The sequence below is a fragment of the Pantoea sp. genome, assembly GCF_028283705.1.
In the GTDB taxonomy this organism is placed as follows: domain Bacteria; phylum Pseudomonadota; class Gammaproteobacteria; order Enterobacterales; family Enterobacteriaceae; genus Pantoea.
Genome location: NZ_JAPWKD010000031.1, coordinates 57672 through 114740, shown reverse-complemented (window position 1 = coordinate 114740; position 57069 = coordinate 57672). Strand labels below are relative to the sequence as shown.

Sequence of the window (57069 nt, the reverse complement as noted above, 5' to 3'; positions counted from 1 at the left end):
TGCCCATTCATGCCAGGAACCGACATAAATGGCGACATTGTCATAACCGGCCATTTTGAGCGCCGCCAGAATAGTCGCTGCACGCGCGCCGCGATGGCAATAAACCTGCAATTGCGCATCGCGTGGCAGACCGGCAGCTTCCGCTCGCCGTGCAATCTCAGCAACAGGCAGAAAGTGGCCATTCTCCAGCACATCTTCCCAGAACAGCAGCACTGAGTGCGGAATACGTCCGGCACGATGACAACATTCATGCACAAAGCTGCCATCAAATTCAGTCGGGCGACGTGCATCAACGTTAATGATTTTTTTGCCATCAGCGGCGATAACCTGCTGACGGCTACTGGCCCAGCGCCGGTCCCAAATGACCGCAGGCGAAGATGCCTGTTGCGTGACGGTGTAACTTAATCCTTCGCCGGGTTGCAGACCATAGCCTGCCGCTACCCAGGCATCGACACCGCCATCAAGAATTAATGCGTCATCCCGGCCCAGCAGCCAGGCGAACCAGGCTCCACGAGGCGATCGCATCCCGACCTGCTGTTCGAAAAATACCGGCGTCGCGGTCGGATCAGCCGCAAACAAAGGCTGGAGTGCTGCCGCAGCGTCGGCGGCCATTTTCTCCAGCCCCTCCGGCGTGCAATCTGCAATAAAGTAGTCGTAAACGTTGCAGTGCTGAGCATCGGGTAGCGTGGCGGCTTGCCACTGCCCCGCATCGCGTACATCAATTAGCAGGAAATGTTCCCCACGCGACTTTCTCATGCCCAGCTCGCTGGCTTTAATGATCATCCGCGACTCCGTTAAACAGGGGGTGTAGCGTTCCCAGTTGCTGTTGCTCTGCGGCCGCCAGTACGCGGGCGGCAAGGGCGATATCAAACACATTCAACCCGAAAGAGGAGAAATACACGCTGTCATCGGCAGCAGGTCGCCAGCCATCGATCACCAGCGTTTCCAGTGTGGCGGCCACATCCTGTGCGGCAAACTCACCTGCGCGGTACATCTGAAACAGGCTTTTGGCACTACGCTCGGCAAAATCCCCCCAGGCATCAACCACCACCTGGCTGCTGGCCTTGATCGCGGCAAAACTGACTTCGTGATAACCCACCTGAACGATCAACCGGCCAGGTTGTACTGCACAGGTATCGACGATCGGTTGTGCGGCACTGGTGCAGGTAATCACCGTGTCATAGGGGCGAGCCAATGCGGCAGCGAGATCGGGTTCTGGTGTAATCGCGGAGCAGCCAGCCACTTTTTCTGGCGTGCGATTCCACATGCCGATCTGCGTGATCGCCGGGAAAAGATGTTGCAACATGCGCAGATGCGCCCGTGCGTGCAGACCTGCTCCCAGCAGCAATACGCGTTGCACCGGGCGCGGAGCAGCATATTGCAGTGCCAGCGCGGTCACCGCAGCAGTGCGCGCGGCCGTTAATGCACCACTGGCCAGCAGACCACGGGGGACGCCGGTCAGGGCATCGTTGATCAGCGTCACCGCCAGCGCGGCGGGTAACGCATCAGGGCGTTGCGGGCGATGTGCAGTCCACTTCACGCCCGCAGCATTAAAATGTCCGCCAACCCTGGCGGGGAGTGCGTACGCTTTACCGAGCGGAGTGGCGAGGTCAATATGATTCTCGGCGGGCATTTGTGCCTCGCCGGAACGCATTAACCCGATCACCGCCCGGACATCCGCCAGTGCCAGCGCGGGATCGTCACCACCCAGCAGTGCGACCGTTGCTTCATCCAGCACGCGCATTTACCGCTCCAGCAGCCGATCGGCGAAGGGATACAGTGCCGGGGATCCGCCGCAGTGCACGAAAGTCACGCGGGAACCCGGCGGGATGCGACCCTGTTCAACCAGCGACAGTAATCCGTGCATCGCTTTACCGGTATAGACCGGATCGAGCAACACGCCTTCCTGCTGTGCCAGTTGATAAATGGCATCGATACCGCCCGCAGATGGGATACCGTAAGCCTCACCGACGTAGCTGTCCTCAATCCAGATGTCTTCCGGTTGCCAGCGTTGTGGCCATTGCAGCAGATCGGCACAATCCTGCGCCATACCTGAAATTCGTGGCTGGAACCACTCCGCTTTGGCACTGACGCTGATGCCGATAACCTGCGTTTGCGGCCAGTAGCGACGTGTGCCGACGTGCAACCCGGCGAGGGTGCCGCCGGAACCGGTAGGGGCAATGATAAAATCCGGTGCCGGCTCGTCGCGTTCCGCCAGTTGTGCGCTGATTTCTTCAACTGCACGCACATAACCCAGCGCGCCGAGCGGCGTCGCACCACCCAGTGGGATGATCATCGGCTTTTCGCCGCGTGCGGTAGCCGCATCGGCGTGGGCCTGCATCGCCCCTTCGATCTGGCTGAAATAGCCATCCGGGTCGAGAAACTGCACCTCGGCACCGAATAGCTTGTCGAGCAGCAGATTGCCCTGCCAGCTGGCAGGGGGATTGCCACGCAGGACCAGCACCGGACGCATACCAAACTTACGCGCCGCCGCTGCGACCATGCGGGCGTGGTTTGACTGATGTCCGCCGGTGGTGATTACCACGTTGACGCCCGCCTGGCAGGCTTCTGCCATCAGGTACTCCAGCTTGCGGACTTTATTGCCGCCGCCGCCGAAGCCACTGTAATCATCACGTTTGATCGTTAAAGAAATCCCCAACGCCTCCCCGAGCCGGGGTAGCGGCTCGAGCGGCGTTGGGAAGAACCCCAACGGAACGCGTTTAAAATCATCGACTTTCTTCATGGTTGTTACCTGTAATATTTTGTTTTGGTACTTCTCTGGTGTTTCCCTGGTGTGGCGCGACCCGGCCAAAGGCCGGATCATTGAATGCGGTGAGCCACAGGCTCAGTGACTGCTGGAAGCGTTCCAGTCCGGTCAGCGTGACAAACTCGTTAACGGCATGGGCGTTGCCGCCATGGCCCAGCCCGCCAATCAGAAAGGCGGGCGCAATGGCGGCGAAGGCGTAGGCGGGGGCGCATCCCGGTGCCCACGGCCAGATTTGCGGGTCCGCTCCCAGCGTCTGATAGCTGGCAATCAACTCATCGACGCCGCGCGCATGGCGGCGGAAGCGGGTACCGGGATAGCGATCCAATAACTCAAGCGTGGTGCCGGAGAGATCTGGTTGCGTAAGACGTTGTTGCGCGGCGCTAATCATCGCGTCCTGATCAAAATCAGGCGGGATGCGGAAGGCCAGTTCGGCACTGGCGCGATAAGGGATGACCCCACGTCCGCCGGTGGGATCGCTGTGTAACTCGGCCAACGTCAGCACTGCGCTGCCCAGCAACGTTTGCAGGCAGGTGACGGTGTCACCTGCAATCATCAGGCGCTGACTGCGGCGGAAGCGTAATTCGTCATCAATACTGAATGACTGCGCCAGGGTGGTCAGCAACCCGGTAGCTTCATCATCAGGTGCGATATAGCCGAGCACGCCGCTCTGGCTGGCGGGTGCGATGGCATCCAGCGCCTGCACCAGACGCCAGGCAGGGTTGGCAATCCAGCCAGCATTGCTGGCATGAATGGCGGAAGAAGGACCACCCCAGTCACCACCGGTGACGCTTAAGCGTCCGTTAGCGAGACCGGTAAAGCCAAGATAGACGCGGGGTGCGCCGCCACCATATTCACAAAGTGACGGAAACAGCACCGCCTCGGCAGGCGCAACGGGACAGGGTTGCTGCGCGAGGTAACGCCGCAGCGTGCCACTGCCGATCTCCTCTTCGCCTTCCAGCAGGATTTCCAGGTTGAAAGCGAGTTGATTGTCCTGCAACAGTTCGCGCAGCAGGATCAGCATCGCCGCGACCGGCCCCTTATTATTCTCGGCACCACGTCCGACAAAGACATCGCCCAGCTCGTCCCAGTGGCAAACGCCACCCGTGAACGGGGGCACATCCCAGCCTGCGTCATTAGCAGGCATCACGTCGTACATGTTGTAGAGCACGACTGTTTTGCTGGCACCGGTATCGATACGCACATGCACCACCGGGGGTGTCTCGGCAGGTTGCGCGTTAACCGGATAGATGGCCGTCGCGTGCAGCTGCTCCACCATCCAGCTTTCCAGCCAGGCGGCAAGACCGCGCTGTGCCGCAAGCTGACCCGCCACGCTTGGCCAGCGCGTTAACTCACTCAGCAGGTCTAAGGTGGCGGTAAGTCGGCTCACAGGCGGATCCTCGGGTTAAGCACCAGATACAGCAGGTCGATCATCAAATTGATCACCACAAACACCAGCGCGGCCAGCAGCACGATGGCCTGCACCAGCGGGAAGTCGCGGTTCTGAATCGCCTGAATCGCCAGACGACCAATTCCCGGCCAGGCAAAGATAATCTCAGTCACCAGCGCACCACCCAGCAGCGAGGCAAAGTACATGCCCTGCACGGTAATCACCGGAATCAACGCATTGCGCAACCCATGTCGTACCACGATGCGCCAGGCGCTCAGCCCTTTAGCACGTGCGGTGCGGATATAATCCTGTTGCAGCACATCCAGCAGACTGGCGCGGGTCAGACGCGCGACGGCGCTCATATAAAACGCCCCCAGGCTGACAGCGGGCATAACCAGCGCGGAAAAGCTGCCGTAGCCACTGGAGGGCAGCCATTGCAGATGAAGGCTGAAGAATAAGATCATCAGCAGTCCCAGCCAGAACACTGGCACGGCCTGGCCGCTAAAGGCCACCAGGCGGCAAAGCAAATCCCAGAAGCTGTGTGGTCGCAGGGCGCTGACGATGCCCAGCAGCAGACCGAGTAACGAGCTCCAGGCCAGCGCACTGACAGCCAGCAGGGCGGTGGCGGGCAACCGCTCGCCAATCAGCGCCAGCACGGGCTGGCTGTAGCGCAGCGATTCACCGAAATCACCCTGTAGCACGCCGCTCAGGTAATGACCGTACTGCCACAGCAGCGGACGATCGAAGCCCATGCTGTGCCGAAAGTGAGCGATTTCCTGCTGGCTGGAACCCGGTGGCATCATTAACGCTGCCGGATCACCGGTCAGATGCAGGCTGAAGAAAATCAGCAGCGATACCCCCAGCAGCACCAGCACCGACTGACCGAGGCGGTTGATTAAAATGTTCAGCATTTTAGTCAAGCCTCGTGTGGGTGCGGCGCAGTAGCGCATCGCCCAGCAGGTTGCAGCCAATCACCAGCGCGGCAATCACCAGGCCGGGATACAGCACCAGCCATTGCGCCAGCAACATATAGGAACGGCCTTCGCCAATCAGATTACCCAGCGTGGGGGTTGGCGGCTGAATGCCCATACCGAGAAAACCGACCGACGCTTCCAGTACAATCAGACGCGGAATATCCAGCGTCAGCAGCACCACCAGTGGGGTGAGCAGGTTCGGGAGAATATGGCGCAGCAGGATGCGCAGCGGCGAGAACCCCATCGCCTTCGCCGCCTGGATGTACTCCAGCTCGCGGATTTCCAGCGTTTTGGCACGGGCCACACGCGCATAGATCGCCCAGCTGGTCACCCCCATGATCACGATGATGTTGGTGGTGGACGTTCCCATTAGCGCAATAACCAGCAAAATCAGCAGAATAAACGGCACCGCCAGCTGAATATCAATCAGGCGCATAATCAGGGCATCAACCCAGCCACCGGCATAACCGGCGATCATGCCCAGTGCGACCCCCGCTACTGCACCAATGGCCGCCGCCAGTACCACCACCAGCAATGAAAGGCGGGTACCGGCCAGAATGCGCGATAACAAATCACGTCCTAACTGATCGGTGCCCAGCCAGTGGCCGGGACTACCGGGTGGCAAAAACATGTCGGCCAGCTGATTAGTTAAGGGATCAGGCAGCGGCAGCCAGGGGGAAATCAACGCAGCCACAATCACCACGATCAGCAGCAGGCTGCCGATCACGGCGTCACCGTAAAAAATCCGGCGTGGGCGACGTTGTAACGCTGCCGCTGGCGTAATCATTTCAGCCTCAGATCGTACAGCGGGATACGCGCATCGACGCGCCCTTTAAACGTCAGCTTGTCGCTGTGCGCATACAGGGTATCTTCACGATAGAGCGGAATCAGTGGCTGCTGCTCTGCGACACGCTGCTGAATCTGCTCCAGCAGTTTTTTGCGTTTATCGGCATCAACCGTCTGGCGGCTCTGGTCCAGCAGCTTATCCAGCTCAGGATCGTTAACTGTGGAGTAGGGTTCGCCGCTGTGCAGAATCGGGAACAGCGCGGCATCGGCGTCCAGCGTCTGGGTTGAACCCCAGGCCAGCATATACATCGGAGCCTGTTTCTGTGCTGCAACCTGCTGGGTATAGACCGACCACTCAGGCACTTCCAGCTGCGCTTTTACGCCAATGGCGCTGAGATCCTGCACGATGGCCTGCGCCACATCGGCGCTGGCGATATAGCGACGCGGAGCCTGGAAGCGCAGGGTAAAGCCATTCGGATAACCTGCCTGCGCCAGCAGCGATTTGGCTTTTGCCACATCCTGCACCGTGGCCGGCACGGCCAGATAACCAAAGTCATTGGCACCGGCCATGGTGCCGGTTGGTGTGCCGTACCCGTGCAGCAATTGCTGGGTGTAAGCCTGACGATTCAGCGCCAGCGACAGGGCCTGACGCACACGGACGTCGTTAAGCGGTTTTTCGCTGTCTTTCAGACCCAGATAAATGGTCAGACCGCCACCTTTCACCTGCTCAAGCTGCACGCCAGGACGGTTTTTCAGTGCCGGGACCAGGTCAGCCGGAACACTTTCCACCAGCTGCACTTCACCGGTCAGCAGCGCGGTAATGCGCGAGGTCGCTTCCGGAATCGGACGCCAGGTGACGCGATCAATCGAGGGTTTGCCACGCCAGTACGCATCGTTGGCGACCATCACCACTTTTTCATCCGGGATGAAGGTATCAAGCTTGTAGGCTCCGCTGCCGATCGGTTTGCGCGCGAACTCGCTGGCACCCACTTTTTTCACGTAAGCGGGGGGAACGATATAGGCCGGATAACGACTCATACGCGTTGGCAGCAGCGGATCCGGGCCGTTAGTATGGATCAGCACCTGATAATCATTGACCACTTCAACCGACTTGATCGTGCGGATGTAGGAGATGGTCGGGGCATGGTTGGCCGGATCCAGAATACGGTCGATGGAGAATTTCACCGCCTCAGCATTCACTGGTTCGCCATCGGTAAAATTCACCCCTTTGCGCAGGTTAAATTGCCAGGTGGTGTCATTGATGGCTTTCCAGTCAGTGGCCAGACCGGGTTGCAGCGACATGTCGTCGGCACGGCGAACCAGGGTATCGAAGATGTTATCTACGAGGGTGGCCGCTTCTTTGAGAAAGCCGGGGTCCATCGCCGTCGCCGATGCGGGCTGGGCAATGGTGAGTTCTGCTGCCTGCAGAGTGGTGGGCAACAGGGCAAACAACAATGCTGTAGTAGCAAACTTCACTGCAGGTAGTCTCATAAACTTCATCCCAAAATGCATTCGGTAACGTAGTGAAAAGAGTGGTGCTGCCAGGAATCTGTGCTTCGCTTGTTTTGTAATACATGATATATCCTATAGCGAGCATTGATGGCAACAAAACATTTAAATTTCTTACCATTTGCAGAATCCGGGAAAGGACAAGACGCATGATTGAGATGGAAAAAGCACAGCGGCTGAGCCTGACCGCCCAGGTTGAAGCCACCCTGCGTAGCGCCCTGATTGTCGGCAAACTGAAACCCGGCGCCCGCCTTGTTACCCGTGATCTCGCGGCACAACTGGGGACCAGCATCACCCCGGTACGTGAGGCCTTGTTACGCCTGGTTTCTGCCGGTGCGCTCAAAGCCACGCCGGCAGCGGCGTTTCTGGTACCGGATATGCCGTTGTCGCGTTATCAGGAAATCACACTGATACGTAAGCAACTGGAAGGCTTAGCGGTGAGGATGGCTGTGCCCAATATCAATAAAAAACAGCTCACCGAACTGAAAAAACTCTGTAATCGCTTTATGCAGGCCAAGCTGAACGGGGAAGTGGAGGCTGCGCTGGAGGCGAACCGTGCTTTTCGTTTTACGCTGTATGGTTTCGCGCAAATGCCTACGCTGGTGGGGCTGATTGAACAGCTCTGGGTACAGATCGGTCCCTGCCTGAATTACCTGTACCCGCAATCAACGGAAATGGTGAAAGGCCACAACTACGATCGCCTGCTGGAGGCGATACAGTCGCAGGATGTTGCGGCTGCTGAACAGGTGGTGTTAAAGGCGATCGATGACGGTACGGCGATTTTGCTGAAGACGTATTTTGTTTGAATACTTAGCCACAAATTAAAAAAGCTCCCACCTCTCCAGGATCTCAAAGCCGTTTTTTGTGTGGTGATAATCAGGATGCGCAGCCTGACATTACCCATCAATCGCAAACGGCATCATCGATGGGTCTTTTTCAGACCGTTTTTCAGCCTGAATCTACGTTCTGCCCGACCGGGTATCTCCCCCTGATCACGTTTTTAAGAATGTTCCTGGAATTTATCAGATCCAGTTAAAAATATTGAAACAAAAATACGTTAAGGTTACTTATTAATCACGAAAATTATCTCAAACCTCCTGAGGGAATATAAAATGGCAATAGATACTTTTTTAAAGGTTGAAGGCGTAACCGGCGAGTCAAACGATTCAAATCATAAGAACTGGACAGATGTATTGTCATTTACCTGGGGAGCATCTCAGCAAGGTAACATGGCGGTAGGCGGTGGTGGCGGGAGTGGTAAGGTCAATTACCGCGATTTGCAAATCCAGGCACTTATCGATAAATCCACACCCTCCATTTTAAAATTCTGTTCCAGCGGTAAGCATGTTAATAAAGTTGAAATTTCCATATGTAAAGCCGGCGGCTCTCAGGTGGAATATTCCCGTATCGTTCTGGAAGAGGTGCTGGTGACGCTGGTCGAATTTGCTGGTGTAGGCCACACCGACACGATTGTTGTTAACTATCGCTTCCAGGCGGCTAAAGTGACTCTGCATTATTGGGAACAGACTGAACAAGGCACTAAAGGCGCTGAAACCCAATCCGGTTGGGATATAAAACAAAATAAAGAAATATAATTTAACCACGAGGAGATGCTATGGCAGACCCAACGCTGGAAGTCGAGTCGGTATTAAAGGGGAGCCTGCTTAGTCAGGAGGATCTGCGGGTTATTCTCACCTTTGTTAATGAATTGGATAGCGAAACTCTGGCACAGTTCGAAAGTGATACTGATTCTGGTATCATGAATGAATTCATGAAGTTACAGCTTGCCAGCCAGCGCAGACTTGAGGAGGAAGATTATGCTCCGCATCGGGATGAGGAGGAGAGCATAGGCCTGAGGAATATGGCGGGTAGCACCCTGGATAATAATCAGGAGGTTTTCCAGAATTATTCAACCTCAATCAAGGGATACGGTGGTAACGTGTATGACGAGACACAAAAAAGTAATTACTCTATGGCTGCCCAGGTTGTGTCTGTCATTGGTGCTTTCTCGGGAGCCGGTTCCCTTTTTGCCACAACGGCCGCCGCTCAGGCTGGTGAAGCATTGATGAGCAATATCTATGTGCGTTATACGCTGGGAGCCATTGGTGTGCTGGGAATATCAAGCGGCTGCGCGCTGGCGGTGCGCAACTTACTTTCTGAACGCCAGGTCGCAACGAATAAAAAATTGCTGGATGCTATGAAGAAAATGGCGAAAGCCAGAGTCAAGCTCACGACTTTTTTTAATGAGACTCGCGTTAAAATACTCAAGGATGAAGAGAAGGCAAAGAAAAGTGCTTTACTCTATATGAACCGTCGGCCAGTTAATCTTGCTGGCGCAGGTAATGTACAGGCGCGGATGGAAAAGTTATTTTCAAATGTGTTATTAACCGACACTTCGCCACTGACGGCGAAGATATTGCTCCAAAGCAATGACTATTATGTCTCTTTGAACGATGACAGTAATCACCCAACGACTATTTCCAAAGATGACCTGAAGCTGATGGGTGAAATTGCAGGTATGTTTTAAATGGGTCAGAGGGCCAGGTGTTTGTTTTCGTACGGTTGGCCCTCTTACCGTTAGCTCCCCCAGCGACTGCGCAGATAATTGACCGCCTCCTGTGTCTGCGGCTGGTTCAGATAGTTTTCCCGAAACAGAATCGTGCCACTAATCTGTGGCACGGATTCATTCAAATCGAGTTGTTTTTTCAGCTCTGGCACACCGCCATTGACTGTCCAATCGGGTTCATTTTTTGACGGCTCCCCGACTTTGTAGAAGGCGACGCCGATGTACAGCCGGGTATGGGTGGGTTTCACCACATTTGCCCACCAGTTTGCCAGCACATCATAACGGGCAGCCTGACGGGAGAAGGGCCAGTAAATTTGCGGGGCGATATAATCCAGCAATCCCATCTGCACCCAGCGGCGGGTATCGGCATAGGCTTCGTCATAGGCTGCCGCGCCACGTGTGTCGGAGCCTGCCGGGTCATGGGAAAGATTGCGCCACACGCCTGCCGGGCTGACACCAAACTCCACACCGGGCTTCAGTTGTTTGATGGTACGCGATACCTGCTCAATCAGTTGCTGCGTATTGTGACGCCGCCAGTCCGCTTTGGAAGCAAATCCCTGACCATAGGTTCTGAAGGTCTGGCTGTCGTTAAGAGTGGAGCCAGCCGATTCCGCATAGAAATAGTCATCAAACTGCACACCATCAACCGGATAACGGGAAACCACTTCGGCGACGATACTGGTGATCCAGTCTCTGACTGCCGGAATGCCGGGGTCCAGCACAAAACGATCGCCTGCGGTGCGGATCCAGTCACGGTGCAGCACAAATACGCTGGCAGGATTAAGTGACAGTGTCGCGTTGAGTTCTGCTACGGTTGAGGCTTTGGTATTGACAGAGACCCGATAGGGATTGAACCACGCGTGGACTTTCATGCCGCGTTTGTGCGCTTCATCCAGCATAAATTGCAGAGGGTCATAGCCGGGATCGGCACCAATTTTGCCGGTCAGCATATCTGACCATGGCAAAATTTTTGATGGCCACAACGCGGTGCCATCGGGTTTCACCTGGAAGAAAACGGTATTGATGCCAAGGCTTTTCAGTTTATCCAGCTTGTCAGTCAGCGCCTGCTGTTGCTGGCTAATGCGGCTGGCAGCGCTGCTGGCATTCACGGAGTTGACGGGCGGCCAGTCGAGACGGGAGACCGTCGCCAGCCAGACGCCGCGCACCGGTTGCTGGCTCGCTACGGGGTGCTGTGCTGGCAGGGGGTGTTTCGCTACGGAAGGAAACGGCGTAACCAGCGATTTCGGTGGTTCTGAAGAACAACTGGCCAGCAAAAGCGCGCCGGCAACCACGTAGCCTAACTTTTTAACGAAAGTGGCGATGATGAGCTCCAGTGCTTTTCGGGAATCGCGCGAGGAGAAACATTCTCTGATGATCCGAATTAAAGTCAAGATGTTAGCTGTTTAGCTTACCCTCAGCAGTTTCTGCCAAACTCCGGCTGATTGCCACATAAATGTATTAAGCGCAGGCCAATAAAATCATTAATGTTTTCAGTCCATCACCTAATCTGGAGCGCATGTTCGCATTCTTTTACCCGGAGAAATGGTTATGAAAGTACAAAAATTAGCACAGCCGGCTGCCATCAAGGTTTTAGAACCCTGGGGAACGGTTGCAGGGTTAGAAGGGGCTTCCGCCGTGCAGTTATCAGGATTACAGAAAGTGATTCCCGGAAAAGAGGATATCGATACGGGAATATTTGCCTGTAGCGCGGGCAGCTATCGACGCTCAGTCAAACAGGCGGAGATTATGCATTTCCTTGACGGTAACGGTTCATTCACGCCAGACGGTGAGGAGACATTAACCTTTACGCCAGGAGACACATTTTTCTTTGCGGCAGATACCGAAGGCACCTGGGTGATGGAAACGCCGATGCGCAAACTGTATGTCATTTTTGATGCAAGCTGATGCGGCATGCCACAGCTTGCATCCCACCCTGATATAATTATTTGAGTAACAACCGCACGCCCAGTGTGGCCATAATGGCCCCGCTGGTCTTATCGATGAATCTGCGATATTTCATATAGATCCGGCGCGGCCTTTCGGTGGAGAGCGCCAGTGCGACGACCACATACCAGCCGGCATCGATAACGAAGGCCATGATGGGCAGTGCGATATACATCGACAGTGAAATATGTGCGCTGAGGGTTGCGGTAAAGATACTGGCAAAAACCAGTGCGGTGTGTGGGTTACTTATCTGGGTGATTAGGCCAACACCAAACGCCCTACCTGCACGGATGGGGGCTGCCTGGGTTAGTTCTGCTGAAGACGTCTTCCCCGGACGAAACATATTCAATGCCAGCCATAAAAGATAACAGCCGCCCGCAATCTTCAGGGTGGTATACAGTGACGGAACCAGCGTCAGCACCGTATGCAGTCCCGCCAGCGCTACCAGGGCAAAGAGTATCGAACCGACACCCATCCCCGCTGAAACGAACAGCCCGGCACGGCGGGAGGAAGCCACTGCTGTCCTGGCAACCAGCAAAAAGCTGGGTCCGGGACTCATAGCACCTAATAACAGTGCGCCACCTGTTGCGGCTAAAGCCAGTAAATCGCCATCCATATCTTTCTCCCCTGAAATGAATTGTTGTTGAATACTCTCAGACCGTTCTAAACCATCCGCACGCTAATCGCACCAGAATCAACATCACTACAGAAAATCACGTTAGCATAGCTAGATTCATCATCAGGAAAAAAACTATGGCTCACCCAGACAACCTTGAGTTATTCGCCCGAGCAGCAGGTATCGCCGGGCCGTTTTTACCGGAGCTTCAGACATTGCAGCTTTTGCACCGAGCCTGGCCGCAAACCATTCCGTTTGAAAATATCGACGTGCTGCTCAATCGACCGGTCAGTGTGGAGCTGGCCGCTATCGCCGAAAAACTGCTGATAAACCGACGCGGTGGTTACTGTTTCGAACACAACTTGCTGTTTAAACAGATTCTGGAGGAGGTGGGTTTTGCGGTGACGCCGCATCTTGCGCGAGTGGTATGGGGGCTGGCGCAACCGGAGGTCAGGCCGCAGACGCATATGTTGCTGATCGTCACGCTGAACGGTAGCAAATATCTTGCTGATGTGGGATTTGGCGGCGTTAGCCTGACTGCGCCGCTGCGGCTGGAAGAGGGCGAACAGGATGGACTGGTGCTGGAGCGTATCAACAGTGACCAGTGGTTACTCTCCCTCGGCGGCGAAGCAGGTAAAAAACTAATGTACGTGTTCGAAGAACGCCAGTGCGAATTCCCGGATATTCTGGTTGCCAACCATTTTGTGGCGACGCATGAAAGCTCGCTGTTTTGCCATAACCTGGTGATGGCGGGTTTGCTGAAAGGTGAGCAGTACAATTTGTTTAATCAGCATCTGACCATCCACGGATGTGAGAGGGCCAAACAGCAGACGCAGACATTGGAAGAATTTGCGCGCGTTGTCAGTCTGTTTTTTAGCCGCCCGGATGTCGTGAGTGATGAGGATATGCGGGCCATTTACGCAAAAGTCTGTTTAGCTGAGTAAACCCGCCCCGACGTTCACCGATAAGCCCAGAATCGCCAGATTGAAAACAAAGGAAATCACTGACTGCAGCAACGCGATTTGCCGCATGTCGGTGGTTCCGGTTGCCACATCGGCGGTTTGTGAAGCCACGGCGATGGTGAAGGAAAAATAGAGGAAATCCCAGTAGCCGGGTTCCTGCGGTTTTTCCGGGAAGATCATCGGGGTGACGTCTTTACTACGGCGCAGGTAGTGATGATGGGCGTAATGCATGGCGAAGGCGGTGGGCAGCAAGGCCCAGGAGACCACCAGCGTTGCGCCGGTCAGCAGTAAATGCATCGCACGGGGTGTCCCGGAGAGATGCTTGAGCGATGGCAGTTCCAGCAGGATCGCCAGGATACTGACCAGGCAGCCTAGAGTTACCAGGCCCAGCACCAGCCCTGCGCTCTCATCCTGCATCCTGGCGATATGCGGGATATCTTCCACCCCGGTACGCAACATGCGAAACCACATAAAAAACAGATAGAGCCATGCCAGCACATTCCAGCCGATTAGCAGGCGTTGCAGATACCCCAGTTGAGCAGGAAGGGCAAAATAGCACACCACGCCAGCCAGCATCGCGATCAGCAGGCGTGAGCGGGCGTGATAATAATTTCTGAAAGAAAAAGTCATGATGTGAGTGACTTAGCGATGGCACGATAGAATAACTGTAGACGCCCGCGACAGTTTTCTCCTCCCGCCGCATTGTGCGGCGGGCAGGAAACATCATTGTCTGCCAGCCTGTAAAACCGTCAGGCTTTCCTTCAGCAATTCCTCACCGCGCGCCAGCTGGCGCATATATTGCGTCTCCAGCATCAGCCAGTAGCGGTCGCTGCAGTTCTCACGTCTGTGACCACTCAGCAATTGCATTCCGGGAAAGGCGCCACCGTGATAACTCAGGTCCGGATGGTAATCATCGCTGGCGCGATAACGCAGGCGATGCCAGAGGGTAATCGCAGCCTGCTGGCTCGATGGGTGATGTGATGAGGCACATTCGCGCAGCAAAGCATCGAGCCATGTCGCCCAGGTTTGCAGGGAAAACGCCGGATCGACAGCACTTTGTAGCTGCGCCAGTGCATCACTCAGCTGTTGCAGGTAATGCTGCGGGTCTGTCGGCAGCACATCCTCACGGAGCAGCTGCTGCAACCAGTGATAATGAATCTGCGCATCACGCAATAGCAGAGCTTCATCAACCTTATCCTGCGTGTCTTCTTCTGTATGCCACCACCAGCCGCCACCGCTGCCGGGCGACAGGGTGGTGCGCACCAGAGGGGTTTCACGCAGCGCGAAGTGCAGTGGAATGCTGACGCCCCAGAAGGATTGATCGGCACCTTTTCCGAGCGGCGTAATACGCTCAGCAGGTTTACCTGTCACCGCATACAGCGCCTGATTTAGCCATGCGGGAGATTCGGCACCGCTGGCGTTGATCACCAGCTCACTGCCATCGACACAACCGGGAGAGTCAACATTGATATGTGCCACGGCATGACGCAGCAACGCTGCGCGATGACTGTCGGCATACCATGCCGAACCGCCATAACGGGCATTCGAATGCCCCGGCCACCAGGCAATGCGCAAACCGCGCTGTAGCGGCTGCGGTGAGCGGGAAAACGCCAGGGCCATTGCCAGACAAAGCGCGTTACCCGTAGCGTTGTCGGTGAGTCCCTGGTGCCATGAGTCGTAGTGAGACGAGAGCAGCACAAACTCATCGCTGCGACCGGGAATGTCCACCACCGGCAATGAACAGCGTGCAACGTGTTCATGGACTTCTGTGGTGATCCTCGCCCGCACGGGTTGCTGCTGTAAGTGGCTGAGCAGCGCCTGTCCCTGTGGCTGATTAATAGTGATGACCGGGATAGTGGGATAACGCACGGCATCATCCGGTACGGGTGTGCCCCAGATCGGCCCGACCGTCTCCTCATGCAGCGCAGTTTCGGCGGATCCCCAGATATGAATCAGCCCCGCGGCCCCCGCCTGCATCAGCCGTTGCACATAATCTTCAAAGCCCTGATCGGCTACCACCAGTTTGCCGCGGACCGATGCGGCCCACGCGGCAGAAGCCTTATCGGTGACAAATGACATCGACTGGCGATCATAGAACAGTTCTGCTTCGCAACCCTCAGGGCAGCTGGCGGAGAACGAGCGGGTTTTGGCCTGAAACTGCATGGCAGGATAGTCTGGCAGAGTCAGGCTGGCGGAGAGCGGATCACTCAGCCACAGCGCACAGCTTTCACGGGTGAAGGGAATGCCGTGTTGCTCCAGCAGCGCGCACAGCACCTCTGCGCCGCGCTCGGCATCCTCACTGCCGGAAAGCCGGTGCAGTGAGGCAAACGCATCCAGCAATTGCCGCATGATGATTTGCCACTCACTGGGCTGCATTCACCGGCTCCGTGCGCGTCACTTTCATCTCCAGATTGCCAAAGTAATGCTGCTTCACCTTTTCCCAGGTGCCATCGGCCATCACTTTAGCCAGCCCGGCGTTAAGCAGCTGCTGCATCTTCTCATCACCTTTACGCACGCCATAAGCTGAGCCGATGCTGAACAGCAGGTCATCCCGCACTTCCGGGCCGATCAGCGCGAAATCTTTGCCTTCCGGTTTGTTGAGGAAACCGTAAGTTACCGCCACGCCGGGACTCAGCGCACCATCAAGACGGCCTGCCGCCAGGTCCTGATAGATCACATCCTGATCGGGGTACATCACGATATCTACCCCTTTAGGTGCCCAGTATTTATTGGCGTACATCTCCTGGATTGACCCTTGTTGTACAGCGATACGCTTGCCCTGCAACGAGGCGACGTCAGGCTGCAAGTTACTGCCTTTATGCGCCACCAGTTTAGTGGGGATATGGTAGATAAAATCGCTGAAATCAATCGATTTCTGGCGTTTCGCCGTAGCACCCAGTGGCGAGATAAAATCCACCTTGCGTGCCATCAGTGACGGAATTTCGGCATCGAAACTGCTTACCACATATTCACACTTCACCTGTGCCGCTTTACAAACCGCATTGGTGATGTCGATTTCAAAACCGGTTGGTGTCCCTGACGCATCACGGTACTGGAACGGGGGATAACTCAGGTCTGCGCCCACGCGCAGGGTTTCACCGGCTGACCACGCCTGCGCACTCAGCGCCATCGTCATCATCGCTAACAGGGTTACAGCAGACTTCATTGGGATTCTCCAGCAGGATAGTGAACAGAACGCCAGGCGGTGAATTCATCACGTACCGCCTGCAAGGCCGCAGGGTCGAGTAAATCGAGCGCCGTCATCGCCATGGCTTTGGCGGCATTCAGCATAGCTTCCATACCGGCATCTGACCCGGCTGCGGCAGCAAATTCGGGTGTATGTGGCACTACATCGCCAATACGCAGGTAAGGGTGGATGGCGGCTGTGATTTGGCTGACATTGCCGATATCCGATGAACCCACGCCGCCACGCTCTGGCGGCGCTTCGGTAGTCAGTCCCAGCTGCTCCAGGTTGTGCTGAAACAGCCCGGCCAGCGCCAGATTGTTATTGCGTTCGGCATAGGTCAGCCCTTCCTCAATCTCCAGCCGTGCGCCGCTCATTGCCGCTGCCGCTGCTGCTGCCGCAAACACTTTCTGCCGGACAATCTGTAGGCCACCCATGGTGGCCGCGCGCAGCAGAAATTTCGCTTCGGCATAGGCTGGAACGATATTGGTCGCGCTGCCGCCATGAGTGATGATGCCGTGCACACGGACGTCATCGGTAAAGAACTGACGCAACGCATTCACTCCAACAAAGGTCTGAATTACGCCGTCCAGCGCGCTGATACCCAAATGGGGGGCAGAGGCGGCATGCGCCGCTTTACCATAAAACTTAAACACGGCGTCAACGCAGGCCAGCGCGCCTCGGGTCACCATATTTTTCTCTCTGGGGTGGAACATCATCACCGCGTCTGCGCTGTCGAACAGCCCGGCGTTGGCCATGATAATTTTGCCGCCGCCTTCTTCCTCTGCCGGGGTGCCCATCACCTCCAGGCTACCGTGGGTCAGCGTGCCACTGTTCACCAGCGCCAGTGCTGCTGCCACTGAGGCGCTGCCGATCAGGTTATGACCGCAGGCATGGCCCAGTTCGGCCAGGGCGTCATATTCCGCCAGCAATACCAGACGGGGACCGGGGCGACCGGTATCGAAACGGGCGCAAAAGGCGGTGTCCAGACCCGCCAGTGGCTGCGTCAGCGTAAAGCCCGCCGCCGCCAGCGGTGCCTGTAACCGCTGTGCCGCACGATGTTCATTGAAACTCAGCTCCGGATCGCCGTGAATCTCACGCGCCAGCGTGCTCATCGCCACGCGGATCGCCTCGACAGCATAAATAATTTTTTGCTTTTGCTCAGTCATGGTGCAGCGCAGACTCCATAAACACCAAATTGGTGCATCTAATTTATTGAATTAAATCCTGTTATTCAGATATACCCCGCTTTATCACAAAAGCCCAATTGAGCTTTTTTATTGCTTGCGTCCTCAACACAAAAAATATTTTATGGATGGGAGAAAACAGGAAAGCAGAGATGAACGAGAAAGACTGGCTGATCATTTTTACTGTCTGGCAGCACCAGAACATCACGCGCGCAGCGCAGCAGCTGTATACCTCACAGCCCGCGCTGAGTTATCGGCTGAAGCAGATTGAGCGCAAACTCAATGTGCAGCTGTTTGAAGAAAGCGGTCGCAGCCTGATTTTCAGCGCCCAGGGACGTTATCTGGCGCAGCACGCCGATAAGATGTTGCAGGAATCGCAGCAGCTGCGGCAGACGCTGCACAGCCTCAGCCAGCCACGTCAGGGCGAGCTGCGCATTGGTGTTACCAGCAACTTTGCTGCCTATCGGTTGCCTGAGATCCTGGCGCGGTTCAGCGAACTGCATAGCGGCATCCGCGTCAATCTGGTCAGTGGCTTAAGCGAAGAGATGTATCAAAAACTCCAGCGTGACGAAGTACATGCCGCACTGGTGAAAGATGATTATCATTGGCGAGACGGTAAGCGGCTGGTGGATATTGATGATTACTGGCTGGTCAGCCAGCAGCCACTCGACCTGCGATTATTGCCGCAGCTGCCACAAATTCGTATCAATCATGGCGGGCATATCACTCATTTGATTGAGCGCTGGTGGAACGCCAATTTCACGCTGGCACCGCGCGTGGCAATGCAGGTGGATAAGCTGGAAGTGTGCCTCGCGATGGTGGAGCGTGGTCTGGGTTATGCCATTGTATCGAGTTATCAACCTCTGTCAGAACGGCTGTGGTGCCAGCCGCTGCAGGTGGCGGGGGAGACGTTGAAAAGCCGCACCTGGCTGTTGTATCAGCACGCCAGTCACGATGCCTCGGTGATCATGCCTTTCGTTGAAATGTTTGCTGATTTAAACCTCTGAAGCCTCGGTTTATTCAGGTCAAATCTCTGGGAATAAGAACCAGAGCCATTTCATCAGCAAGAGCCGCGAGTTCGTTATTTACGTCTGTTGATGTTGAGGCAGGCTCGGAATCAATAGAAACGTTGAGATCATGAATATTCACACGATCTCCAAACAACATAACCGCTTTATCCCCATGCTGTTTGGAAGCCCACTGAAGTCCCTGAGCTTGCGGATTATCGCTATGGATTTTTTCTGCCCATCTGCGTGTTTCTGGATAATTATCTGCGGAAGAACCCAGTAAATCGCCTTGCGTGATGCCGTTTTTTTTCATGAAGCGGGGGGTGAGGTCAACAAGCTGAATATCTTCTTTAGAGGAGATCTGGCTGCGGGCAAGTTTGTCCAGAGTGGATAACTCTACAGGCGCATTTTCACATGGCGTAGGGAGGTCATGTAATACCGTCTCCATCAATGCGACCGGCAGATTTTCTCCGCCGTATAATGTTGGGATGTTGTTATCTTCGCTATCAGTGATGGGACTGAACCTGCTTTTCCCTTTCCCCGGGTTAAACTCTGTCGCACCAAACTGCGATGAGTGGATTCTCTCGATGGTTTTCCCTTTTGGCCAGATGACCAGTCTGGCCGAAAGGTTATCGTTTTTCCCAGGGGTTCTGATTTCTTTAACCATGGACAGGCCCTTCCTTCGCCCTTAGTGCGGCTTCCAGTACCCGCTCCGGCGTTGAGGTCAGGAGGTCTTTGGGCTTTTTATTACTCAGCCAGCTGTTGGGGGTGCCAAACCAAACGGCCAGAGACCATGGTGTTTTTGTTTCCCCGAACAGTTGTATAATTTTTTTCATCAGCGGCAGGGGTTGTCCACCGACATCCAGTGCATAAGCAGGGTACAAGTCCCTGCCTTCCGATGTTATGGCAAAAATTTTTCCGGCCCGCTTCCAGCGATTTGGTAATCCGCTGGGGTTTTTCACATCAGCACTGCCTCCCCCCCGACGTGAAACCTCCTGAGCAGGTAGCCACTCGCTGTCATTCAGAATAATCTTTTTAAGTTTCTCCAGACGTTCTGTATTGATTGTCCCGGCATTCTTTTGCTTGCCTCCACGCTGAACGCTGACTGAAGGCGTCGTTGTTTGCACTGTAGTGGGCAGCTGGCTTAACCCGGTTACAGCACGGAAAGCGGCTTCAAGCGCAATTTTAAAGACCACGTCATCAATCGAGGAAGGGCGTTTCAGTACATAGTACCGCTCTGTCTGATCTTCCTGGTCATCATGGAAGTCCTCCGGTACTGTAATAGTAATGTCAGCGTGCCCGTCATCAGTTTTGAAGTACGAGATATTGTCTGCCTGAATTGCAATGACTTCAAAATCAGAGTCTTTTTCTTGTGTGATCATGATCTGACCCCTTGCAGTAGATTAACCATATATCTGATATCTACAATATATACAGGATTCCTATAATCCGCCATATACATAGTTTGCACGACACCGGTGTATCGTACGGAGAGTATCGGATTGAAATTGCGTCAGAACTGCACAGGGTTGTTGCAGGCTAATGATACAAGGGGAAGGGGAGCCATCGGGCTCCCGCCCTGACTGATAGTTACACATCCAGCCGGTGAATAACGTTAACAAATTCGTGCACGCCGCGGTTTATTTCACGCAGGCTGCGCGAGAGGTCGCTGATTTTATCCTGCTCGGTCACCACAAAATGTTTGACCTCATCCAGCTGTTGATACATTTGCTGGATCAGGCGCGCATTCTCTTCCACCACTTCAGTGATCTTTTTGGTGGCCGTTGAAGTTGAAGCCGCCAGTCGTCGTACCTCGCCTGCGACCACACTAAACCCGCGCCCGGCTTCGCCAGCCCGTGCCGATTCAATCGCCGCGTTTAGCGCCAGAATGTTGGTTTGTGAGGCTATCAGGTTAATCGACTCCACCACTTCGCTGATGCTTTTGGCTGAGGCATTAAGCTGCGCACCGATCTCGGTGGCGGCATTGACCTGCTGCGCCACCAGCCCCGAGTTACGGACGGTCTCATCCAGCACTTCGTTGGCGTTATGGGTGATTTGCGAGGTTTGTTCCGAGGTGGTCACGGCGATATCCGCCACCCGTTTTGCGGCTTCAACGCGGCTGGTGATATCCGAGGCAATTTTGATGACTTTGTGTACTTTACCGTCCACATCATAGACCGGGTTGTAACTGGCTTCGAGCCAGATACGTTCACCGCTGGCAGTTTTGCGCTCAAAACGACCGACAAAGTGCTGACCTTTGCTGATCTTGTGCCAGAAATCCGGATTCTCGCGATAAAAGTTGTCATAGCAGAAGATGCGATGGTGCTTGCCGACAATCGCGGACAGCTGATAACCCATGTGGGTGAGAAAATTGTTGTTGGCGCCGATAATGTGGCCGTCGGGTGTGAATTCAATCACCGCCATCGAGCGGTCCAGCGCGGTGATGACGGCTTCTTTTTGTTCCAGTTCCTGATGTCGTGCGGTGATGTCGGTGGCGACTTTAATCACCTTATAGACTTTGCCTTTATCGTCGCTGACCGGAAAGTAAGTGGCACTGAGATAGAACCGTTGCTGCTGCTTATTGAAGCGTTCAAAAATGCCGGTGACCGATTCACCTGAAGCCAGCGTCTGCCAGAAGGTGCGATAGTCCGACGACTGGCTGTAAACCGGGCTACAGAAAATCCGGTGATGTTTCCCCTGAATTTCGCTCAGGCTGTAGCCGGTAACCTCAAGAAACTGCGGGTTGGCGCTGAGTATTTCGCCATCAGGCAAAAACTCAATCCATGCCACATGCTGTTTGATCGCATTAATGTCCTTTACTACGTTGCCATCTTTGGAGAAATGCAGAGCAAGGCTCGATTTTTTCACACCAAACATAAGACACCCCAGGAGGTTATCGCTATTCCGTTGAATAAGACGTATGCAGAGCCTTCTCTGGCTACGCCTGCTGGGGCGTAACTTTCACGGCGTGCTGCATGATTTTTCCCTGCCGGACATGACGGATGTCTCTTCTGCACATCGCTGTGCAGGCCGGGATAGTGTTGTCCTGACCAACCTGGTGTTTTTCGAAGCGAGCTAAGACTGACCTGTAAAAGTCTATGCTGTTTTAACTATCGGCAGAGCCGGGAAAAAGTTGAGAAAAGATTGTGAGACAGCCGTCAAATAAATAGTCACGGATTTGAAAGAACAGCCTTCCTTATTAGTTACAACAAACTGTATGGCTCAAATAAAATCACCCACTAAAATTAAACACTGTGCCCCTCATTGTTCACCAGGAAACATAGCGAATCAAAGAGTTACAGTTTTCCTGTTCACTGCCTTAACCCGTTTATTCATCATTGTGGTTAGAGGGGATATTCTGAAATCCCAAGTTGTCACTCATTTCCTGTGGACTGAAAATACATGCGTAAAATCTCGATTCTGGTCGTCACTCTGAGCCTGCTGATGTCCGTGACTTCCCAGGCACAGGCAAAAGGATGCCTTAAAGGGGCCGCCGTCGGTGCAGCGGTAGGGCACCTCAAACATCATGCCGTTATTGGCGCGGCAGTTGGATGCGTTGTTGGTCACCATATGGCAAATAAACAGCAGAAAAGCGCTGAACAAAAATAGTCAAAACGGAAGGTAGCGAAGCCATTCGCTACCTTTTGTGATTTACGCGCGAACGACCGCAGTGATCTCAGACGAGTTAACTCGCTTAACACCCGCAGCCTGCATTTTATCCCAGGCGTCAGCCAGAGAACCGTCCAGATCGATACCTTTGGTGGCGTCTTCAATCACACTGACGCTGAAGCCTTTTTTCACCGCATCCATGGCTGTCCAGCCCACACAAAAATCTGTCGCCACACCCACCACATAGAGTTCACTGATCCCGCGTTCATGCAGATAGCCTGCCAGTCCTGTTGGTGTACTGTGATCGGCTTCTTCAAAGGCAGAATAACTGTCCAGTTCAATGTTGTAGCCTTTACGAATCACTAATTGTGCTTTGTCCGTTTTGACCTGCTTGTTGATTTCAGCGCCTGAGCTGCCCTGCACACAATGATCGGGCCACAGAACCTGCGGACCATAGCTGGTTTCAATAACATCGAGAGGTTTCTTGCCTTCGTGGCTGCTGGCAAAAGAGATATGCCCTGCCGGATGCCAGTCCTGAGTCACAATGATATTATCAAATTTATCATACAGACTATTTATAACTGGAATGATCACATCGCTATCCTGAACCGCAAGCGCACCGCCGGGCAGGAAATCATTTTGCATATCGACAATGATCAACGCTCTTTGACTGTTCATTCTATTTCCTTTCAGGAAAGTCTTATTACTGTCAGCACTTTTCGCAAAGGCACTCCCCGTTGCAGCCAGTGCCGTTGCGCCTAATGACGCCACAATTAATTTTCGCCTTGATATATTATGCATTTTATTCCCTTAATTCATTATGCATGGTTGATTAAATGATTTATTTTTACGCTAAAGTCGTATTCGATAATAACAAGACGGCGAGTGATTATTTCTTTCAACCCTGCCACATTAGCGTAACAGCATGATTTTATGAACCGCGATCAGGAGAGTGAAGTTCGTTTGCAATAATTTACTGCCATAAGGATGAACCGTGATAATTTTTAAGTCCTTCCTTAATAAAATAAAGAATTCTCTTATCCTGTCACCGGAGGAGCCAGCGAGACACATGATAATGTCGACGCCGAAAAGGTATCAGCCGCCATTATCATCATGTTTTACCGGCTTTTCATGCTGGCTAATTCTTAGGTTTACTGCTTTTTTCAATCGTACACGTATTGTATACTTTCCAGTAAATGTCTTGATGGTGAGTACCAAGTGACCTCAGTAAAACAAACCTCTGCAGAAAAGTTAGGGGAAGTGGCCTATCAAATGCTTCGCCGTATGATCCTGGAAAAAACCCTCCGGAGCGGCGGGGCGGTGGTTGAAGGTCGTCTGGTGGAAGAACTTAATATTTCCCGGACACCGCTACGCGAAGCGTTGCTGCGACTCGAAGGTGAAGGGTTGCTGGTCAGATCGAGCGCACGCTCCTATTCTGTTCGCTTTATTAGTGCGCAGGAATATTTTCAAATCATGAAAGTCCGCGAGCTGCTGGAAACCGAGGCGATTGCGCTGTCCATCAACAAAATTGATGCCGGAGTGATTGATCAACTGGCTGAGCAGGTGCAGTCTTTATCGGCTGGTCAGCCCGAACAAGCCTACTGGGATGTTGACGATACGGTACATACCCTCTTTGCTCAGCATTCGGGCAATGCGGTGCTGGCACGGATGATTGAACAGGCCCGCACCCAGAGCCGGATGTTTGAACTGATCACCCCCTTTAACCGCATCGAAGAAGATCGTGAAGAACATCTGGCCATCCTGCATGCCTGGAAAAGCGGGGATGCCGCAGCGGCCAGCCAGGCAGTGAGAACGCACCTGAGAAACCTATCGACTTTCGTGATGAAAAGGATCACCGAAGGCAACTAAACGCGCGAGGGTATGCCGCGGACGCATACCCTCCCAAAGTGGCTTACTTGATCTGCCCAGGGCAGCAGGGGCATCCCTCAACATGTAACGGGTTACGCACCTCCGCACCCGGTTTACTGCGCAGCAACACCGGCTGGAAACTCAGCTTCCTTTCAGCATGCTGTGAACAGACCGGGCAGGGTGCCGGTTGATCGCGTTCCGCCACCGAACGACGCAATTCAAACGTGCCGCAGTCCGGGCAATGATAGTCATAGTAAGGCATAACGTTCTCCTACCACTTGCCAACTTCACCACGTCGAATGAAACGTCCCTGACCGGTTTTACCTACCCACTGGTCATCACTAACCAGCAGCTCACCACGTAACAGCACCTTCTTAACTTTACCCTGTACCTGATGTCCTTCGAAAAGGGTGAAATCAACGTCACTATGCTGCGTCGCGGCACTGATAGTGTGCTTTTCAAGCGGATCAAAGATAACGATATCGGCGTCGCTGCCCACGGCAATGGTGCCTTTTTGTGGGAACAGGCCGAACAGCTTCGCCGGTGCGGTGGACATCAGCTCAACAAAGCGGTTCAGCGAAATGCGACCACTGCGCACGCCGCCGTCATACACCACGGTCATACGCGTCTCGACACCTGGCACGCCGTTAGGGATTTTGGAGAAATCATTCGCGCCCAGCGGCTTCTGATTAATTTTTCCTAAGTGGCCTTCTTTCATGCAGTAGGGGCAATGGTCGGTAGAGATCAATTGCAAGTCATCGGTTTTCAGTGCTGTCCACAAAGCGTTTTGCGCTTCTTTGGAACGCAGCGGCGGGCTCATAACAAAACGCGCACCATCAAAGCTGTCGGACTCGTCGCTGTCAGCGTAAGAAGATTCATCAAAGAACAGGTAATGCGGACAGGTTTCGGCAAACACCGGAATGCCCAGGTCACGCGCTTCCACCACATGTTTTAGTGCTTCTTTGGCTGATAAATGAACAAAGTAGACCGGTGCTTCGGCCAGTTCTGCCAGTTTGATCCCGCGGTGAGTGGCTTCACCTTCCAGCAGGGCGGGACGCGTCAGGGCGTGATGGCGGGGTGAGGTGTGCCCCTGAGCCAGCGCTTCCTGAATTAACAGTTCGACGATGGTGCCGTTTTCCGCATGCAGCGCGACCATGCCGCCATGCTGGCCCACCATACGCATGGCCTGGAAAATGGCGGCATCATCCGACATCACCGTGCCCGGATACGCCATAAACATCTTGAAGCTGGAAACGCCTTCATGACGGATGGCATAGCGCATATCTTCCAGTACTTGTTTGTCCACCTCAGTGATAATGACGTGAAAGCCATAATCAATGCTGGCGACGTTGTCAGCTTTGGATTGTGCGCGTTCGATGGCCTGCAACGGGCTGGTACCATGATTTTGCAATGCAAAATCGATAATGGTGGTGGTACCACCAAACGCTGCCGAACGGGTGCCTGATTTAAAGTTATCGGCGGTGACCGAGGGGCCAAAGGTGTTTTCCATATGGGTATGGCAGTCCACCCCGCCCGGAAACAGCAGCATGCCGCTGGCTTCGATCACCTGGCAATTTGCCCCAGGTTGCAGGTTCAGTCCGATGCTGACTATCTTTTCATTCTCAATAAGAATGTCGGCGTGATAATCGTCGACAGCAGTGATAATGCGCCCACCGCGAATCAGGGTACTCGTCATGTTGGTCTCCGCTTGCAATTAGGAATTGGCAGTAAAGGATTGTGCAAAAGCCAGCGCCGTCGCTAACCGCTGACGCTGTGCGTCGTCAACGGCAGGCACTGGCGGGCGGGGCATAGCATGGGGAAGATGCCCGGCAAGATGCAGACAGGCTTTTAAACGTGCATTGGCATGAGTGCCAGGCCAGGTGCCGTAAATCTCCTTCGCCAATGGATAAACAAACTGATGCAATCGCTGTGCTTCAGCGAGGTTCTGTGCCTGCATCGCGTTGTACAACGCCACCACCAGTTCCGGGACCACTGCCGCCAGGCTCACCAGGCTGCCATCGGTGCCCAGCGCAAAGCAGGTCAGCAAATGCTCATCACCCGAGGCCATCACCGCGACGTGCGGTGCAACTTCACGCACCAGCCGCAGGTTTGCCTCATAGGTCGCGGTTTCCCAGCTGCCTTCTTTCACTGCAACCACATTGGGTAAACAGACCAGTTGCTGCAGCAGGCTGGGTGGATAAGCCATACCACCGCTGTTCACTCCCGACTGATACAGCATCATGGGTAAAGCGGCGTTTTGGTTGGCGATCCGGTGGTGATTGAGTACCGTTTTATCGTCGGTGGAAAGTGTCCAGGAATAGGGGGGGAACAGCAGAATGGCGTCGGCTCCAGCGGCTTTCGCATCATCGGCCTGAGCCTGCGCATCGTAACTGTCTTCAGCATTGAGACCTGCCACCAGCAACGTATCCGGCGGACACACCTGACGAGCCAGAGTGACCACCCGGCGTTTTTCCTCACGCGAGAGCGCGAAGTTTTCACCCGCATGCCCGTTGATCAACAGACCGCGGATCCCTGCCACCTGCGAAACCTGGCGCAAATGCGCAATCAGGCTTGCTTCATCAATGTATTTGCCGGTCTCATCCATCGGACAGACTGTCGCCGCATACACACCCTGGTAATGGTGTAACTCTTTCATTTTGTTATTAGCCTCTGGAAAAGGAAGCGACCGCGTTGTTTTCAATGGGTAGCAGTCGTGAGGGATCGAAAAGCGGCATGTCTGGTTGCTGGCCTAAAATCTGCTGAGCCAGCAATTTGCCCATATAAGGGCCGCTGGTATAGCCGGAGTGGACGCATCCGATAACGTAGAGATCCGGGTGCTGCGGCACTGGCCCAATCATCGGCATCGCATCGGCGGTTTCGGACTCCAGGCCAAGCCAGATACGTGCGACGCGGGCGGAAGCCAGCGCCGGAACAGCGTGTTGCCCGAGCCGCAGGTTACCGATCAGGTTCTCGGGAATGGTTTCTCTGCCGCCCAGTTCACGCGAACCGATACCCTGCCAGCCACCGCCAATCACCACCGTGCCATTAGCAAACTGCTTCATGGAGAGCAGGCCATTGGCGATGCTCAGGACCGAACGCATCACCGGCGGCATCCTTTCAGTCACAATCAGCTGGTTGATCAGGGTTTTAACCGGAATGGTTATGCCAACCATTTCCAGCATCGGTTCCAGCCAGACGCCGCCAGCCAGCACCAGACGGGAGGCCTCAACAGACTGGCTGTGATCTTCGGTTGAAACACGATAACCCGCGCTCTGCCGCTCAATATGACCAACCGGGAATTGTTCCATGATGGTCACCCCGGCAGCCCGTAATGCCGCATGAAACGCACGACCGGTCAGATAAGCGCTGGCGAAACCGTCTATTTCACAAAAGGCAGCCGCCTTGATGGAACCATTGATGCCCGGATCGATCTTCATCGCCGCCTGCGGGGAGATCACCGAGATATCTGCGCCATATGCACGCCGCGCGGCGGCACGTTCCTCCAGCATGGCTACTTCGGCGTCGGTAAATGCGAGGGATAAACCGGGCGCATGGGTCGCCAGCACGCCCTGACCCAGCCAGGTTTCCGGCTGCATCCACATATCCCAGGCTTTCATGGCGTAGGGCACCAGTGCCGCGCGGGTCATGTGCAGCGTTAACGTACCCGCATTGACGCCGGATGCGCTGCGGCACAGGGCATTGCGTTCCACCACCACCACGCGCATCCCGGCTTTTGCCAGAAACAACGCAGTGGAGCAGCCCATAACGCCGCCGCCCACGATGCACACATCAAAGCGTGATGAAGCGTTAAGTTCACTCACAGTGGGGCCGCCTTAGGAATCGGAATGTCTGCATAGTCGTAGTCACCGGTCATGTCGCTGATGGTGAGCGGGCGAAGTGGGGTGCGGGGAGAGAAGATCCCGACAGATTCACGCGACACGCCTTGTTTGTTGGCCAGCAGTTCGGCAGCAATATCACCACAGGTGCGTCCCTGGCACGGGCCCATGCCACAGCGCGTCCAGGCTTTCAGCTGGTTTACATCCCTGGCTCCGGCCTCGCAGGCCTGTTCAATTTCCGCGCGCGTCACGTCTTCACAACGGCAAACCACGGTATTCTGCGGGATGCTCTCAACATGGCCTTCACGCAGCGCCATCATAGCGGCCATCTTCTGACCGAAACGGGCGGCGTGTTGCCAGGTTTTGGTCAGGCTCTCCGCTTCAGATGCGGCTGCGGTTGCACCGCGAATAAGAGCCACACAGGCCAGCCCGACCCGTTTTCCCTGTTCAATGGCCGCAGCGGCACCACGAATACCGGCGCTGTCGCCAGCAACAAACAGCCGTTCACGGCTGGTCTGGCCATTTTCATCCGTCTGTGCAATCCAGCCTCCCGCTGCACGGGAATAATAATGTTTTGCATGCAGCAGACGCGTAATGTCGGTAGAAGGTGTCAGACCATGGCCAACGGCAACGCAATCCACCAGAATCTGTTTCGTGGGACCGGCGATGGGCCGCGCCGAGGCATCACACGGAGCCAGCTCAGCCAGTAGCTGATCGCCTTGTGCAGTCACTTTCACCAGAGTATGGCGTGAATAGATCGGTACCCTGGCGCGTAAAATCGGCAAGCCATAACTGAGGCTTTGTTTGAAAATGGCGGGGCGGGCCAGCAACGCTGCGGCTGTGCTGCACCACTCACTACGCGAGGCAATATCCACGATGCCTTTCACCTGGCCGCCCGCTTTGAGGGTATTACCCGCTACTGCCACCAGCAAAGGCCCGCACCCGGCCACCAGGGTGGTGTTGCCCGGCAAGGTACGTTGCGATTTGAGTAAAATCGTCGCCGCTGCCAGACCAATGACGCCGGGCAGCGTCCACCCCTCGAAGGGCACTACGCGTTCTGTGGTGCCACTTGCCACCAGCAGCACCGTCGTGGTGCAGGACATCGAACCGTCCGGCCCAAGGGCATCAACACGATAATCGCCGGTTACCGCCCACACGGTATGCCCTAAAAAGAGGCGCACGTTGCTCCGTGATAGTTCATCGCGCAAGGTTTCACCGGCCCTGAATTCTGCACCGTCCATTTTTGCGTCTGGCATGATCGGCGCACGATAAACCTGCCCACCGGCAGCGCTATTTTCATCGAACAGTGCGACACGCAGTCCTTTCGCTGCTGCCATCAGTGCCGCCGAAACGCCAGCCGGACCGGCACCCAGCACGATCAGGTCATAATGATTCATAAGGATCGATATCCGGTACAGAGTGAACAATCAGATCAGCACTGGCCTCAGTTTTGCAAGCTAATACCCGCTTACCCTCCACCATGACCAGGCACTCCTGACACGATCCCATCAGGCAAAACATGCCCCGGGGTTGATGTTGATGAGGACTGAAGCGCAACGTTTTGACGCCACTCGAAAAAAGCGCGGCGGCAATGCTCTGGCCCTTCAAGGCCATATATCCCTGATTGTCAAAAACGAAACGGACGTTTTTCCCTGAAATGTGCTGCATAAAGTCACCCTTTTTGGTCGACAACTGCTCATTGAGGCTTGACAAGATGGAAGGCATGGTATCGTATACCAATCGTATATGTAAAGCATACGAAGTTTATATCGTTGGTAATTTGCCAACACCAGGGTAAGCAATCAGACGACGCCGGGAGTTAAATAATGAGTAAAATTAGTATGTTGGGAAAAATGGTTATCGCGAGTTGTATTGCCAGCGCGCTGTTTGGCGCTGCAACGGCCAACGCCAGATCGCTGGATGAGATCATGAAATCCAAAACTCTGATCGTCGGCGTGAATCCAAATCTCCCGCCGTTAGGGGTGTATGACGATAAAAATCAGATCTCTGGTTTTGATGCGACCGTAGCGAAAAAAATTGCCGATTCGATGGGCGTGAAACTGGAACTGGTTGCGGTTGGGTCGAATGACCGCGTGCCATTTATCATGTCTGACAAAATTGATGCGGTGATGGGCGGCATGACCCGTAATGATGACCGTATGAAAGTGGTCGATTTCACCGATCCGGTAAACACCGAAGTGCTGGGCATTCTCACGACCGAGAAAAAACCCTACAAGAAATGGCAGGATCTGAACGATCCGTCAGTGAAACTGGTGCAGGTACGCGGCACCACGCCAATTAAATATATCCAGGACAATATTCCCAAGGCTCAGTTGTTAATCCTCGATAACTATCCGGATGCCGTGCGCGCTATTGCCCAGGGCCGTGCCGATGCGCTGATTGACGTGCTCGATTTCATGCTGGATTACACCAAAAAGTATCCCACCAAATGGCACGTCGTGGATGACCCGATTGAGGTGGACTACGACTGTATCGCCGTCAGCAAAGGCAATACTGCACTGCGCGAGAAGTTAAATACCGAGATCGCCTCGCTGCATAAATCAGGCTTTATCGGCACCAGCTGGAAGAAATGGTTTGGTCACGCCATGTTGCATGATCCCACCGCCTCGCCGACGAAATACTGATTTTCGTTCTGATTAAATCGGGTGCCCGGAAGGTCAGGGCACCCTTGTGTGATTGAGCATTGTTCTGATGAACCTGAATTTTTTCCCTATTCTCGATCAGTTGCCTTACCTGTTGGGCGGAGCCTGGATTAGCCTGCAACTGGCAGTGCTGGCCTTCGCCTTTGGTATGGTTATTGCGATGATTTGTACCAGCATCCTGCGCTATGGTCCCAGGCTGGCAGGCAAATTTATTAACGCATATGTGATTTTTGCCACCAATACTCCGCAGCTGGTGCAGATCTATTTTCTGTTTTTTGCGCTGCCAGAAGTCGGTATTTTGCTTTCGCCGTTTACGGCGGTTCTGATCGGCGCCACTTTCAACGCGGGTGCCTATTTGTGCGAAATCCAGCGCGCAGGTTTCGACTCTGTCCGCCGTATGGAAATTGAAGCCGCAGAAGTGCTGGGATTCTCGCGTATCCAGATCATCCGTTACGTCATCCTTCCACATGTGATCAAGGTGATGTTCCGACCCCTTTCGAACCAGTTCATTGTTATGACTCTGGGTACCTCGATGGCCTCAATGTTTGGCGTCGAAGAACTCACCGGTCGCACCTATAACCTGAGTTCACAAACTTATTTGTCGGTGGAATCCTTCTCAGTGGCTGCCGTTATTTATATCGTTATCACCATTCTTGCCACCTTTGCTCTGGCCATTATGGGACGGTTTCTGTTTCGGGCCAGGACGGGGGTATTTTAATGAGCTACTTCGACTGGTCGGAAATTACCGGGCTGTTCTCGTACTACAACCTGTTGCTGTTATTACAGGGTCTGGGTATCACGCTGGCACTGTCGGCGTTTGGTTGCCTGATCGGTTTTCTGGCGGGCTTCGTGCTGGCGGTGGTTATCAATACCAAAGCGGCGATGCTGTCACCCCTGCGCGGGGTGGTACATGTCTATTTCTTTATTTTCCGGCGTATTCCTTTTCTGGTGACGTTATTTCTGGTGTTTTTTATCAGCCAGTATTCCGGACTGCGCTTTTCCACCTTCACCGTAGCATTAATCAGCGTATGTATTATCGCCGCGGCTTACTTAGGGGAAATCATCCGCAGTGGTCTGGAATCCGTGCATCATAACCAGTGGGAAGCGGCGGTCACGCTGAATTTTTCCTATTTGCAGACACTGCGCTACGTGATCATTCCGCAGTCTCTGACAGTGGTGATCCCGCCAACCTTCAGCTTCTTTGTTATGTACATCAAAGACACGACGCTTGCCTCGCAGATTGGAGTGATGGAACTCACCTCCGCCAGCAAAATCCTTTCTGATAAAGGTTACTCGGCCACGCTGGTTTATGCCGTCGTCCTCATGCTTTATTTCATTGTGTCTTATCCGCTATCGCGTCTGGGTAAGCGTCTGGAGAGAAAAATTGCCACAGCTCGACATCATTAAATTAAAAGCCGCCTATAACGACCAGCCCGTGCTGGAGAATGTCACTTTATCGGTGGAGAAGGGCGACATTGTCAGCCTGATCGGTCCTTCTGGTTCTGGCAAAAGTACCTTGCTGCGCGTGCTGATGGGATTGCTGCTACCGAAAGAGGGGCAGGTTTTGCTGGAAAACAGCGTAGTAGATTACACCAATAAAAGTGAGTTACGTCAGCTGCGTGAGTCCATCGCGATTGTGTTCCAGCAGTACAACCTGTTCCAGAATATGACCGTGTTGGAAAACGTGATGATCACACCAACCAAAATTAAAGGCTGGTCGAAGAAGGAAGTGGAGCAGGATGCGCGCCGCCTGCTGGAACGGGTGGGACTGTCACATCGCATCAATGCTTACCCGGATCAACTCTCCGGCGGCCAGCAGCAGCGGGTGGCGATTGCCCGTGCGCTGGCACTGAAGCCGACCATTCTGCTGCTGGATGAAGTGACGGCGGCTCTCGACCCTGAGATGGTCAACGAGGTGCTGGATACCATCCGCGAACTGGCCTCTGAAGGGATCACCATGTTTATCGTTTCTCATGAGATGAGTTTTGTCCGTGAAGTGTCGTCGAAGGTGGTGTTTATGGCCGATGGACAGGTGGTGGAAACCGGTTCACCACAGCAGGTATTTGATGCTCCCACCCACGAGCGTACCCGCCAGTTTGTCAGCAAAATATTACGTCACTAACAGCAGGAATATTCTTTGAACAAGCATGTTTTCACCCAGATGAATCCCCCTCAGCGTCTGTTAATGGGACCCGGTCCGATCAATGCAGATCCTCGTGTATTGCGGGCGATGTCAGCACAACTTATTGGGCAATATGACCCGGCGATGACGGCATACATGAACGAAGTCATGATGCTGTATCGTTCCGTGTTTCGTACCGCGAACCATTGGACCTTGCTGGTTGATGGCACTTCCCGTGCAGGCATTGAGGCGATTCTGGTGTCGGCCATTCGGCCAGGCGATAAAGTGCTGGTGCCGGTTTTTGGTCGCTTCGGACATTTATTGTGTGAAATCGCCCGTCGTTGCCAGGCGGAAGTTCACACCATTGAGACGCCCTGGGGGACTGTGTTTACACCAGACCAGATCGAAGATGCCATTAAGCGCGTCCGGCCAACCATGTTGTTAACTGTGCACGGTGATACCTCAACCACCATGCGGCAACCACTGGAAGAATTAGGGGCGATTTGTCAGCGTTATGGCGTGCTGTTTTATACTGATGCCACCGCCACTCTCGGCGGCAACCCCCTTGAAACGGATGCATGGGGTTTAGATGCTGTCTCCGCCGGGATGCAAAAATGCCTGGGCGGCTCCGCCGGAACATCGCCGGTTACGCTGAGTGAGTCGATGGCTGACTATATCCAGCGCCGCCGTCACGTCGAAGAAGGTATTCGCGATGTCCGACATCATGATGGTGACGAACCCATCATCTCTTCCAATTATTTCGATCTCGCCATGATCATGGATTACTGGGGTAGTGAACGGCTTAACCACCATACCGAGGCGACATCAGCGCTGTATGGTGCGCGTGAGTGCGCCCGCCTGATTGTGCAGGAAGGTCTGGATACGGGCATCGCCAGACATGCACTGCATGGCGACGCGTTACGTGCCGGGGTTGAGGCGATGGGACTGGAGGTATTCGGTGATCCTCAGCATAAGATGAATAATGTGCTGGGTATTAACATTCCTGACGGCCTGCATGACCAGCAAATCCGCGAATGTATGCTTAACGATTTCGGCATCGAAATCGGCACCTCATTCGGCCCATTAAAAGGAAAAATGTGGCGTATCGGCACCATGGGCTATAACGCCCGTAAGGATTGCGTACTGCAAACCCTCGCAGCACTGGAAGCGACCATCAACCGATATGGCTATAAAACTGTGCAGGGAAAAGCCATGGAAGCTGCGTGGAATAGGTATTCCTGATTACATACCCAAGCTCAATGTTATCAGGCGTCGCTACGTGAAATCTGAGAAAAGAGCAGGGGAAACTCCTGAAGAGTTTTGCCGTAGCGGCGCGATTTATCGCGCATCGTCCAGCCATGATGGAGAAAACCCGCGTGATAAATCATGCCGCTACGGGTGAGGTGCGTTCGCGCTTATATTATACGTCACCGTCTTTGAATTCGAACGTGATTCGCCAGTTTGCTCGCACGGTAACTGAATATGTTCCTTTTCGGTTCCCTGTCAGTGGATGAAACTTATACTGGGAAAAAGCAGCGATCTCATCAAGTGTATTTGCGTTATCAATCACATAAAGACGTTGCCGTATCCGTTCCACATCTTTTTTATCGCTTTATTGCGCGATGCGCAACGAGCAATGATCTCGACAAAGAGTGAGCTGCAGAAAATTATGCAGGCAGCGGCAATCACCGAGGTTTTCGCGCCGCTACGGGCGAGGCGCGGTCCGGAGGATGTGCGGATATCGTATTTAACATAATGCGCGTTGTGCGCCTTTTTCATGAGGGTCACATTTGATATTGTCACTTTTTATCTAGTTCATAATTTCACCCAGATCCGGTGCGTTTACCACTTTTTTCTGGGAGATCTCTGCTGATGCTGGTGACCATGTCGAATAAAGAACTTCACCGCCTTCCCGTCATTCAGGCTGTCATCGAAAAGCGCCTGCGTCGCCGTGATGCGGCCTTTCAGCTTGACCTCACTGAACGCCAGGTTCAGCGGCTGATGAACCGCTATCGCGAGTCTGGTGCAGTCGGCCTTATCAACGCACGACGCGGCAAGCCCGGCACGCATCGTATTGATGAGGCTCTGCGTCACCGCATACTGACGCTGCTGCGTGAAAATTATGTCGGTTTCGGACCAACGCTCGCCGCAGAAAAGCTCCAGGAGCGCCACGGGATTAAGATCGCCGTTGAGACGCTGCGATGCTGGATGACTGCTGACGGACTCTGGATCCCGCACGCACGCCGTCAGCCCCGGATTTATCAGCCACGCCAGCGGCGGGATTGCCTGGGCGAGCTGATCCAGATTGACGGTTCACACCATGACTGGTTCGAAGGCCGCGCACCAAAATGCTGCCTGCTGGTTTACGTTGATGACGCGACCGGTCGTCTGATGCACCTGCGTTTCTGCCAGAGTGAGTCGGCCTTCGATTACATGATGGCCACGCGCGATTACATCGATAAACACGGCAAGCCGGTGGCGTTTTACAGCGATAAGCACGCGGTGTTTCACGTCAGCCAGGCCGAAACGCGACGTACCGGTATGACGCAGTTCGGACGCGCACTGCACGATCTGAACATCGAGCTTATCTGTGCCAACAGCTCTCAGGCCAAGGGTCGCGTCGAACGAGCTAACCTGACGCTCCAGGATCGGCTGGTTAAGGAGATGCGGCTGGAGAACATCACCGGCATTGATACAGCCAACGCCTGGCTTGAGACATTCATCAGCGATTTCAACCGCCGCTTTGCCAGACCGGCAAAATATCCGAAAAACCTGCACCGCGCCGTCTCCGAAAGCCGCCCGGAGCTGGACGATATCTTTGCCTGGCAGACGCTGCGCACGCTCTCAAAATCACTGACATTTCAGTACGATAAGATTCTTTATCTGGTTGAACCCAGTGAAGAAAACTCACGCATTGCCGGTGAGAAAATCATGGCATATGACTATCCGGACGGTACGCTGGCTTTCCGCTATGGCAGCAGAATGTTGAAATATCGGGTATTCGATAAGCTCGCCAGCGTCAGCCAGGGGTGTATCGTTGATAATAAGAGACTGGGCGCAGTGCTGAAACTGGCACAGGAAAAACAGGATGAGCTGGAAGCGGCAGGGAAAAGGGAACGCAGCCGGCATATGCCGGGGAGGCGGGCGCAGATTCAGGAGCAGCTCAGGGCAGTTAATCCGGTTCTGGCTGAGCCGTTGCTCTACAGACCCGGCCTGAAGAAATAACCCCCTGCTGCCCTTTTCTCTTCATCAGAAAGCAGCAGAAAGTGACATTCAAAACCGGGAAATCAGGGTGACATTATCAATGTGGATAGACATTTCATGGCGCTAAATTCAGATGTCCGCATCGGAGATGCGGATGCTTTTCCGGACTCGGTATTTTCTCTAAGAAACACTCACATCAGAGATCCCGCATTATTTCAACAGATAAGCCAGTGCTGAATTATCTTTGAGCTTCACCTCTTCAATCTCTGCCAAAAAAGCATCTTCAGCGTATTTGTTATGTCTGGTAATGCCATGATAACTATAAACAATATTAATTACATCGTCTTCATTGAAATCGTTTTTAAGCTCAACAGATGCAGCAATAAGCCATTTCAACAGGAACCATTCTGACATCAAAAAATAAAGATTGGTAAAAGGTTCTCTTCCATTTTTCACCGGAAAAAAATCCTCATACATGCGGTACTGTATATAGTTACTGAGCAGTTCGGGGCGATTCTGTAGCCACGGCACTACTTTCTCTTGCCAGATTTTATTTAGCCGCTGCATGGGTGTCAGGACATCATTTTCTTTAATGACTTTGTTCTGCAACTCAATCAATTTTTGAGAATATTTTCGTAAGGTCGCCCCGCCGCGTCCTTCATATTTTGTGTTCAGATACGTTTGCAGTCGCAGAAGCAGCTCGGATTGCAGCTGATAATCCGGGATTAATTCTTCGATGTTTTTTCTTATCTGGCCGTTTTGAATCGCCGCCTGGATTTCCTCAAAATAACTTAACAAATTTTCATACAGATCATCGCTCTCTGCCTGTTTATCGCGATAAAGAAGCAGCATTATGATGCCGTAAAAGCCTTCTTCGATTGCCATACCACAGCTGACCATAATATTTGAACACATCAGATTGAGCAGGCGATCTTCCTGGCTAATATCCGGTGCATTTATCGCTTCAGGGCTGAGTTTGATTCTTTCGCTGTAAAGCATCGCGCCAGGGGTAGTTAACAGTCTCTTCGCTGCTTCGGGACAAGATAGCGTCAGGTTACTTCTGATTTCATATTTATAGCTTGCATAAAGGCGGGGATAAATCGCGCAAGTGGTACTCAACGCCTTTTCCCCCAGAGATTTATGCACTTTGCATAAGCGGTCTTCATCAAGAAAAGTACAGTCACCATTGTTTTTTAATTGAATCTTCCCCCAGCTACTATGACTCTTTTTTGTTGTGATGATATTTTCCACGGCAATATTACGAATTTCAATTTCATCACTGTTTATATAGCGATTCACTGTCGGCTCATCAAGCTCAATGTCCCAGCCTTTACAGCAATGATCGGGACAGGCACTCCCCACACAATGAAACTGGCTGAAAAAAGCTGGCTCAACAATAACTATCTCTTCCATACAATTCGCTCTCTTCAGAAGAAAAAATAAAGTTCTTCAAAGATAACCAAAAGTAAAGGAATCAATAGTCTCAACAAAAAGCGAAATCGCTCCCTGTTTTGCGCATAAAAAACCCACCTGAACGCAGGTTCGATCCCAAGCACTGATAGAGTCGAACCTGAATCAGACACAACTCAGCCAAGAGCAATACCCGTCAGCGGGCCAAAGCTGGCGATACGTTTAAGCGGTTCATCTGAGTTTAGTTTGTACTGCCATAAATTACCGCCCAGGTCGGTAATCCATATCACGCCACGATGATTGTCTAAGGCCAACCCAATACCTTCGTCCAGGCCCGTAGCAAGGATACGATGATGGGTAAACTCGCCATTTTTCACCGAGGCACAATTTAACGTATTCCCCCCTTTCAGCGAATCTCCCCGGTCTGTCCAGTACATCAGGTTATTAGCAAAATCGTATTCCAGATCAATCGGTTCCGGCAGGTTTTCCATCACCGGCTTAATATCCTGACGTGTAGAAGCCGTTGTTCCTGCAGGGAAAGTGAGCGATGCGCGCATAATGCGCCCCTTCCCACCTTTTGAAGGCCCTTTTTGCGTCCAGTAAAGCAAACCTTCTTTGGCATCAATCGCGATGCCTACGCAATGGCGCGTATAGTCTCTGGAATCCTGGGGAAAAAGTCCCGTCTGAATAAGTACCGATGGATCCGAGCCATCGTCCTTTGAACGAAAAACGCGCATCCCTTCACGATCGCACCAGTAAAGATGTCCGTTCTCACGATCATGGAGAAGCTGCTTACCGGTGACGAAAAGCCCATTTTCTACCAGGCGCTTACGGTCAGAACCGTCCAGCTTCGCCGTCTCAACACTGCCATCAGCCTGGAAAAATTCCAGCGTCGCAGGCTCCTTGTTTTCCCCCATATTGGTCCAATAGATCTTGTTATTCGGCGCATCGACGGCAATGCCATCTGGATGAGATCGCAGGCCTGAAATGACAGAAATTTGTTCCCCGGTTTCAGGATTAAACTTAATGATGGTGCCATCAAGCGGTTGTAACAGATAAAGATTGCTCGTGCTCATAAAATCCTCTACATAATTCATGCTGCCACCATGACCCGGGTTCCGCTTTTATCCCGGCGCTCAAGTACTTTATTAGCATCAGCTGGCGAAACATAAGCGCAAAGTGTGTCAAAATCATTTACCCAACCCATACCAACCCCCGGAAGCAGGAAAGTACAGAGCGATGGTGAAACGGATAGAGTATCAAATCGAGAAGTACAGTTTCATGGAACTCAATGAATCGCCTGCCCGGACCCGGCAGTGGGAGGAGGTACTGGATGAGTGTCGTCAGTTACAGGCTGGAGCTGAAGAGCGGTTACGTATTGCATTACTGAATCTGGATTACGTCACCAGTTTTGAGCTGCCTTTCCGGCTGCTATTGGTGCGGACTCCGCAGCTGATTGCCGGATTACGCGATGAACTTCAGATAACCCGCAAAAGTGCCACCTTCAACGGCAAGCGTTTTGGTTGCGTCTGGAGCGTAAAATCGGATTTGAGCAACATGCCGGATGAATTCCAGTACCGGCTGGTAACCCGTATCCGGCGGGTAGATTCTGCCGGTATCACCGCTGCTCCTTACCAGCATATCGCCAGGGAATTAAAAGCGCCGCGTGAACGCCTTAAAAAGGCACTGGAAGAAGGTCTGGCTGTATCGGCGCTGGACGGATTATTCTGGTTTGGCTCACAGCGTATTGCAGCAGATGTGCTGAGCTTGCGCAAAAAAGGAATGAGGATCAGGACATTTGAAACCGAAGTCTTCGAAAATCTAACCGGTACAACCCGATCGGTTCCCGTTTACTCATGTGAGATTGATACATAATAATCTCTACCTTACTCCGCATAACCGGTTGTGATGACCTGCAAGCGACACAGCGCCGTGAAAAAAATAGACTATGCTTGTTTACGGTAGTCCCATACATTAACGTAAAACTCTGGGGCTGTGGCACAGACACTGTAATGCATTGTTTTTTAAGCATTTACAGTCAGTATAAGGTTCCAATACATGTCGCCATTCGCAAAGTTGTCTTGTATTGCTTCGCTACCTGACCAGCCCCCAATCTGCACTAAGGGAAGGTTCCCTGTCCCTTTTCCTGCCTTATTTTGTCTTATTTTTCTCGTGCTGCGTTCTGACAACCATAATTAAATCGGACATCAAAATGCTTAAGACAATAAACCAGTACCTGGTGCTTTTTTTATTGGTTATGGCTTTCATGAGTCAGGCCAGCGAGATAAATCTCTATTCTATCAATACGGGTTCCTTTGTTTACCATCTGACGGGAAATCACGGCCAATACACAGAGAACTTCGAAAATAATTTCTTCTCTGTCGAACGCAAACTTTCAGAAGACTCAAAATACAGTATTCTCATCGGAACGATGAAAAACAGCTTCGATGACCGCTGTCTGGCTGTGGGCGTGAGAAGAGACTGGAAAGACTGGGATAATGGCTGGGTTTTCAAAGGGGTATATGGTTATACCGGCGAGTTTTTCTTCGATGCCTTCAAAAACTGTGGTGATCACGGATCCTATCATGAGTTCGAAAAGGCCACCGGCATCGGCTTCTCTCCCTATATCTATCATGGCTTTCAATACAACTTCACCAGCTATTTCGGCATTGAAACCGGCATAATCATCCCCAGTGTGTTTGTCATCACTGTGCAGTGGAGTTTCAGATAAGAGTAAGAATTTTATTGCAAATGCTTTGTACGAGACTAAGTTAAATAGTTTTTTCAAAGTTAGAGGGAAAAGAAATTTAAAAATGCGAAACGGAATTTGTTCAGACTATAAAAAACATATAAACAACATTTTAGATATGGAGATAAATAGGTATGGTAAACTAAATTATGTGTATGGAGTGATGAATAAAAATAACACTAATAACATGATGATCATCAGTGATTTTCCTGACATCATGGTCGATAACTATCTTGACAATAGATGGCAAAGTATAGACCCCGTAATTATTAATGCACTGAAACGAATCACACCCTTCCCCTGGGATGAAAATATAAAGGCAGATAACAAATGGACAGCCAGGAAAATTTTCAAGCAACTGAAAAATATAAATATTCATTGCGGCCACGCGTTTGTTTTACACGACCAGATTGATAACGTAGCCGTGTTATCTCTATATATTAACAAACTAATGGAGGGTGAGACGAAAAACAACATCGCCCGACACAAAGATGAGTTACAGGGATTGTTACTTTATATACATGACATATTTCTCACTTCGAAGCAGACAGCAGAAAAACCGGATATAACACCTTTATCTACGCGAGAATCAGAAATACTGCACTGGTGCCGCACTGGCAAAACCTATCCCGAACTTGCTGATATTCTCGAAATATCAGTAAGTACCATCAAGTTCCATATGGGAAAGATTGTCAAAAAACTGGGCGTGAAAAATGCCAAACAGGCCATTATCCAGTCTGGCGTGAGCCACAATAGACACGACACAAAGTATTAATCGTGTTTCACAAGAAGAGTGCCTCCTGCTGCGGAAGCCAGGGGGCATCCTCACTTCAACACCCCACTCCACCGCATTTCTTAAAAATTGTGACCTGAGCCGCAAACCCATCCTTCGACCCGTAGAAATTATTGATAACAAAAACAAAAGATCAGGAATGCACCGACATCCGCTAAATATGACAACTGTCACAAATTCATAATCAGGTCACTATTTTCCAGAAAAGGTTTCTTTTTTACTATATCTGCACTAAGGCAAACGGTTAAAGATACCGCACAAGAGGGATATACCGATCCCGGCATTACATTGCAGGAGTCAGAATGGTCGCGGAAATAACCTGGCAATGCGAACTGAACGAAGGGATCCACGCCAGACCCGCCGGGTATATTGCCCGGCTGTGCAATACCTTCCAGTCCGACATTGTGTGGCACAACACCCGCACACAGCTGGAAGCGAGTGCGAGGAGCGCACTTTCGCTGGTCGCGACCGATACATTACGGGATGATATCTGTCTGATCACCGTCAGCGGACCTGACGCACCGGCCGCTACGGCGGCACTGAAAGGGTTACTCTTTCGCCTGCCTGAGTTCAACCTCGAACAGGAGTCCGGGAACGGGTTAGTTGCCGGTTCCCTTCCCCGCTGTTTACACGAATTACATCCCCAGTATCTTTGCGGAATCCGTATCAGCGCGGGAATAGCGGTCGCCAAACCCTGTTTCATGGCAGGCGTAACTTTTACTGATTTACTGGGCCGCAGTCCCACCAACGCGTTCAATCCACAAAGCGAGAAACAGCGTCTGGCAGAGGGGCTGGAAAATCTGCGCCGGGCCAAAATGGCAGCACTGGCACACGCCGAAGGCATCGAGTACGACCTGATTGAAGCCCATTTGTCATTCATCACCGATAGCGCCTTCGAGGCCAGTATGATCGGATATCTTGATGAGCATAGGAATGCGTGGTCAGCTGTCGTCCGGTCGGCCATGGACTTCAGCGCGATTCTCGAACGCTCCTCCAGCCATTACATTCAGGAAAGAACCCTGGATCTGCTGGATATCGCCACCCAGTTACTGACCGGGATCTATGGTGCACAGTCACTGGCACAAAACTTTCTGATGCCGGATGAACCCGTGATTGTGTTCGCCAGTGCGCTCACCCCAAGCCAGTTTCTGGCAATCAACAAAACGCACCTTGCCGGTCTGGTGCTGTCATCAACCGGTGCGACATCACATACGGCGATTCTCGCACGTTCACTGGGCATCCCTGCCCTGGCCGATATTGATTTTTCAGCCCTCACCCTGCCACCCGATCAGGATATCGTGCTGGATAGCGATCAGGGCATCCTGATCACCGCGCTGGATGAAAAGATCAGGCGCTATTACCGTCATGAAATCGATGTTCAGCAGCAGATGCGGCAAAAGATACAGGAATTTGCCCAACTTCCCTCCGTCACGGCGGACGGGCACCACATCGGTATCGCCGCCAATATCGCCAGCGTCGAAGAGGCACAAGTGGCTTTTGCTAACGGAGCGGAAGCGATTGGCCTGTTTCGTAGCGAAATGGCATTTATGGCGCGGGAAACCCCGCCCGACTACCCGGAACTGGAAGCGCTTTATCACTCAGTGGTCACCCTCGCTGCCGGCAGACCCGTGGTGTTTCGTACCTTTGATATCGGCGGTGATAAACCCGTGTCCTGGCTGACTTCCGGCAGAGAGGACAACCCCGCGCTGGGTTACCGCGCCGTGCGCAGCTATCCACAACACCGCCAGCTGTTTGCCATGCAGCTGAAAGCCATCCTCAGTGCATCTGCTTTCGGAGATGCCAGGATCCTGCTGCCGATGATCGCACGGCCGGAGGAGGTAATCTGGTGCCGGGAGGTACTGGAGACCGTTAAACAGGAGATGCGCGACGCAGGCCATCCATTCAATCCGGCCATCGAACTGGGGATCATGCTGGAGGTGCCTTCCGTGCTGTTTGCCATCGCGGACATGGCCGAACATGTCGATTTTTTCAGCCTTGGCAGCAACGATCTGGCGCAGTATTTTTTTGCTGCTGACCGGGGTAACCCACAGGTCAGTGAAGTGTATGACAACTATGCTCCGGCATTTTTACGCGCCATGCATCAGGCCGTCACAGAGGTTCACCGCGCTGGCAAACGCATCGCTCTTTGCGGTGAACTCGCGGCGGATAACGCTCTGCTCCCGTTGTTAGTGGGTATGGGGTTTGATGAACTGAGCATGAGTGGTAGCGCCATTCCCGCCGTTAAACATGCGTTGAAATCGTTAAGCGCCACGCATTGTCAGGGGCTGGCGCGGCAGATAAATCTGACTCACTACTCTGCACAGGCCGCCGCGCTACTGCAATCCGCAGCAACGAAATCCCACACCGGCAAGCCCTTGCTAACGCCGGAAACCATTCTCTGGGAACTGGATGCGGCAGATAAAAACGAAGTTATCAAAAAAATGGTCGACAATCTCTGGTTGCACCAGCGCACCGACTGTCGGGACAAATTGTGTCAGGATATCTGGGCCAGGGAGATCCCCTTTCCTACCGTGGCAGGTTCCGGCTTTGCGATCCCCCATGCCCGGACAGACGCCATCCATGATTCCACCATCAGTATCGCCACGCTCCGGCAACCGGTGTCGTGGGGCGGCGTCCCGGTTGATAAGGTCTTTATGCTGACGATCAGCCAGGCGGCAGCGGAAAACGAGCATATGAAATATTTTTCAACCCTGGCGCGGATGCTAATGAATGATGAGTTTGTCGTCAAAGCACAGCGTGTTGCCACACCCGAAGCGCTCTGTGACCTGATAATCAATGCCTTATCTTGCTAGTTGCCGAATTATGTTATGAGGCGGGTATGTTAAAACTATTAAAAAATACCAAACGTCATTTTATGACCGGTGTGTCCTACATGATCCCCTTTGTGGTCGCTGGCGGGGTTTTGCTGGCGCTGGCGGTGATGTTCAATGGCCAGGCGGCAGTCCCCGATCACGGCTTTCTCAAAGCGATGTCGCAGATTGGCCTCGCGGGATTAACCCTGTTTATTCCCATTCTGGCTGGATTTATCGCCTACTCAATGGTGGATAAGCCCGGTATTGCTCCTGGAGCCATTGGTGGCCTGATGGCTTACCAGATGGGGGCCGGTTTTTTAGGCGGCATGCTGGCGGGGATCATCGCCGGGCTGATTGTCTGGTGCCTGCTAAATATCATTGCCCGGCTGAAAATCCCGCACTTTCTCAGAATGGTGCTGCCGATTTTTATTATCCCACTGGCCGGGACCTTTCTCACTGGCATGGCGGTTTATTACATTATTGGTGACCCGGTTGCCGGGTTGATGAAATGGCTCAGTGTCTGGTTGAGCAATATGCAGGGGGCCTCCTTTATCATTCTCGGCACGGTGCTGGGAGGCATGATCGCCGTCGATATGGGCGGCCCGATGAACAAAACCGCGTTTTTCTTTGCCGTTGCGCTTATTGCCACCAATCCACAACTCATGGCAGCCGTCGCAGCCGCAGACTGCACCCCACCGCTCGGCCTGGCGCTGGCCACTTTCATGTTCAAAGGTATTTTTAACGATGTCGAACGGGAAGCAGGTAAACCGGCCGTCATCATGGGTTTTATGGGGATCACCGAAGGCGCGATCCCTTTTGCCGCAGCCGATCCTCTGCGGGTAATTCCGGCGATTATGCTCGGCAGCGCAGTTGCCGCCGTTCTCTCGCTTTGGTTTGGAGCCACCAATGCGGCGCCCTGGGGCGGGCTTATCGTTCTGCCCGTGGTGAGCAATCATCTGGGATACATCATCGCGGTCGCCGCCGGAACCTTAACCACGGCCATTGCGGTTAAGGTACTGAAAAGCGTCGTCAAACCGCAGGCATAAGGAAGGCATAATATGAGCGCATTCATACAATCAATTTTGAGCGAATTCAGTACCCAGTGTTCCACGACGGAAACCGTGCTGATCGCCAATGGCAACGCACTGGCACCCATCATGGCGTACCATCTGCATGTGCCACGCATTGAGCTGACGGTGAAAGGAACGCTCAGCATGCTGATCCCCCAAGGGGAAGATAAGATCGTCAAATGCCAGCGCCCGGTGGGTAGCGTGACCTACATTCCCGCCGGTAGCTGGAACTCGCCGTTGTGGGGAGAGCCCGTAATCTGCATGTCCATCGTCTTCTGGAAGCAGGATGTCGGGTTTAGCATCAGCAACTGGGACGGAACGCAGTTTAAAGAGGTGGAGAAATTTAACCTGCAAAACTCCATCAGCTCAGTGCGTGACCGCCTGCTTGAGCTGGCGGAGATCCTGGCCTGGACGCATAACCGCACCAGCGAAACCTTTGCCCATATCGTCTATGCGCTGCTGAACGATCTGTTGTACCAAACCACCGACGGTATGAATAATCACAGGGAGCCGCTCTCCCTGCTCGATGAAATCAAAAGCCATATTGATAGCCACTACCAGACGGATATTAGCCGGGAGAGCGTTGCCGAAACCTTCAACATCTCACCGGGCTATCTGTCACGTCTTTTTTCCCGTGAGTCAGACGTAAAATTCAATGAATACCTCAAGTTAGCCCGGATCTCACGTTCGAAAACGTTGCTGACAGGCACCAACCTGAAAATCAATGAAGTCTCAGAGAAGTGTGGTTTCGCCGATACCAACTATTTCTGCAAAGTGTTCCGGGATGTCAATGACTGTACGCCACTGGAGTATCGGCGTAAGAACAAGGGAGTAAGTTTATAATGGCCCGAACAACAAAAGATGAAGTGCATCCTTTCACCAGTGAACGCAACCTGCATATCGTGGCGGTGACCGCCTGCGCCACTGGGGTGGCGCATACCTACATGGCGGCCGAACAACTGGAAAAGCTGGCGAAAACCTATAATTTTTCGATCAAAATCGAAACCCAGGGCGTGCTGGGATTAAAAAACCCGATCACCGAGAAAAATATCCTCGACGCCGAACTGGTCATCATTGCCTCTGATATCACCATCGACAACGCATTGCGCTTCGAGGGGTGCCGCATCCTGAACGTCTGCATCAACTCCCTGCTGCTGAAACCGGCTGAAGTGGTGTCGGCCATCCGAAAATCACTCAGTCTGCCCAGAGGCAACGTTATCGAGCTTTAGCAACGCATCAATCTCCGCAATTCTCTCACCGCCGTGACGTTCAAGAAACTCAAGCACGCGCCACGGCGAAGCATTAAGAATCCGCTCGGCGGGAAAATCCGCCTCCTGTAACAGCGGCAGGCAGGCGCTGAAATCCCCCACCGCAAATGCGCTGTGCGCATCGGTTCCCAGCGATAGCGTCCCGCCGCTATCGCGAACGGCGGCAATAATTTTGCGGCAATTCCCCTCACTACCCTTTCTTGAATGCACAAACGAGGCGTTATTCACCTCCAGCGCCACATTGCAGGCTTTTGCCGCCTCCACCACTGCCGGGATATCAATCGGATACTCAGGATTGCCAGGATGACTGATGATATGCACCTTACCGCTGGCAATCACTGCGATCAGCACATCGGTATGAGTGACGATATCCGCCGGGGCGAACACCTGCTTATGGAACCCGGCAATCACCACATCCAGTGCAGCACGCATTTTGTCGCTGCAATCGGTCTCACCTCCCGCTTTGATATTCGCCTCAATGCCCCGCAGAATCCCCACCCCATCGACCACGCGCGGCAAAATCCGCATGTTGCTGAAGTGAAACGCGTGAGGTGCATCCACCATTTCCGGGCCATGATCGGTGATGGCGATAAGTTTGAGTTTTTTGCGTACCGCTGCGGCAATGTAATCATGAACCGTGCTGTAAGCGTGGGTACTGGCTACGGTGTGCATATGCAGATCAACGTTGTACATCGTCACTTCTCCCTTTGCTGGCCCCTGTCTCTGGCAAACTCCGTGGTTAAAACCTGAGAGAAAAATCGGCACCACGCTGATGCGTCACAGCGAGGTCGAGGTAATGGCGGATGGTGGCGTAAGCCTCAATATCATGGGCAGTCGATTGCGGCGTCAGAACCTCCACCACCACACTCCCCGCCGCACTGGCTGAGCGCAGTCCCGCCTCCGAATCCTCAAAGGCGATGCACCCGGACGGGGATACATTGAGTTTTTGCGCTCCCTTGAGGAAAGGCTCCGGATCAGGTTTACCGCGCTGAATATCCTCACTGGTCACCAGCACGCCAGGGAACGGAAAACCGGCCTGGTGAATACGTGCAGAAGCGACCCGCAACGAACCAGAGGTGACAATTCCCCAGGGAACGTGAAGCGCGTTGAGCCGGGTGAGGAATTCGGCGGCACCAGCCACCGGGGTAATCCCCTCGGTGTTGCGGGCTTCATAATCTTCCAGTGCCAGGAATTCCTGCCCGATAGTCGCCTCGCTGGCGTCCGGCATAAAATGACGCAGCGTGCTGATGGCCGGTTTGCCATGCAGATAATTACGCACTTCCCCGGCGTTAAAGCCTTTTCTATTTGCCCAGGCACTCCATGACGCTTCGACGAAATCCAGTGAGTTGACTAAGGTCCCATCCAAATCAAATAACAGCCCACGAAAATGCATATTACTCACCATCAGCGGAATTAAAGAGATATGCCTATTATTTACCCCCTCACTGCCCGGCATTAAAGAGTAAAAATGAAGCTTTAATAGCAATTCCGACACCACTCTCCGCAGCCGTTATTAATTTATGACAAAGTTCACAAAACAAAAACAGAAAACCTTTTTTCAAGTAAAGGATACATTTTTTCTATTCAATCCTCCGGGGAAACGCGGAAGGATAGTAAACATCAAATGCAGGGTTTCATATCTGCCTGGAAAAATTAAACAGCGTTTCTCTTCGCGATTTATTGGGAGTGATCATGTCAGAATTAATAAGCTATCAATGTGAGCTTAAGGACGGAATTCATGCCAGACCGGCAGGCCACATCGAGCGTCTTTGTAATTCCTTTCAATCTAATGTGCGCTGGAAAAATATCCGTACCGGCCTCGAAGGCAGTGCAAAGAGCGCCCTTTCGATTGTCTCCACCGATACCTTATTGAATGATCGCTGTGAAATTACCCTCAGCGGTGAAGATGCATGTGACGCCGCACATCAGCTGTCGGCCTTACTGGAAAAACTGCCGTCTTTTGAAGTGACGCAGGAAGAGGAACCCGCAGCGCCAGCAGGTTATCTGCCCCGTTCCCTGCGGGAAACACAGCTAAGTTTTATCCAGGGATCACGCATCAGCGGTGGTGTGGCGATCGCCAGACCGGTAATTGTCCAGAGCCTGACTTTGCAGGAGATACTGGCACGTAGCCCGGTACAGGATCACTCCGCTGCCCAGGAAAAAGAGTCGGTGATTACCGGTCTGGAAGCCTTGAAAAATGAGAAAGTTGCCGCTCTGGAGATGAATAACGGTGTCGAGCACGATATTATTCAGGCGCATTTATCGATTATCACCGATGCTGCTTTCCAGAGCGCCATCACCGGCTTTATCCATAACGGCAACAATGCCTGGTCAGCGATTACACTTGCCGCGATAGAGTTCTGTGAAATACTTAACCGTTCATCGAGCAAATATATTAAAGAACGAACCCTCGATGTATTAGATATTACCAGTCAGTTATTGATGACGTTGTATGGTGCTAATGCATTACCACAAAACAACCTGGAACTGACAGAACCATCAATTATTCTGGCCGACAATCTGACCCCGAGCAAATTTCTCGGTATCAACAAAGACTGGCTGGCAGGCTTGGTATTATCCTCAACAGGTAAAACCTCGCATACCGCCATCCTCGCGCGTTCACTGGGGATTCCCACGCTGACAGATATCAACTTTTCGGCGCTGAACCTGCACCCGCAACAGGATATTATTATTGATGGTAACCCGGGCATTCTGATCACCGCCCCGGATGCGCGGGTGCTGCGTTATTACCGTCATGAGATTGCCGTACAACAGCAAATGCAGCAACAGATGCTGGCAAATGTCCACCAACCCGCCGTCACAGCGGACGGCCATGGCATCGAGATCGCCGCCAATATTGCCAGCCTGGCGGAAGCCGTCGCCGCCTTTGACAATGGCGCAGAAGGCGTCGGTCTGTTTCGCACCGAAATGTCGTTTATGGACCGCGCAACCCCGCCAGATTATGCCGAGCTGGCCGCGCTTTACACCCATGTAATGGCGCACGCCGCGGGCAAACCGGTGATTTTTCGTACCTTTGATATCGGCGGTGACAAACCGGTGGATTATCTGAATATTGGTGACGAAGAGAACCCCTTCCTGGGATTCCGCGCGGTACGCACCTATCGGCTCTACCGGGATTTGTTCAGCATGCAGCTGAAAGCAATTCTGACCGCCTCCGCGCATGGACCGGCCAAAATCATGATTCCGATGATCTCGAACGTTGATGAGGTTATCTGGTGTCGTGAGGTGCTGGCCGCAGTGATGCAGGATATGGATAACGCCGGATTGCCTTATAACGATGGCATCGAATTAGGCGTGATGCTGGAAGTGCCATCGGTTATCTTCGCCATTCCTGAAATCGCCGCCTATGCTGACTTTTTCAGTGTCGGCAGCAATGACCTGACCCAATATTTCTTTGCCGCCGATCGGGGCAATTCCCAGGTGGCAGATGTGTATGACAACTATGCCCCCTCCTTCTTGCGTGCCATGCAGTTCGCCGTTGAAGAGGTACATCGAGCCGGTAAATGGATTGGCATCTGCGGCGAACTGGGAGCCAGCCAGGACTTCCTGCCGCTGTTCACCGGCATGGGCTTTGACGAACTCAGCATGAGCGGCACCGCCATTCCCGGCGTCAAGCATGCGTTGCGTGAGCTTAACTTCGCGAAATGCCAGCAACTGGCGCGGCATGCCGTCACGCTGAAACGTTCGGCTGAGGTAAAAGCGGCGTTGCAGGCTCCCGATGTCAAACAGGTCAGCAGCAAGCCGATCCTGGCTCCGGAATTTATGCTCTGCGGTTTGCAGGCCAGCGATAAAAATGAGGTCATCAAAATGATGACCGATAATCTGTGGCTGCACCATCGCACCGATAACCGGGAACAATTATGTGACGATATCTGGGTAAGGGAAGACAGCTTCTCCACCGCTGTCGGCTATGGTTTCGCCATCCCGCACACCAAATCCGATCATATCCGTTATTCGACCATCAGCATGGCCACCCTCGATAAACCCATTACCTGGGGGGACCAGCAAGTTGAAACCGTCTTTATGCTGACAGTGAATAAATCTGCCGATCCCAACCAGCATATGAAATATTTCTCCGTCCTTGCCAGAAAACTGATGAAAGAGGAGTTTCGTAATGAAATAAAACACGCCGATAACGTCACCGTACTCTACAACCTGATGACCAAAACATTAGATGTATAAAGTCAGGATCACGCAATAACACGTTTAATAATCAGCCAGACAAATAAAAGACCAGGAGTCAGTTATGAAAATCGTCGGAGTCGCAGCATGCATTACAGGCATCGCGCATACCTACATGGCGCAGGAAGCCATTGAACAGGAATGCAAAAAAAGAGGTTATGACGTAAAAGTCGAAACCCAGGGCGGCATGGGAATTGAAAATGAATTAAGCGAAGAAGAAATCGCCGAAGCAGATGTGGTGATTATGGCCGTTGCTATCGGTATCGAAGGCGTGGAGCGCTTTGAAGAAAAAGAAGATGCAGGCCGGATTATTTCATTAAACCCGGCTGAGGTCATTCGTAATCCGGCGGCGATCATTAATAAAGCCGAACAGCTTGCACAATAATCCTGCGTAAAATTGCGTTTATTTTTCGCAGAAACCAACGTGCATAACAACGTTAAATAAATTTCTGTGACCTCCGTTATTTCTGTGTACAGGCAATTATGCCTGCGGATTTATTCGACCATAGCACTGCGATCGCGGAGATCGGGAGGAATAAAAATGTCGGATACGATGAAAACCATTAAGGATGATTTAGTCAAAGCATTCAGCACCGGGGTGTCTTATATGATGCCGGTGGTGGTGGTCGGCGGGATCTGCCTGGCGCTGTCGCTGGTGGGTGGAGAGCCCACGCCGGGCAAAGGCATTGTGGTCACCAATCCATTCCTGCTAAACCTTGGAGCCATCGGTAGCGCCGGGCTGGGCATGATGATCCCGGTGCTCGCCGCCTATATCGCCTATTCCATTGCTGGCAAACCGGGCCTGACGCCAGGCTTAGTCACCGGATTTATGGCTGCCACGCCGCTCGGCGAAGCGCATGTGGTCACCGGCTTTCTCGGTGCGATGCTGCTCGGCATCCTGAGCGGCTACGTCGCGAAATGGGTCAAGACCTGGAAGGTCGGCAAAGTGCTGATGCCGGTGATGCCGATCCTGATTATCCCTATCGTTACCAGCTGCCTGGTCGGCATGCTTTATTTGTACGTGCTGATTGGCCCTATCGGTATGGCGATGAAATGGCTGGTGGCCATGCTGTCGAATATGCAGGGCGGCAGCGGCCTGGTGCTGGGTTTAATCCTCGGAGCAATGGCTGCCTTTGATATGGGCGGGCCAGTGAATAAAACCGCGACGGCATTTACCCTGGCGCTGATGGCCGAAGGGATATATGGCCCGAACGGTGCCTATCGTATCGCCTGTGCTATTCCGCCGTTGGGTATTGCGCTCTCAACGTTAATTTCGCGCCGTAAATGGGCGGAAGATGAAAGACGCATGGGCACCTCCGCCGCGTTTATGGGCTTAATTGGTATCACCGAAGGTGCCATTCCTTTTGCAGTGAAAAACCTTAAAACCGTTCTCCCCTCAATCATTATTGGCAGCGCCGTGGGTGCCGGTCTGGCGATGATTCATGGCGTGGAATCTATGGTGCCGCACGGTGGCTTAATTGCCATTGCTGGCGTGAATAAAGGCGCGATGTGGTACGTCATTGATATGGCCATCGGCGTCATTGTTACGGCTGTATGCCTGCATATTCTGCGACCCAACATTAGCGAAGTCGTTAAAAAAGAACCCGCTAAAAAACCTGTCACTTCCGATTTAAATAAAGCGTAAGGAGTTATTATGAAAAATACCATGAAACAGTACGTCGATTATATTGTCAACGGTGGAAAATCAACGATGCTGGGTATCGGACCCATGTCACCTGCGCTTATTCAGGCGTGCTTTGAACTGGGTAAAGAAAAAGATCTGCCATTGATGTTTATCGCCAGCCGTAATCAGGTTGATGCCGATGAATTTGGTGCAGGTTATGTCAATAACTGGGATCAGTTCCGCTTTGCCGCAGATTTAAAAGCAATGGCGGAAAAAGTTGGCTTCGATGGCGACTATTTCCTCTGCCGTGACCACGGCGGCCCCTGGCAGCGTGACAAAGAACGTAAAGACCATATTCCGGAAGCAGAAGCCATGGAACTGGCGCGCCGCTCCTATCAGATTGATATGGATGCCGGTTTCGACCTGTTGCACATTGACCCGACCAAAGACCCGTATGTCGTGGGGAAAGTGATTGATATCGAACTGGTGCTGAGCCGCACCGTCGAACTGATTCGCTTCTGTGAAGAATACCGTAAGGCCAACAACCTGAAAGAGTTTTTCTATGAAGTCGGCACCGAAGAAACCAATGGCGGCCTGACCGATATCAGCGCTTATGAAGGCTTTATTGTTGAACTCAACAAACGTCTGCTGGCCGCCAGCTTGCCACAACCGTTATTTATCGTCGGCCAGACTGGTACGTTGACGCGCCTGACAAAGAATGTCGGACATTTTAACGATAAACAGTCGGCTGAACTCTCGGCAATCAGTACCCGCTACGGTGTGGGTTTAAAAGAGCATAACGGTGACTATCTGCCGGATGACATCCTGCTGAAACACCCGGGCCTGGGGATAACCGCGATGAACGTTGCCCCGGCGTATGGCACCATCGAAACCCGCGCCTACCTCAAACTGGCCGAAGTAGAAAAAGATCTGGCGGCCAAAGGTTTTATCCAGTCCGCTTCTAATCTTAAAAATGTACTGACCCGTGAGTGCGTGCTGAGCCACAAATGGGAGAAATGGATGACCGATGAGCATAAAAACAAATCTGAAGAACAGATTTTTAATGAGCCGGAATTGCTGAAAGAAATTCTTGAACTCAGCGGTCATTATAATTATGAAAAGCCGGATGTCGTGAAAGAAATGAAAACCCTGTTCGCTAATTTGCGCTCTTTTGGCGTGGAGCCTGAGCGTTACGTAGTGAACAAAATCAAAGACATGATCCAGAATGAAGCGGAATGCTTCAATATGTCAGGTCTGACCTCACGCGTCGCTCAAGCAAAATAATCTTTTGACGCGATTAATAACCGGGAAAAGGATGTTCCCGGTGATCCGGCTAAACAAATTACCGAGGTAAAGATTGTGAACCAGCTTGAACAATTAAAGCAGCGAACCATTATTGTCGCCGACAGTGGGGATATTGATAGCATTCTGGCTTATCAACCCGAAGATGCCACCACCAACCCGTCATTAATTTATAAAGCAGCGCAGCTGCCGCAATATCAACAGCTAATAAAAGATGCGGTCACGGCAGTAAAGACGCGTCAGGCTGGCAAGGAAGCCCACCCCTCAGCTATTGCCGATTATCTGGCTGTCAGCATTGGTGCACTGATCCTGAAAAGCGTACCGGGACGTATTTCAACTGAAGTTGACGCGCGGCTCTCTTTTGACACCGAAGCCAGCATAGGTAAGGCGCGAGAATTGATCGCACTCTATGAAGAGAAAGGTATCACTAAAGATCGCGTCCTGATCAAACTGGCCGCGACCTGGCAGGGAATTCGCGCCGCTGAAGTGCTGGAAAAAGAGGGTATCAATTGTAATCTGACGCTATTGTTTTCTTTCGCCCAAGCCCGGGCCTGCGCCGATGCAGGCGTTTTCCTGATCTCGCCTTTTGTCGGACGTATCTATGACTGGTACAAAAAGAATAAACCGGACACCGTTTTTACCCTCGACAACGATCCGGGGGTTGAGTCAGTGCGCAATATCTATCATTTCTACAAAATGCATGGTTACCAGACGGTGGTGATGGGTGCCAGCTTCCGCACGCCAGAACAGGTGCTGGCGCTAAACGGCTGCGATCGCCTGACGGTTTCTCCAGCTTTGCTGGCACAGCTTCAGCAGAACGAAACGGCAGTTCCTGCTCCGCTCGCCTACGAAGGTACGCGCCACCCCAAACCTGATGCCATCAGCGAAGCAGAATTTTACTGGGCACACAATCAGGATGCGATGGCAGTCGAAAAACTTGCCGAGGGTATCCGCCTGTTTGCCATTGACCAAAATAGCCTTGAGACGTTACTCACACGGTATCTGTAAACCGCCAGTCATGGCCCCGGCAATTGTCGGGGCCATACTTATTGCAATGAAAACTTAGCTATTACAACATCCTTTGCAACCATCACATCCCGCACTATTTCCCGGTACTGGAATATTAAGTCGGTGTTCTTTTATCCGTTTGCCCCATTTACGCAGCAACACAATGATTACCACATTCACCACAATGACGCTGAACAGGCAGATTGCGCTGTAGGCCGGATGCGTACTAAAGGTCACGCTTTGATAAAACAGGGTGGCAAGAGAAAACGCTACATTCAGACCCCAGAAGAAAGAGAACAGCATCCAGTTTCTACCCGCTTCACGCGCAATCGCCCCCATTACCGAGACACAAGGCACATACAGCAGGACGAAAATCAGGTAGCTGTAGGCGGCAAGCACGCTGCCAAATTTCGCGCTCATCACCCCCATCTGTCCGGCAGCCATCTCACCATCGCCCTTACTGGCTTCGATCGGGTTGGCTAACGCTCCCAGACTGACTGCGGCTTTCAACCCTTCCCAGGTTGCGGTCAGTGAACCTGACAGTTCCGTCAACAGATTAAACTCCTCAGGGTTGAACCCACCACTTTGCACATCTTCACCGGTGTACAGGCTGTTAAGGGTCCCTACCACCACCTCTTTTGCCATGATGCCTGTCACCAGCCCTACCGTGGCCTGCCAGTTATCATCCGTGACCCCAATGGGTTGGAGAATCGGCGTAATCACTTTGCTGGTCGCTGCCAGCGCAGAATCGTTGATGTTATTCACCGTGTTGCCGTTAAACGAGAAGCTGCTCAGTACCCCGATAATCATACTGACAAGGATAATCACCCGGCCCGCGCGGATAATGAACATCTTCAGGCGTTGCCAGGTCTGAATCAGCAGGCTCTTCAGGTGCGGACGATGGTAAACCGGCAGCTCCATAATGAAAGGTGAGGCTTCGCCCCGCAGTAACGTATGTTTCAGGGTCAACCCGGTGATGATCGCCACAGCAATCCCCAGCACATACAACGAGAACACCAGGCTGGCACTGTGAGCACCAAAAAATGCCGCAGCAAACACGGCAAAAATCGCCAGACGCGCACCGCAGGACATAAAGGGAGCAATCAGTACGGTAATCAGGCGTTCACGCGGCGTATCCAGCGTACGCGCGCCCATCACTGATGGCACATTGCAGCCAAAGCCGACAATCAGTGGCACAAACGATTTACCCGGTAACCCCAATGCCTGCATCAGGCGATCCATTACGAAGGCCGCACGCGCCATGTAACCGGAATCCTCCAGAAAAGACAGGAAAAGATACATCAGGCCAATCTGGGGAATAATCGGCAGTACCGTATTGATACCCGCACCAATGCCCTGCGCGAGAAATACGGTCAGCCAGTCGGGGAAATGCAAGGTGTAGCCAAGCCATTGCGTGCCGTGGATAAACAACGCGACCGAGCCACTATCAAACACCGGTTGCAATGCCGCGCCGATATTAATCGACAGCACAAACATCAGGTACATGACACCGAGGAATATCGGAATCCCGGCCCAGCGGTTAAGCACGACCTTATCGATCAGGCCAGTAAGCTGGCCTGGTGCGGACTGATGGATATTGCTGACGCTGGTGCAAAGTTCGGTAATCGCACGGAAACGATAATCGGCAATGATCATACCCGGATCGCCACCGGCTTCTTTGTTTATCTCCGGCAGATGTTGCACCACACCGGAACAAATTTTCTGGCTGTTGAGATCTCCTTCCAGCAGCTGCAATGCCAGCCAGTATTGCTTTTGTTCCGGAATAGCAGACGGCATCATGGAGCGCAGTCGGGTGATCGTGGCTTCAATTTCAGCCGGATACGTCACCCATTTTATTGGTGCGAGATGATGGTGACTGTCGATGGTCTCTTTAAGCCTGGCAATCCCTTCGCCGCGCGTTGATGTCAGAGACACCACCGGACAGCCCAGTCGGCGGGAAAGCCCATCAATATCGATGCTGATATTCTGACTGGCGGCAATATCCTGCATATTCAGCGCGATAATGCAGGGAACGCCTAATTCCAGCAATTGCACCGTCAGAAACAGGTTATTTTCCAGATTCGACGCATCCACAACATTGATCACCAGGTCGGCCTGATCGTTAAACAGGTACTGACAGGCAATGCTTTCATCTATCGAGGTATCCGCCGAAATGGTGGTCAGCGAGCGCGTACCGGGTAAATCAATCAGATGCACATCGGATGAGGCCGTAAAAAATTGCCCTTCTTTGCGTTCGACTGTCACCCCAGCCCAGTTACCCACCCGCTGCCGCGCGCCTGTAAGCTGGTTAAATAAGGTGGTTTTGCCGGTATTGGGGTTGCCAATCAAACCAATGATTAATTTCTTCATGCGGTCATTTCCTCAAGAAGGATGGCCGCAAGATCCTGCTGTCGTACTGCCAGGCTGATGCGCCGCGTGCGAATTTGCACCGGGTCCCCCATCGGGGCCACGCGGATAACTTCGATAAGCGCGCCAGGGAGCATACCCATCGCCAGTAGCTTTTGCCGCCAGGCGGGATTAATCGGGCTTTTGTAGCCTGCAATCCGATAAACGCGGTTCGTTTTAATATGCATATCATCAGCCAGCTCAGTAACAAGGAGCTGATGATTATATAAA

Annotated in this window: 58 protein-coding genes (1 of these 58 cut by a window edge); 27 read left to right on the top strand and 31 right to left on the bottom strand. The window is 52.8% G+C overall.

All coding sequences use genetic code 11. The annotated features are described in order from the left end of the window. The 7 genes in view from PW844_RS22425 to PW844_RS22395 are tightly spaced (at most 1 nt apart) and all read right to left on the bottom strand, a layout consistent with a single transcriptional unit that may run on beyond the window. Positions 1-783 carry the 5' portion of a sulfurtransferase gene (locus PW844_RS22425; protein WP_299456525.1) on the bottom strand. The gene continues 30 nt to the left of window position 1, outside the view, so 783 of the gene's 813 nt are visible here — the first part of the coding sequence; the start codon lies at positions 781-783; its stop codon lies beyond the left edge, outside the window. After that, a complete protein-coding gene (locus PW844_RS22420; RefSeq protein WP_299456522.1) occupies positions 773-1744 on the bottom strand; it encodes an ornithine cyclodeaminase in 972 nt (323 codons plus the stop codon). Before PW844_RS22420 ends, PW844_RS22425 begins: the two co-directional genes overlap by 11 nt. Then, entirely contained in the window at positions 1745-2743 is a 999-nt protein-coding gene (locus PW844_RS22415) for a 1-aminocyclopropane-1-carboxylate deaminase/D-cysteine desulfhydrase (RefSeq protein ID WP_299456520.1), read from the bottom strand. Continuing rightward, positions 2727-4154, bottom strand: a complete 1428-nt coding sequence (locus PW844_RS22410; protein WP_299456518.1) for a M20/M25/M40 family metallo-hydrolase — start codon at positions 4152-4154, stop codon at positions 2727-2729. Before PW844_RS22410 ends, PW844_RS22415 begins: the two co-directional genes overlap by 17 nt. Further along, entirely contained in the window at positions 4151-5065 is a 915-nt protein-coding gene (locus PW844_RS22405) for an ABC transporter permease (protein ID WP_299456516.1), read from the bottom strand. Before PW844_RS22405 ends, PW844_RS22410 begins: the two co-directional genes overlap by 4 nt. A 1-nt stretch (position 5066) precedes the next feature. After that, positions 5067-5915, bottom strand: a complete 849-nt coding sequence (locus PW844_RS22400) for an ABC transporter permease (RefSeq protein ID WP_299456514.1) — start codon at positions 5913-5915, stop codon at positions 5067-5069. Further along, the gene (locus PW844_RS22395; RefSeq protein WP_299456512.1) at positions 5912-7405 is read right to left on the bottom strand and encodes an ABC transporter substrate-binding protein; all 1494 of its coding nucleotides are present in this window, start codon (positions 7403-7405) and stop codon (positions 5912-5914) included. Before PW844_RS22395 ends, PW844_RS22400 begins: the two co-directional genes overlap by 4 nt. Before the next feature lie 167 nt (positions 7406-7572). Here PW844_RS22395 and PW844_RS22390 point away from each other — a divergent pair, with 167 nt between their 5' ends. From PW844_RS22390 to PW844_RS22380, 3 genes are all read left to right on the top strand, one after another. After that, positions 7573-8229 (top strand): FCD domain-containing protein, encoded by a 657-nt coding sequence (locus PW844_RS22390; RefSeq protein WP_299456510.1) that lies wholly within the window; start codon positions 7573-7575, stop codon positions 8227-8229. A gap of 306 nt (positions 8230-8535) precedes the next feature. Further along, entirely contained in the window at positions 8536-9018 is a 483-nt protein-coding gene (locus PW844_RS22385) for a type VI secretion system tube protein Hcp (RefSeq protein WP_208717973.1), read from the top strand. Positions 9019-9038: 20 nt separating this feature from the next. Continuing rightward, a complete protein-coding gene (locus tag PW844_RS22380; RefSeq protein WP_299456506.1) occupies positions 9039-9950 on the top strand; it encodes a hypothetical protein in 912 nt (303 codons plus the stop codon). Positions 9951-10000: 50 nt separating this feature from the next. Here PW844_RS22380 and PW844_RS22375 read toward each other — a convergent pair whose 3' ends face one another. Next, positions 10001-11323, bottom strand: coding sequence for a glycoside hydrolase family 10 protein (locus tag PW844_RS22375; protein WP_299456749.1), 1323 nt, complete (start codon positions 11321-11323; stop codon positions 10001-10003). 214 nt (positions 11324-11537) lie between these two features. Between PW844_RS22375 and PW844_RS22370 the strand changes: the two genes are divergently transcribed. After that, positions 11538-11894: a cupin domain-containing protein gene (locus tag PW844_RS22370; protein ID WP_299456504.1), complete on the top strand. Its 357-nt coding sequence runs from the start codon at positions 11538-11540 to the stop codon at positions 11892-11894. A gap of 37 nt (positions 11895-11931) precedes the next feature. On the opposite strand, the gene PW844_RS22365 is transcribed toward PW844_RS22370, so the two are convergent. Then, entirely contained in the window at positions 11932-12549 is a 618-nt protein-coding gene (locus PW844_RS22365; RefSeq protein WP_299456501.1) for a LysE family translocator, read from the bottom strand. 137 nt (positions 12550-12686) lie between these two features. Between PW844_RS22365 and PW844_RS22360 the strand changes: the two genes are divergently transcribed. Beyond that, positions 12687-13493 (top strand): arylamine N-acetyltransferase, encoded by an 807-nt coding sequence (locus tag PW844_RS22360; RefSeq protein WP_299456499.1) that lies wholly within the window; start codon positions 12687-12689, stop codon positions 13491-13493. On the opposite strand, the gene PW844_RS22355 is transcribed toward PW844_RS22360, so the two are convergent. From PW844_RS22355 to PW844_RS22340, 4 genes are all read right to left on the bottom strand, one after another. Then, complete coding sequence (locus PW844_RS22355; RefSeq protein ID WP_299456497.1) at positions 13482-14141, bottom strand: DUF1345 domain-containing protein; 660 nt, start codon at positions 14139-14141, stop codon at positions 13482-13484. The genes PW844_RS22360 and PW844_RS22355 overlap by 12 nt on opposite strands. Before the next feature lie 93 nt (positions 14142-14234). Continuing rightward, on the bottom strand, positions 14235-15887 hold the full coding sequence (locus PW844_RS22350) for a M28 family peptidase (RefSeq protein ID WP_299456494.1): 1653 nt from the start codon (positions 15885-15887) through the stop codon (positions 14235-14237). Beyond that, positions 15874-16677, bottom strand: coding sequence for a transporter substrate-binding domain-containing protein (locus PW844_RS22345; protein WP_299456492.1), 804 nt, complete (start codon positions 16675-16677; stop codon positions 15874-15876). Before PW844_RS22345 ends, PW844_RS22350 begins: the two co-directional genes overlap by 14 nt. Then, positions 16674-17864, bottom strand: a complete 1191-nt coding sequence (locus PW844_RS22340; protein WP_299456490.1) for a M20 family metallopeptidase — start codon at positions 17862-17864, stop codon at positions 16674-16676. The genes PW844_RS22345 and PW844_RS22340 overlap by 4 nt, the downstream gene beginning before the upstream one ends. Before the next feature lie 170 nt (positions 17865-18034). Here PW844_RS22340 and PW844_RS22335 point away from each other — a divergent pair, with 170 nt between their 5' ends. Next, a complete protein-coding gene (locus PW844_RS22335; RefSeq protein WP_299456488.1) occupies positions 18035-18889 on the top strand; it encodes a LysR family transcriptional regulator in 855 nt (284 codons plus the stop codon). A gap of 13 nt (positions 18890-18902) precedes the next feature. Here the strand turns inward: PW844_RS22335 and PW844_RS22330 are convergent, their stop codons facing one another. From PW844_RS22330 to PW844_RS22320, 3 genes are all read right to left on the bottom strand, one after another. Further along, positions 18903-19556: an RES family NAD+ phosphorylase gene (locus tag PW844_RS22330; RefSeq protein ID WP_299456486.1), complete on the bottom strand. Its 654-nt coding sequence runs from the start codon at positions 19554-19556 to the stop codon at positions 18903-18905. After that, positions 19549-20271, bottom strand: coding sequence for a hypothetical protein (locus tag PW844_RS22325; RefSeq protein WP_299456484.1), 723 nt, complete (start codon positions 20269-20271; stop codon positions 19549-19551). Before PW844_RS22325 ends, PW844_RS22330 begins: the two co-directional genes overlap by 8 nt. A 208-nt stretch (positions 20272-20479) precedes the next feature. Continuing rightward, on the bottom strand, positions 20480-21766 hold the full coding sequence (locus tag PW844_RS22320) for a PAS domain-containing methyl-accepting chemotaxis protein (protein ID WP_299456481.1): 1287 nt from the start codon (positions 21764-21766) through the stop codon (positions 20480-20482). Between the two features lie 43 nt (positions 21767-21809). Between PW844_RS22320 and PW844_RS22315 the strand changes: the two genes are divergently transcribed. Both PW844_RS22315 and PW844_RS22310 read left to right on the top strand, forming a co-directional pair. Continuing rightward, positions 21810-21968, top strand: coding sequence for a hypothetical protein (locus PW844_RS22315; protein ID WP_158087429.1), 159 nt, complete (start codon positions 21810-21812; stop codon positions 21966-21968). A 323-nt stretch (positions 21969-22291) separates the two neighbouring features. Further along, entirely contained in the window at positions 22292-22498 is a 207-nt protein-coding gene (locus PW844_RS22310; protein ID WP_084878959.1) for a glycine zipper domain-containing protein, read from the top strand. Between the two features lie 42 nt (positions 22499-22540). On the opposite strand, the gene pncA is transcribed toward PW844_RS22310, so the two are convergent. Then, on the bottom strand, positions 22541-23176 hold the full coding sequence (pncA, locus tag PW844_RS22305) for a bifunctional nicotinamidase/pyrazinamidase (protein ID WP_299456472.1): 636 nt from the start codon (positions 23174-23176) through the stop codon (positions 22541-22543). Positions 23177-23716: 540 nt separating this feature from the next. Between pncA and PW844_RS22300 the strand changes: the two genes are divergently transcribed. After that, positions 23717-24367 carry a GntR family transcriptional regulator gene (locus tag PW844_RS22300; RefSeq protein ID WP_299456470.1) on the top strand — a complete coding sequence of 217 codons (651 nt, stop codon included), beginning with the start codon at positions 23717-23719 and terminating at the stop codon, positions 24365-24367. Between the two features lie 43 nt (positions 24368-24410). On the opposite strand, the gene PW844_RS22295 is transcribed toward PW844_RS22300, so the two are convergent. Genes PW844_RS22295 through PW844_RS22270 form a run of 6 tightly spaced genes read right to left on the bottom strand, consistent with a single transcriptional unit; the run spans position 24411 to position 29871 of the window. Next, a complete protein-coding gene (locus PW844_RS22295) occupies positions 24411-24629 on the bottom strand; it encodes a zinc ribbon domain-containing protein (RefSeq protein ID WP_208717992.1) in 219 nt (72 codons plus the stop codon). Between the two features lie 9 nt (positions 24630-24638). Further along, on the bottom strand, positions 24639-26063 hold the full coding sequence (gene hydA, locus PW844_RS22290; RefSeq protein WP_299456466.1) for a dihydropyrimidinase: 1425 nt from the start codon (positions 26061-26063) through the stop codon (positions 24639-24641). 18 nt (positions 26064-26081) lie between these two features. Further along, a complete protein-coding gene (locus PW844_RS22285) occupies positions 26082-27023 on the bottom strand; it encodes a dihydrodipicolinate synthase family protein (RefSeq protein ID WP_299456463.1) in 942 nt (313 codons plus the stop codon). A 7-nt stretch (positions 27024-27030) separates the two neighbouring features. Further along, complete coding sequence (locus PW844_RS22280; protein WP_299456461.1) at positions 27031-28188, bottom strand: FAD-binding oxidoreductase; 1158 nt, start codon at positions 28186-28188, stop codon at positions 27031-27033. Then, positions 28185-29600: an NAD(P)/FAD-dependent oxidoreductase gene (locus PW844_RS22275; protein ID WP_299456459.1), complete on the bottom strand. Its 1416-nt coding sequence runs from the start codon at positions 29598-29600 to the stop codon at positions 28185-28187. Before PW844_RS22275 ends, PW844_RS22280 begins: the two co-directional genes overlap by 4 nt. Next, positions 29587-29871, bottom strand: coding sequence for a (2Fe-2S)-binding protein (locus tag PW844_RS22270; RefSeq protein ID WP_299456457.1), 285 nt, complete (start codon positions 29869-29871; stop codon positions 29587-29589). The genes PW844_RS22275 and PW844_RS22270 overlap by 14 nt, the downstream gene beginning before the upstream one ends. A 158-nt stretch (positions 29872-30029) precedes the next feature. On the opposite strand from PW844_RS22270, the gene PW844_RS22265 reads away from it, so the two are divergent. The 5 genes from PW844_RS22265 (at position 30030) to PW844_RS22245 (ending at position 34230) form a co-directional block, all read left to right on the top strand. After that, the gene (locus tag PW844_RS22265; protein WP_299456455.1) at positions 30030-30848 is read left to right on the top strand and encodes a transporter substrate-binding domain-containing protein; all 819 of its coding nucleotides are present in this window, start codon (positions 30030-30032) and stop codon (positions 30846-30848) included. Positions 30849-30915: 67 nt separating this feature from the next. After that, positions 30916-31584 carry an amino acid ABC transporter permease gene (locus tag PW844_RS22260; RefSeq protein ID WP_299456453.1) on the top strand — a complete coding sequence of 223 codons (669 nt, stop codon included), beginning with the start codon at positions 30916-30918 and terminating at the stop codon, positions 31582-31584. Beyond that, a complete protein-coding gene (locus tag PW844_RS22255) occupies positions 31584-32273 on the top strand; it encodes an amino acid ABC transporter permease (RefSeq protein WP_084878970.1) in 690 nt (229 codons plus the stop codon). The genes PW844_RS22260 and PW844_RS22255 overlap by 1 nt, the downstream gene beginning before the upstream one ends. Next, positions 32251-32988, top strand: coding sequence for an amino acid ABC transporter ATP-binding protein (locus PW844_RS22250; protein WP_299456450.1), 738 nt, complete (start codon positions 32251-32253; stop codon positions 32986-32988). The genes PW844_RS22255 and PW844_RS22250 overlap by 23 nt, the downstream gene beginning before the upstream one ends. A gap of 15 nt (positions 32989-33003) precedes the next feature. Further along, positions 33004-34230 (top strand): alanine--glyoxylate aminotransferase family protein, encoded by a 1227-nt coding sequence (locus PW844_RS22245; protein WP_299456448.1) that lies wholly within the window; start codon positions 33004-33006, stop codon positions 34228-34230. Positions 34231-34408: 178 nt separating this feature from the next. Here PW844_RS22245 and PW844_RS22240 read toward each other — a convergent pair whose 3' ends face one another. Then, complete coding sequence (locus tag PW844_RS22240; protein ID WP_299456446.1) at positions 34409-34558, bottom strand: type II toxin-antitoxin system RelE/ParE family toxin; 150 nt, start codon at positions 34556-34558, stop codon at positions 34409-34411. Then, entirely contained in the window at positions 34555-34767 is a 213-nt protein-coding gene (locus PW844_RS22235; RefSeq protein WP_299456444.1) for a hypothetical protein, read from the bottom strand. Before PW844_RS22235 ends, PW844_RS22240 begins: the two co-directional genes overlap by 4 nt. Positions 34768-34872: 105 nt before the next feature. Here PW844_RS22235 and PW844_RS22230 point away from each other — a divergent pair, with 105 nt between their 5' ends. Beyond that, positions 34873-36213, top strand: a complete 1341-nt coding sequence (locus tag PW844_RS22230) for an ISNCY family transposase (protein WP_299449909.1) — start codon at positions 34873-34875, stop codon at positions 36211-36213. A 189-nt stretch (positions 36214-36402) separates the two neighbouring features. Here PW844_RS22230 and fliB read toward each other — a convergent pair whose 3' ends face one another. Then, positions 36403-37605 (bottom strand): flagellin lysine-N-methylase, encoded by a 1203-nt coding sequence (gene fliB, locus PW844_RS22225; protein WP_299456442.1) that lies wholly within the window; start codon positions 37603-37605, stop codon positions 36403-36405. Between the two features lie 173 nt (positions 37606-37778). Then, positions 37779-38699 (bottom strand): hypothetical protein, encoded by a 921-nt coding sequence (locus PW844_RS22220; protein ID WP_299456440.1) that lies wholly within the window; start codon positions 38697-38699, stop codon positions 37779-37781. A gap of 142 nt (positions 38700-38841) precedes the next feature. Here PW844_RS22220 and PW844_RS22215 point away from each other — a divergent pair, with 142 nt between their 5' ends. The 7 genes from PW844_RS22215 to PW844_RS22185 all read left to right on the top strand — a co-directional run bounded on the left by PW844_RS22215 (position 38842) and on the right by PW844_RS22185 (position 46256). Beyond that, entirely contained in the window at positions 38842-39477 is a 636-nt protein-coding gene (locus tag PW844_RS22215) for a DNA-binding protein (RefSeq protein WP_299456438.1), read from the top strand. A gap of 382 nt (positions 39478-39859) precedes the next feature. Next, complete coding sequence (locus tag PW844_RS22210; RefSeq protein ID WP_299456746.1) at positions 39860-40333, top strand: hypothetical protein; 474 nt, start codon at positions 39860-39862, stop codon at positions 40331-40333. Positions 40334-40415: 82 nt separating this feature from the next. Further along, positions 40416-41126: a LuxR family transcriptional regulator gene (locus PW844_RS22205; RefSeq protein WP_299456436.1), complete on the top strand. Its 711-nt coding sequence runs from the start codon at positions 40416-40418 to the stop codon at positions 41124-41126. 320 nt (positions 41127-41446) lie between these two features. Further along, positions 41447-43957 (top strand): phosphoenolpyruvate--protein phosphotransferase, encoded by a 2511-nt coding sequence (gene ptsP, locus PW844_RS22200; RefSeq protein ID WP_299456434.1) that lies wholly within the window; start codon positions 41447-41449, stop codon positions 43955-43957. Between the two features lie 26 nt (positions 43958-43983). Then, a complete protein-coding gene (locus tag PW844_RS22195) occupies positions 43984-45003 on the top strand; it encodes a PTS fructose transporter subunit IIC (RefSeq protein ID WP_299456432.1) in 1020 nt (339 codons plus the stop codon). A 12-nt stretch (positions 45004-45015) separates the two neighbouring features. Further along, entirely contained in the window at positions 45016-45870 is an 855-nt protein-coding gene (locus PW844_RS22190) for a helix-turn-helix transcriptional regulator (RefSeq protein ID WP_299456430.1), read from the top strand. Then, positions 45870-46256: a PTS fructose transporter subunit IIB gene (locus PW844_RS22185; protein ID WP_299456428.1), complete on the top strand. Its 387-nt coding sequence runs from the start codon at positions 45870-45872 to the stop codon at positions 46254-46256. Before PW844_RS22190 ends, PW844_RS22185 begins: the two co-directional genes overlap by 1 nt. Here the strand turns inward: PW844_RS22185 and PW844_RS22180 are convergent. After that, positions 46218-46988, bottom strand: coding sequence for a phosphatase (locus tag PW844_RS22180; protein WP_299456426.1), 771 nt, complete (start codon positions 46986-46988; stop codon positions 46218-46220). The genes PW844_RS22185 and PW844_RS22180 overlap by 39 nt on opposite strands. A gap of 46 nt (positions 46989-47034) precedes the next feature. After that, entirely contained in the window at positions 47035-47688 is a 654-nt protein-coding gene (locus PW844_RS22175) for an HAD-IA family hydrolase (protein ID WP_299456424.1), read from the bottom strand. 299 nt (positions 47689-47987) lie between these two features. Between PW844_RS22175 and ptsP (PW844_RS22170) the strand changes: the two genes are divergently transcribed. The 5 genes from ptsP (PW844_RS22170) (at position 47988) to tal (ending at position 54432) form a co-directional block, all read left to right on the top strand. Continuing rightward, positions 47988-50498: a phosphoenolpyruvate--protein phosphotransferase gene (gene ptsP, locus PW844_RS22170; protein WP_299456423.1), complete on the top strand. Its 2511-nt coding sequence runs from the start codon at positions 47988-47990 to the stop codon at positions 50496-50498. Between the two features lie 64 nt (positions 50499-50562). Next, positions 50563-50883, top strand: a complete 321-nt coding sequence (locus PW844_RS22165) for a PTS fructose transporter subunit IIB (protein ID WP_299456421.1) — start codon at positions 50563-50565, stop codon at positions 50881-50883. A 156-nt stretch (positions 50884-51039) separates the two neighbouring features. Further along, complete coding sequence (locus PW844_RS22160; RefSeq protein ID WP_084879629.1) at positions 51040-52143, top strand: PTS fructose transporter subunit IIC; 1104 nt, start codon at positions 51040-51042, stop codon at positions 52141-52143. 9 nt (positions 52144-52152) lie between these two features. After that, on the top strand, positions 52153-53406 hold the full coding sequence (locus PW844_RS22155) for a class II D-tagatose-bisphosphate aldolase, non-catalytic subunit (RefSeq protein ID WP_299456417.1): 1254 nt from the start codon (positions 52153-52155) through the stop codon (positions 53404-53406). Between the two features lie 75 nt (positions 53407-53481). Further along, positions 53482-54432: a transaldolase gene (tal, locus tag PW844_RS22150; RefSeq protein WP_299456415.1), complete on the top strand. Its 951-nt coding sequence runs from the start codon at positions 53482-53484 to the stop codon at positions 54430-54432. A 54-nt stretch (positions 54433-54486) separates the two neighbouring features. Here tal and feoB read toward each other — a convergent pair whose 3' ends face one another. Next, positions 54487-56802 (bottom strand): Fe(2+) transporter permease subunit FeoB, encoded by a 2316-nt coding sequence (gene feoB, locus PW844_RS22145; RefSeq protein WP_299456413.1) that lies wholly within the window; start codon positions 56800-56802, stop codon positions 54487-54489. Next, positions 56799-57026: a ferrous iron transporter A gene (feoA, locus tag PW844_RS22140; protein WP_299456411.1), complete on the bottom strand. Its 228-nt coding sequence runs from the start codon at positions 57024-57026 to the stop codon at positions 56799-56801. Before feoA ends, feoB begins: the two co-directional genes overlap by 4 nt. Between the last annotated feature and the right edge of the window lie 43 nt (positions 57027-57069).

Excerpts from the sequence above, each read along its gene's own strand:
- PW844_RS22420 (WP_299456522.1), bottom strand. The coding sequence starts at position 1,744 with ATGCGCGTGCTGGATGAAGCAACGGTCGCACTGCTGGGTGGTGACGAT.
- PW844_RS22415 (WP_299456520.1), bottom strand. The coding sequence starts at position 2,743 with ATGAAGAAAGTCGATGATTTTAAACGCGTTCCGTTGGGGTTCTTCCCA.
- PW844_RS22405 (WP_299456516.1), bottom strand. The coding sequence starts at position 5,065 with ATGCTGAACATTTTAATCAACCGCCTCGGTCAGTCGGTGCTGGTGCTG.
- PW844_RS22400 (WP_299456514.1), bottom strand. The coding sequence starts at position 5,915 with ATGATTACGCCAGCGGCAGCGTTACAACGTCGCCCACGCCGGATTTTT.
- PW844_RS22395 (WP_299456512.1), bottom strand. The coding sequence starts at position 7,405 with ATGAGACTACCTGCAGTGAAGTTTGCTACTACAGCATTGTTGTTTGCC.
- PW844_RS22390 (WP_299456510.1), top strand. The coding sequence starts at position 7,573 with ATGATTGAGATGGAAAAAGCACAGCGGCTGAGCCTGACCGCCCAGGTT.
- PW844_RS22385 (WP_208717973.1), top strand. The coding sequence starts at position 8,536 with ATGGCAATAGATACTTTTTTAAAGGTTGAAGGCGTAACCGGCGAGTCA.
- PW844_RS22380 (WP_299456506.1), top strand. The coding sequence starts at position 9,039 with ATGGCAGACCCAACGCTGGAAGTCGAGTCGGTATTAAAGGGGAGCCTG.
- PW844_RS22370 (WP_299456504.1), top strand. The coding sequence starts at position 11,538 with ATGAAAGTACAAAAATTAGCACAGCCGGCTGCCATCAAGGTTTTAGAA.
- PW844_RS22365 (WP_299456501.1), bottom strand. The coding sequence starts at position 12,549 with ATGGATGGCGATTTACTGGCTTTAGCCGCAACAGGTGGCGCACTGTTA.
- PW844_RS22360 (WP_299456499.1), top strand. The coding sequence starts at position 12,687 with ATGGCTCACCCAGACAACCTTGAGTTATTCGCCCGAGCAGCAGGTATC.
- PW844_RS22355 (WP_299456497.1), bottom strand. The coding sequence starts at position 14,141 with ATGACTTTTTCTTTCAGAAATTATTATCACGCCCGCTCACGCCTGCTG.
- PW844_RS22350 (WP_299456494.1), bottom strand. The coding sequence starts at position 15,887 with ATGCAGCCCAGTGAGTGGCAAATCATCATGCGGCAATTGCTGGATGCG.
- PW844_RS22345 (WP_299456492.1), bottom strand. The coding sequence starts at position 16,677 with ATGAAGTCTGCTGTAACCCTGTTAGCGATGATGACGATGGCGCTGAGT.
- PW844_RS22340 (WP_299456490.1), bottom strand. The coding sequence starts at position 17,864 with ATGACTGAGCAAAAGCAAAAAATTATTTATGCTGTCGAGGCGATCCGC.
- PW844_RS22335 (WP_299456488.1), top strand. The coding sequence starts at position 18,035 with ATGAACGAGAAAGACTGGCTGATCATTTTTACTGTCTGGCAGCACCAG.
- PW844_RS22330 (WP_299456486.1), bottom strand. The coding sequence starts at position 19,556 with ATGGTTAAAGAAATCAGAACCCCTGGGAAAAACGATAACCTTTCGGCC.
- PW844_RS22325 (WP_299456484.1), bottom strand. The coding sequence starts at position 20,271 with ATGATCACACAAGAAAAAGACTCTGATTTTGAAGTCATTGCAATTCAG.
- PW844_RS22320 (WP_299456481.1), bottom strand. The coding sequence starts at position 21,766 with ATGTTTGGTGTGAAAAAATCGAGCCTTGCTCTGCATTTCTCCAAAGAT.
- PW844_RS22315 (WP_158087429.1), top strand. The coding sequence starts at position 21,810 with ATGCAGAGCCTTCTCTGGCTACGCCTGCTGGGGCGTAACTTTCACGGC.
- PW844_RS22310 (WP_084878959.1), top strand. The coding sequence starts at position 22,292 with ATGCGTAAAATCTCGATTCTGGTCGTCACTCTGAGCCTGCTGATGTCC.
- pncA (WP_299456472.1), bottom strand. The coding sequence starts at position 23,176 with ATGAACAGTCAAAGAGCGTTGATCATTGTCGATATGCAAAATGATTTC.
- PW844_RS22295 (WP_208717992.1), bottom strand. The coding sequence starts at position 24,629 with ATGCCTTACTATGACTATCATTGCCCGGACTGCGGCACGTTTGAATTG.
- hydA (WP_299456466.1), bottom strand. The coding sequence starts at position 26,063 with ATGACGAGTACCCTGATTCGCGGTGGGCGCATTATCACTGCTGTCGAC.
- PW844_RS22285 (WP_299456463.1), bottom strand. The coding sequence starts at position 27,023 with ATGAAAGAGTTACACCATTACCAGGGTGTGTATGCGGCGACAGTCTGT.
- PW844_RS22275 (WP_299456459.1), bottom strand. The coding sequence starts at position 29,600 with ATGAATCATTATGACCTGATCGTGCTGGGTGCCGGTCCGGCTGGCGTT.
- PW844_RS22270 (WP_299456457.1), bottom strand. The coding sequence starts at position 29,871 with ATGCAGCACATTTCAGGGAAAAACGTCCGTTTCGTTTTTGACAATCAG.
- PW844_RS22265 (WP_299456455.1), top strand. The coding sequence starts at position 30,030 with ATGAGTAAAATTAGTATGTTGGGAAAAATGGTTATCGCGAGTTGTATT.
- PW844_RS22260 (WP_299456453.1), top strand. The coding sequence starts at position 30,916 with ATGAACCTGAATTTTTTCCCTATTCTCGATCAGTTGCCTTACCTGTTG.
- PW844_RS22255 (WP_084878970.1), top strand. The coding sequence starts at position 31,584 with ATGAGCTACTTCGACTGGTCGGAAATTACCGGGCTGTTCTCGTACTAC.
- PW844_RS22235 (WP_299456444.1), bottom strand. The coding sequence starts at position 34,767 with ATGAAAAAGGCGCACAACGCGCATTATGTTAAATACGATATCCGCACA.
- PW844_RS22230 (WP_299449909.1), top strand. The coding sequence starts at position 34,873 with ATGTCGAATAAAGAACTTCACCGCCTTCCCGTCATTCAGGCTGTCATC.
- fliB (WP_299456442.1), bottom strand. The coding sequence starts at position 37,605 with ATGGAAGAGATAGTTATTGTTGAGCCAGCTTTTTTCAGCCAGTTTCAT.
- PW844_RS22220 (WP_299456440.1), bottom strand. The coding sequence starts at position 38,699 with ATGAATTATGTAGAGGATTTTATGAGCACGAGCAATCTTTATCTGTTA.
- PW844_RS22215 (WP_299456438.1), top strand. The coding sequence starts at position 38,842 with ATGGTGAAACGGATAGAGTATCAAATCGAGAAGTACAGTTTCATGGAA.
- PW844_RS22210 (WP_299456746.1), top strand. The coding sequence starts at position 39,860 with ATGGCTTTCATGAGTCAGGCCAGCGAGATAAATCTCTATTCTATCAAT.
- PW844_RS22205 (WP_299456436.1), top strand. The coding sequence starts at position 40,416 with ATGCGAAACGGAATTTGTTCAGACTATAAAAAACATATAAACAACATT.
- ptsP (WP_299456434.1), top strand. The coding sequence starts at position 41,447 with ATGGTCGCGGAAATAACCTGGCAATGCGAACTGAACGAAGGGATCCAC.
- PW844_RS22195 (WP_299456432.1), top strand. The coding sequence starts at position 43,984 with ATGTTAAAACTATTAAAAAATACCAAACGTCATTTTATGACCGGTGTG.
- PW844_RS22190 (WP_299456430.1), top strand. The coding sequence starts at position 45,016 with ATGAGCGCATTCATACAATCAATTTTGAGCGAATTCAGTACCCAGTGT.
- PW844_RS22185 (WP_299456428.1), top strand. The coding sequence starts at position 45,870 with ATGGCCCGAACAACAAAAGATGAAGTGCATCCTTTCACCAGTGAACGC.
- PW844_RS22180 (WP_299456426.1), bottom strand. The coding sequence starts at position 46,988 with ATGTACAACGTTGATCTGCATATGCACACCGTAGCCAGTACCCACGCT.
- PW844_RS22175 (WP_299456424.1), bottom strand. The coding sequence starts at position 47,688 with ATGCATTTTCGTGGGCTGTTATTTGATTTGGATGGGACCTTAGTCAAC.
- ptsP (WP_299456423.1), top strand. The coding sequence starts at position 47,988 with ATGTCAGAATTAATAAGCTATCAATGTGAGCTTAAGGACGGAATTCAT.
- PW844_RS22165 (WP_299456421.1), top strand. The coding sequence starts at position 50,563 with ATGAAAATCGTCGGAGTCGCAGCATGCATTACAGGCATCGCGCATACC.
- PW844_RS22160 (WP_084879629.1), top strand. The coding sequence starts at position 51,040 with ATGTCGGATACGATGAAAACCATTAAGGATGATTTAGTCAAAGCATTC.
- PW844_RS22155 (WP_299456417.1), top strand. The coding sequence starts at position 52,153 with ATGAAAAATACCATGAAACAGTACGTCGATTATATTGTCAACGGTGGA.
- feoB (WP_299456413.1), bottom strand. The coding sequence starts at position 56,802 with ATGAAGAAATTAATCATTGGTTTGATTGGCAACCCCAATACCGGCAAA.
- feoA (WP_299456411.1), bottom strand. The coding sequence starts at position 57,026 with ATGCATATTAAAACGAACCGCGTTTATCGGATTGCAGGCTACAAAAGC.